52 protein-coding genes and 1 riboswitch (1 of these 53 running past the window's edge) are annotated in these 57671 nt (G+C 53.9%); of the genes, 25 read left to right on the top strand and 27 right to left on the bottom strand.

Annotated features, from left to right (window positions below; genetic code table 11):
• The 3 genes from D7S44_RS21920 to D7S44_RS23590 form a co-directional block, all read left to right on the top strand.
• A protein-coding gene (locus D7S44_RS21920; RefSeq protein ID WP_120458337.1) for an ABC transporter substrate-binding protein crosses the window boundary here: on the top strand, positions 1–623 show its 3' portion. Its footprint begins 286 nt before the window's first position; 623 of the gene's 909 nt are visible here — the last part of the coding sequence; the start codon falls outside the window, past its left edge; its stop codon occupies positions 621–623.
• Between the two features lie 12 nt (positions 624–635).
• Positions 636–1955 (top strand): NtaA/DmoA family FMN-dependent monooxygenase, encoded by a 1320-nt coding sequence (locus D7S44_RS21915; protein ID WP_120458336.1) that lies wholly within the window; start codon positions 636–638, stop codon positions 1953–1955.
• Between the two features lie 79 nt (positions 1956–2034).
• Complete coding sequence (locus D7S44_RS23590; protein WP_158591298.1) at positions 2035–2193, top strand: hypothetical protein; 159 nt, start codon at positions 2035–2037, stop codon at positions 2191–2193.
• Here D7S44_RS23590 and D7S44_RS21910 read toward each other — a convergent pair.
• The 9 genes from D7S44_RS21910 to D7S44_RS21870 form a co-directional block, all read right to left on the bottom strand.
• Positions 2190–2708 carry an O-acetyl-ADP-ribose deacetylase gene (locus tag D7S44_RS21910; RefSeq protein ID WP_120458335.1) on the bottom strand — a complete coding sequence of 173 codons (519 nt, stop codon included), beginning with the start codon at positions 2706–2708 and terminating at the stop codon, positions 2190–2192. The two genes, D7S44_RS23590 and D7S44_RS21910, sit on opposite strands and share 4 nt — an antisense overlap.
• 70 nt (positions 2709–2778) lie before the next feature.
• Positions 2779–3708 carry an ABC transporter substrate-binding protein gene (locus D7S44_RS21905; protein ID WP_218834658.1) on the bottom strand — a complete coding sequence of 310 codons (930 nt, stop codon included), beginning with the start codon at positions 3706–3708 and terminating at the stop codon, positions 2779–2781.
• 21 nt (positions 3709–3729) lie between these two features.
• A complete protein-coding gene (locus tag D7S44_RS21900) occupies positions 3730–4467 on the bottom strand; it encodes an ABC transporter permease (protein ID WP_120458333.1) in 738 nt (245 codons plus the stop codon).
• Positions 4460–5188, bottom strand: coding sequence for an ABC transporter ATP-binding protein (locus D7S44_RS21895; protein ID WP_306457944.1), 729 nt, complete (start codon positions 5186–5188; stop codon positions 4460–4462). The genes D7S44_RS21900 and D7S44_RS21895 overlap by 8 nt, the downstream gene beginning before the upstream one ends.
• Before the next feature lie 2 nt (positions 5189–5190).
• A complete protein-coding gene (locus D7S44_RS21890) occupies positions 5191–6159 on the bottom strand; it encodes a HesA/MoeB/ThiF family protein (protein ID WP_120458332.1) in 969 nt (322 codons plus the stop codon).
• 12 nt (positions 6160–6171) lie between these two features.
• Complete coding sequence (locus D7S44_RS21885) at positions 6172–6930, bottom strand: thiazole synthase (RefSeq protein ID WP_120458331.1); 759 nt, start codon at positions 6928–6930, stop codon at positions 6172–6174.
• A 3-nt stretch (positions 6931–6933) separates the two neighbouring features.
• Entirely contained in the window at positions 6934–7131 is a 198-nt protein-coding gene (gene thiS, locus D7S44_RS21880) for a sulfur carrier protein ThiS (protein WP_120458330.1), read from the bottom strand.
• Positions 7121–8056, bottom strand: a complete 936-nt coding sequence (locus tag D7S44_RS21875) for an FAD-dependent oxidoreductase (RefSeq protein ID WP_120458329.1) — start codon at positions 8054–8056, stop codon at positions 7121–7123. The genes thiS and D7S44_RS21875 overlap by 11 nt, the downstream gene beginning before the upstream one ends.
• A 142-nt stretch (positions 8057–8198) precedes the next feature.
• A riboswitch (TPP riboswitch) is annotated at positions 8199–8318 on the bottom strand.
• Between the two features lie 41 nt (positions 8319–8359).
• Positions 8360–9310 carry a DMT family transporter gene (locus D7S44_RS21870; RefSeq protein ID WP_120458328.1) on the bottom strand — a complete coding sequence of 317 codons (951 nt, stop codon included), beginning with the start codon at positions 9308–9310 and terminating at the stop codon, positions 8360–8362.
• Positions 9311–9910: 600 nt separating this feature from the next.
• Between D7S44_RS21870 and D7S44_RS21865 the strand changes: the two genes are divergently transcribed.
• The 4 genes from D7S44_RS21865 to D7S44_RS21850 all read left to right on the top strand — a co-directional run bounded on the left by D7S44_RS21865 (position 9911) and on the right by D7S44_RS21850 (position 13743).
• On the top strand, positions 9911–10804 hold the full coding sequence (locus D7S44_RS21865; RefSeq protein ID WP_120458327.1) for an SDR family oxidoreductase: 894 nt from the start codon (positions 9911–9913) through the stop codon (positions 10802–10804).
• Positions 10805–10888: 84 nt separating this feature from the next.
• Positions 10889–12730, top strand: coding sequence for a glycoside hydrolase family 15 protein (locus D7S44_RS21860; RefSeq protein ID WP_120458326.1), 1842 nt, complete (start codon positions 10889–10891; stop codon positions 12728–12730).
• Positions 12727–13254 (top strand): VOC family protein, encoded by a 528-nt coding sequence (locus tag D7S44_RS21855; RefSeq protein ID WP_240629519.1) that lies wholly within the window; start codon positions 12727–12729, stop codon positions 13252–13254. Before D7S44_RS21860 ends, D7S44_RS21855 begins: the two co-directional genes overlap by 4 nt.
• 321 nt (positions 13255–13575) lie before the next feature.
• Complete coding sequence (locus D7S44_RS21850; protein WP_103796973.1) at positions 13576–13743, top strand: con-10 family general stress protein; 168 nt, start codon at positions 13576–13578, stop codon at positions 13741–13743.
• A gap of 310 nt (positions 13744–14053) precedes the next feature.
• Here D7S44_RS21850 and D7S44_RS21845 read toward each other — a convergent pair whose 3' ends face one another.
• The 3 genes from D7S44_RS21845 to D7S44_RS21835 all read right to left on the bottom strand — a co-directional run bounded on the left by D7S44_RS21845 (position 14054) and on the right by D7S44_RS21835 (position 18183).
• Positions 14054–16033 (bottom strand): autotransporter outer membrane beta-barrel domain-containing protein, encoded by a 1980-nt coding sequence (locus D7S44_RS21845; protein ID WP_120458324.1) that lies wholly within the window; start codon positions 16031–16033, stop codon positions 14054–14056.
• Between the two features lie 257 nt (positions 16034–16290).
• Positions 16291–16617, bottom strand: coding sequence for a gamma-glutamylcyclotransferase family protein (locus D7S44_RS21840; RefSeq protein ID WP_120458323.1), 327 nt, complete (start codon positions 16615–16617; stop codon positions 16291–16293).
• Positions 16618–17133: 516 nt separating this feature from the next.
• Positions 17134–18183, bottom strand: a complete 1050-nt coding sequence (locus D7S44_RS21835; RefSeq protein ID WP_120458322.1) for an NAD(P)-dependent alcohol dehydrogenase — start codon at positions 18181–18183, stop codon at positions 17134–17136.
• Positions 18184–18292: 109 nt separating this feature from the next.
• Here D7S44_RS21835 and D7S44_RS21830 point away from each other — a divergent pair, with 109 nt between their 5' ends.
• Positions 18293–18685: a winged helix-turn-helix transcriptional regulator gene (locus D7S44_RS21830; RefSeq protein ID WP_120458321.1), complete on the top strand. Its 393-nt coding sequence runs from the start codon at positions 18293–18295 to the stop codon at positions 18683–18685.
• A gap of 43 nt (positions 18686–18728) precedes the next feature.
• Here the strand turns inward: D7S44_RS21830 and D7S44_RS21825 are convergent, their stop codons facing one another.
• Positions 18729–19550 carry a Cof-type HAD-IIB family hydrolase gene (locus D7S44_RS21825; protein WP_120458320.1) on the bottom strand — a complete coding sequence of 274 codons (822 nt, stop codon included), beginning with the start codon at positions 19548–19550 and terminating at the stop codon, positions 18729–18731.
• Between the two features lie 244 nt (positions 19551–19794).
• Between D7S44_RS21825 and D7S44_RS21820 the strand changes: the two genes are divergently transcribed.
• Positions 19795–21057, top strand: coding sequence for a DUF1479 domain-containing protein (locus D7S44_RS21820; RefSeq protein ID WP_120458319.1), 1263 nt, complete (start codon positions 19795–19797; stop codon positions 21055–21057).
• A gap of 75 nt (positions 21058–21132) precedes the next feature.
• A complete protein-coding gene (locus tag D7S44_RS21815; protein ID WP_120458318.1) occupies positions 21133–21882 on the top strand; it encodes a DeoR/GlpR family DNA-binding transcription regulator in 750 nt (249 codons plus the stop codon).
• Between the two features lie 3 nt (positions 21883–21885).
• Here D7S44_RS21815 and D7S44_RS21810 read toward each other — a convergent pair whose 3' ends face one another.
• A complete protein-coding gene (locus tag D7S44_RS21810) occupies positions 21886–22770 on the bottom strand; it encodes a LysR family transcriptional regulator (protein ID WP_120458317.1) in 885 nt (294 codons plus the stop codon).
• A 99-nt stretch (positions 22771–22869) separates the two neighbouring features.
• Here D7S44_RS21810 and D7S44_RS21805 point away from each other — a divergent pair, with 99 nt between their 5' ends.
• Positions 22870–23595, top strand: a complete 726-nt coding sequence (locus D7S44_RS21805) for an SDR family oxidoreductase (protein ID WP_120458316.1) — start codon at positions 22870–22872, stop codon at positions 23593–23595.
• Between the two features lie 83 nt (positions 23596–23678).
• Here D7S44_RS21805 and D7S44_RS21800 read toward each other — a convergent pair whose 3' ends face one another.
• The 3 genes from D7S44_RS21800 to D7S44_RS21790 form a co-directional block, all read right to left on the bottom strand.
• Positions 23679–23900 (bottom strand): YdgH/BhsA/McbA-like domain containing protein, encoded by a 222-nt coding sequence (locus D7S44_RS21800; RefSeq protein WP_120458315.1) that lies wholly within the window; start codon positions 23898–23900, stop codon positions 23679–23681.
• Between the two features lie 101 nt (positions 23901–24001).
• Positions 24002–24706 carry an aspartate/glutamate racemase family protein gene (locus D7S44_RS21795; RefSeq protein WP_120458314.1) on the bottom strand — a complete coding sequence of 235 codons (705 nt, stop codon included), beginning with the start codon at positions 24704–24706 and terminating at the stop codon, positions 24002–24004.
• A gap of 139 nt (positions 24707–24845) precedes the next feature.
• Complete coding sequence (locus D7S44_RS21790; RefSeq protein WP_120458341.1) at positions 24846–26894, bottom strand: FUSC family protein; 2049 nt, start codon at positions 26892–26894, stop codon at positions 24846–24848.
• 281 nt (positions 26895–27175) lie between these two features.
• Between D7S44_RS21790 and D7S44_RS21785 the strand changes: the two genes are divergently transcribed.
• A complete protein-coding gene (locus tag D7S44_RS21785; protein ID WP_120458313.1) occupies positions 27176–28120 on the top strand; it encodes a sulfonate ABC transporter substrate-binding protein in 945 nt (314 codons plus the stop codon).
• Positions 28121–28469: 349 nt separating this feature from the next.
• Here D7S44_RS21785 and D7S44_RS21780 read toward each other — a convergent pair whose 3' ends face one another.
• The 3 genes from D7S44_RS21780 to D7S44_RS21770 all read right to left on the bottom strand — a co-directional run bounded on the left by D7S44_RS21780 (position 28470) and on the right by D7S44_RS21770 (position 33009).
• A complete protein-coding gene (locus D7S44_RS21780; RefSeq protein WP_120458312.1) occupies positions 28470–29444 on the bottom strand; it encodes a ParB family protein in 975 nt (324 codons plus the stop codon).
• A 7-nt stretch (positions 29445–29451) separates the two neighbouring features.
• Positions 29452–30651, bottom strand: a complete 1200-nt coding sequence (locus tag D7S44_RS21775; RefSeq protein ID WP_120458311.1) for an AAA family ATPase — start codon at positions 30649–30651, stop codon at positions 29452–29454.
• A gap of 1425 nt (positions 30652–32076) precedes the next feature.
• A complete protein-coding gene (locus tag D7S44_RS21770) occupies positions 32077–33009 on the bottom strand; it encodes a RepB family plasmid replication initiator protein (RefSeq protein WP_120458310.1) in 933 nt (310 codons plus the stop codon).
• A 415-nt stretch (positions 33010–33424) separates the two neighbouring features.
• On the opposite strand from D7S44_RS21770, the gene D7S44_RS21765 reads away from it, so the two are divergent.
• Positions 33425–34795, top strand: coding sequence for an aldehyde dehydrogenase family protein (locus D7S44_RS21765; RefSeq protein ID WP_120458309.1), 1371 nt, complete (start codon positions 33425–33427; stop codon positions 34793–34795).
• Between the two features lie 3 nt (positions 34796–34798).
• Here the strand turns inward: D7S44_RS21765 and D7S44_RS21760 are convergent, their stop codons facing one another.
• The 4 genes from D7S44_RS21760 to D7S44_RS21740 all read right to left on the bottom strand — a co-directional run bounded on the left by D7S44_RS21760 (position 34799) and on the right by D7S44_RS21740 (position 39863).
• Positions 34799–35980, bottom strand: coding sequence for an NAD(P)/FAD-dependent oxidoreductase (locus D7S44_RS21760; RefSeq protein WP_120458308.1), 1182 nt, complete (start codon positions 35978–35980; stop codon positions 34799–34801).
• A 132-nt stretch (positions 35981–36112) separates the two neighbouring features.
• Complete coding sequence (gene zigA / locus D7S44_RS21755) at positions 36113–37348, bottom strand: zinc metallochaperone GTPase ZigA (protein ID WP_120458307.1); 1236 nt, start codon at positions 37346–37348, stop codon at positions 36113–36115.
• Positions 37349–37936: 588 nt separating this feature from the next.
• On the bottom strand, positions 37937–38518 hold the full coding sequence (locus D7S44_RS21745) for a DUF4142 domain-containing protein (RefSeq protein ID WP_120458305.1): 582 nt from the start codon (positions 38516–38518) through the stop codon (positions 37937–37939).
• A gap of 514 nt (positions 38519–39032) precedes the next feature.
• On the bottom strand, positions 39033–39863 hold the full coding sequence (locus D7S44_RS21740) for an SDR family oxidoreductase (protein ID WP_120458304.1): 831 nt from the start codon (positions 39861–39863) through the stop codon (positions 39033–39035).
• A gap of 100 nt (positions 39864–39963) precedes the next feature.
• On the opposite strand from D7S44_RS21740, the gene D7S44_RS21735 reads away from it, so the two are divergent.
• The 9 genes from D7S44_RS21735 to D7S44_RS21695 all read left to right on the top strand — a co-directional run bounded on the left by D7S44_RS21735 (position 39964) and on the right by D7S44_RS21695 (position 52129).
• Positions 39964–40860 (top strand): LysR family transcriptional regulator, encoded by an 897-nt coding sequence (locus tag D7S44_RS21735; RefSeq protein WP_120458303.1) that lies wholly within the window; start codon positions 39964–39966, stop codon positions 40858–40860.
• Between the two features lie 284 nt (positions 40861–41144).
• Complete coding sequence (locus D7S44_RS21730) at positions 41145–42137, top strand: LacI family DNA-binding transcriptional regulator (protein ID WP_120458302.1); 993 nt, start codon at positions 41145–41147, stop codon at positions 42135–42137.
• Positions 42138–42552: 415 nt separating this feature from the next.
• Entirely contained in the window at positions 42553–43635 is a 1083-nt protein-coding gene (locus D7S44_RS21725; protein WP_371315557.1) for an alcohol dehydrogenase catalytic domain-containing protein, read from the top strand.
• A 4-nt stretch (positions 43636–43639) separates the two neighbouring features.
• Positions 43640–44782 (top strand): beta-galactosidase BglB, encoded by a 1143-nt coding sequence (gene bglB / locus D7S44_RS21720; protein ID WP_120458300.1) that lies wholly within the window; start codon positions 43640–43642, stop codon positions 44780–44782.
• Between the two features lie 691 nt (positions 44783–45473).
• Positions 45474–47075: an MFS transporter gene (locus D7S44_RS21715; RefSeq protein ID WP_120458299.1), complete on the top strand. Its 1602-nt coding sequence runs from the start codon at positions 45474–45476 to the stop codon at positions 47073–47075.
• A gap of 549 nt (positions 47076–47624) precedes the next feature.
• A complete protein-coding gene (gcvA, locus tag D7S44_RS21710) occupies positions 47625–48530 on the top strand; it encodes a transcriptional regulator GcvA (RefSeq protein ID WP_120458298.1) in 906 nt (301 codons plus the stop codon).
• Between the two features lie 217 nt (positions 48531–48747).
• The gene (locus D7S44_RS21705) at positions 48748–49638 is read left to right on the top strand and encodes an oxidoreductase (RefSeq protein WP_120458297.1); all 891 of its coding nucleotides are present in this window, start codon (positions 48748–48750) and stop codon (positions 49636–49638) included.
• A 971-nt stretch (positions 49639–50609) separates the two neighbouring features.
• Complete coding sequence (locus D7S44_RS21700) at positions 50610–51674, top strand: mechanosensitive ion channel family protein (RefSeq protein WP_120458296.1); 1065 nt, start codon at positions 50610–50612, stop codon at positions 51672–51674.
• A 104-nt stretch (positions 51675–51778) separates the two neighbouring features.
• Complete coding sequence (locus tag D7S44_RS21695; protein ID WP_334316752.1) at positions 51779–52129, top strand: SDR family NAD(P)-dependent oxidoreductase; 351 nt, start codon at positions 51779–51781, stop codon at positions 52127–52129.
• 218 nt (positions 52130–52347) lie between these two features.
• Here the strand turns inward: D7S44_RS21695 and D7S44_RS21690 are convergent, their stop codons facing one another.
• A complete protein-coding gene (locus D7S44_RS21690; RefSeq protein WP_120458340.1) occupies positions 52348–53607 on the bottom strand; it encodes a sensor domain-containing diguanylate cyclase in 1260 nt (419 codons plus the stop codon).
• Between the two features lie 475 nt (positions 53608–54082).
• Between D7S44_RS21690 and D7S44_RS21685 the strand changes: the two genes are divergently transcribed.
• Positions 54083–54550, top strand: coding sequence for a helix-turn-helix domain-containing protein (locus tag D7S44_RS21685; protein ID WP_120458295.1), 468 nt, complete (start codon positions 54083–54085; stop codon positions 54548–54550).
• A 181-nt stretch (positions 54551–54731) separates the two neighbouring features.
• Here D7S44_RS21685 and D7S44_RS21680 read toward each other — a convergent pair whose 3' ends face one another.
• Positions 54732–55469 (bottom strand): dienelactone hydrolase family protein, encoded by a 738-nt coding sequence (locus tag D7S44_RS21680; protein WP_120458294.1) that lies wholly within the window; start codon positions 55467–55469, stop codon positions 54732–54734.
• Positions 55470–55577: 108 nt separating this feature from the next.
• Here D7S44_RS21680 and D7S44_RS21675 point away from each other — a divergent pair, with 108 nt between their 5' ends.
• Together D7S44_RS21675 and D7S44_RS21670 are read left to right on the top strand one after the other, a co-directional pair.
• Positions 55578–56009: a MarR family winged helix-turn-helix transcriptional regulator gene (locus D7S44_RS21675; RefSeq protein ID WP_120458293.1), complete on the top strand. Its 432-nt coding sequence runs from the start codon at positions 55578–55580 to the stop codon at positions 56007–56009.
• A gap of 208 nt (positions 56010–56217) precedes the next feature.
• A complete protein-coding gene (locus tag D7S44_RS21670; RefSeq protein ID WP_120458292.1) occupies positions 56218–56739 on the top strand; it encodes a GNAT family N-acetyltransferase in 522 nt (173 codons plus the stop codon).
• A 239-nt stretch (positions 56740–56978) separates the two neighbouring features.
• Here the strand turns inward: D7S44_RS21670 and D7S44_RS21665 are convergent, their stop codons facing one another.
• On the bottom strand, positions 56979–57452 hold the full coding sequence (locus D7S44_RS21665; protein WP_120458291.1) for an NUDIX hydrolase: 474 nt from the start codon (positions 57450–57452) through the stop codon (positions 56979–56981).
• Between the last annotated feature and the right edge of the window lie 219 nt (positions 57453–57671).

The following is a 57671-nucleotide window of genomic DNA, read 5'->3' as shown; positions in this document are numbered from 1 at the left end:
ATCTGGGCAATGCCATCATCGTAAAAAAAGGCAGCAGCATTAAAAGCGCCGCCGATCTGAAAGGTAAAAAGATTGCCACGGTGAAAGGCTCCTCCGGACAAAACCTGGTTTTTAATGCCCTGAACAACGCGCACTTGCCTGCCGACAGCGTGCAGTTTGTCTTTACCACGCCTGCCGAAGCGACGCTGGCGCTGGATAGCGGCGCGGTAGACGCGGTCGCTACATGGGAGCCTTATGTCTCTTTTGCTGTCGCCCAGTCCGGGGCGGTCATTGCGGTAGATGGCGATGCCTTCCCGGTATCCAGTTACCTGGTAGCGACCGATCGCGCCATTGCGGATAAACGTACAGCGCTACAGGATTTTCGGCAGCGGCTGATTCGCGCGCGCGAATGGGGCATAGCCCATCCGCAGGCGTATGCAGAGGGCATCGCGAAGCTGCTGCGCCTGCCAGATGCGGTGGCGCTGAACAAGGTGAAGCGCGAGAACAACGCGCCGCTAAGCGATGTGGCGACGGTGCAGCAGCGCCAGCAGGCCGCTATCGACACCTTTGCCCAAAGTGGCCTGATCAAACCCGGGCTAAGAGCCGACGCGATGATCGACGCCAGCTTTTTTCGCCAGCCTTAAGGAGAGAAAATAATGATGAATATCGCGCTCTATCTTGATGCAGGCATCCACCAGGGCGGCTGGCGTCACCCTGAGGCCGTCTCCAGCGGCGGCACGAACTGGCCGCTGTTTCGCCGCATCGCCCAACAGGCTGAAGCCGCAAAGCTTGATATGATTTTTGTCGCAGACAAGCTGGCGATTGACGATATCTACGGCGGCGACCTCAGCGCCACGGTGCGCAGCCGCCCGCAGGGCTGGTCGGAACCGCTGACGCTGCTTGCCGCGCTCGCGGCGGTGACTGACCGCATCGGCCTGGGCGGCACCGTTTCTTCTTCCTATTCGCTGCCCTACACTACCGCGCGGCAGCTGGCGAATATCGACCACCTCAGCGGCGGACGCGCGGCGTGGAACCTGGTCACCTCGGTCAGCGACGCCGAAGCGCGCAATTTTGGCCGTGACAGTCACTATTCCCACGCCGAGCGCTACGCGCGCGCCGCTGAGTTTATTACGCTGATGAAAAAGCTGTGGGACAGCTTTGACGATGACGCCATCGTGATCGACAAAGCCAACGCGCTATTCGCCCGGCCCGATGGCTTTCGCTATCTCAACCACCATGAAACCTTCTTTGATGTGCGCGGGCCGCTCAATATCCCGCGTCCGCCTCAGGGCTATCCGGTCGTGATCCAGGCGGGCGTATCCGAAGCGTTTATCGATCTGGCGGCGCAGCACGCCGAGGTCCTGTTCGTGGTGCAGCCGGATCAGCAGCGCGCGCGGCGTTTTTACCAGACGCTGAAAAGCAAAGCGCAGCAGTACGGCCGTACGCCGGATCGGCTGCGCGTTCTGCCTGGCATCGTGCCGGTGCTGGCGGAAACGCGCGCCGCGGCACAGGAGAAAGATCGCTATCTTAAGTCGCTGATCACCGTTGAATCGGCGCTGAGCTTTATGTCCGCCAGCATGAATCATGACCTGGCGCAGTATCCCCTGGATAAGCCAGCGCCGGATCTGCGCGATATTATCACCGGCAGCAAAGGGCGCTTCCAGTATGTGATTGCGCAGGCGCTTGAAGAGAAGCTGACGCTGGGCGAGATGGCGGTTCGCTATGCAGAAAGCCTCTCCTTTCCTTCACCGGTCGGCACGCCGGATGATGTGGCGGCAATGATGATCGCGTGGTATCACAGCGGCGCGTGCGACGGCTTCGTCGTACTGCCGACCTATCTGGAAGCGAGCGGCAATCTGTTTCTTGAGGAAGTGGTGCCGCGTTTACAGCGCGCCGGGGTCTTCCGCACGACCTATCCAGAAGGCACGCTGCGCGATACCCTGGGGCTGGCGCGTCCGGAGAATGGGCTGAGGTGAGTTTTTAACAGAAGTGTAAATCGGCTATCGCCGCTGATGCTGGCATGTTAAATAAGGCTTTTTTTATCGGGAGTCAGGCATGACAGCATACTTACTGGTTTCACTGATGGCGCTTTGCGTCGCGCTGGGTTTCTTAATCGTGGGCGTTAAGCGCCAGCAGAAAAATCTGCTGACGCGCGCGGGCGTCTATGCCGTTGTGGCAGTGGCGGTGCTTATTTATGGCGTGGCGATGGGCTAGTTAAGCAGACCGGCATAAATCTCGAAATTCTCTTCATCGAAGCAGACAATTTTAACCTCCTCCAGCGCCGGATTATCCGCCAGCGCGTCGCGAATCGCCTCCAGGGCGATTTCGGCCGCTCTTTTCTTCGGAAAACGGTAGATACCGGTACTGATGCTGGGAAAGGCAATCGTCTTGATATCGTGCTGCTGCGCCAGCCTGAAACAGCTCTGGTAGGCGCGCTTCAGCAGTTCAGCCTCGTTCTGACTGCCTCCGTTCCATACCGGACCGACAGTGTGAATGACGTAGCGCGCAGGCAGTTTTCCTGCGGTGGTGATCACCGCGTCGCCGGTATGGCAGCCGCCCTGGCGGTTACGGATGATTTTACACTCCTCCACTATTTCCGGCCCGCCGGCGCGATGAATCGCGCCGTCCACACCGCCGCCGCCGAGCAGCGAACTGTTCGCTGCGTTAACGATGGCGTCCGCGTTGATTTTGGTGATATCGCCAGCCACCAGCGTGATCTTCTCTTGCATCTTTCGCTCCTTGTCCTTTTCCTTAAGTCTAGTCGCGTCAGATAAAAGAAGATGTGAACAAACGCCAGCGTTACTGTGTCGGCAACGAGTAGCGCGACAGGGGCGCGATTTGACCGATAAGTTTGTTGTCCAGCATATAGTGGGCAAAAGCCTGATAGCGTGCCTCATCCAACCTGCCGGCGTCGCTGGCGAAAAGCGGCAGCGTCGCCTGCCAGGCCTGGTGATTAAGCGGCGTATTCAGCTCCGGATAAGCCTTAATAAAAGCCTGCCAGACCGCTTCAGGATGCGCGCGCAAATAAGCTACGCCCTCGTTCAGCCCATGCAGAAACTTGCCGATACGCGGGTCGGTCGCCGCCGTACCAGCGTTCGCCAGTACGATCAGTTCGTCATAGGCGGGAACGCCATGCTCCTCCGGTTTAAACGTCAGGGTCTCTGCGCCCTGCTGCCTGAGTTCCAGCAGCTCATAATTGCGATAGATGGTCATCGCGCCGTCGATTTTATGGCTGAGCAGCGCCGAGGCGGCATCCATATTCAGATTGATCAGCTTAACCTTGCCGACATCTACGCCTGCCGATTTGAGCATGGTCTGAATAGCAACATCTTCAAATCCCGGAATGGCGTAACCAAGCGTTTTCCCCTCGAAATCCCTGAGCGTATGGATATGGCTGCTTTTAAGCGTGGTAAGCGTATTAAGCGGCTGGCCGATTAGCGTACCGACGCGGATCACCGGTACCCCTTTATCCACCAGCGTATAGAGCTGCGGCTGGTAGCTTACGGCGAGATCGGCCTTGCCTGCCGCCAGCAGCAGCGGCACTGAGGCGGAATCCGCTGGCGCGATCATCTCCACATCCAGTCCCTGACGCGCAAAGGCACCGCTCTCTTTGGCGGCGAAGAGCGCCGCATGATTAGGGTTAACGAACCAGTCGAGCAGCAGGCGTACCTTCTGCGCCGCCTGAGCGGGCGCGGCCGCAGCCATCAGCAGCGCAACCAGCATCAGCATTACTTTTTTCACAATGATTCCTTATGCAGAGTAGAGAAAACGACGGCGCAGCAGTGCGACGCCGCCCGATAACAGCAGCGCCAGCAGCATTAACAGCGCCAGTGCGGCAAAACTGAGCGGCGTCTCCAGCCGCGCGCTGGCATGCATCATCAGGTAGCCGAGCCCTTCGCTCGCGCCGACCCATTCGCCAATCACCACGCCAACCGGCGCGAGAATGGCTGCCATTTGCAGACCGGAAAAAAAGTGCGGCAGCGCCGCGGGCCAGCGCACATGCAGGAACTGTCGCAGCCGCGAGCGGTTCATCGTCTGCGCCAGCTCCAGCCAGCCGGGCGGCGTGCGGCAAAGTCCGTCAAACAGCGACAGGCAGAGCGGGAAAAAGATAATCAGCGCGGCGACTACCACTTTCGACGCGACGCCGAAACCGAGCCACAGCACCAGCAGCGGCGCCAGCGCAAAGACGGGAATGGTCTGGCTGGCGGCGACCAGCGGAAACAGCAGACGGCGCAGCAGCGGACTGGCGGACATCACAATCGCCAGCGTCACGCCAGCGCCGCCGCCCAGCAGCAGCGCCAGCGCGATCTCTCCGAGCGTATAGAGCGCGTGATGCGCCAGCAGCGCATGCTGCTGAAGCAGCGCCTGCCCCACCGACTGAGGCGAAGGCAGCAGAAAAGCGGGTACGCCGCTGTGGCGTGCCAGTTGCCATACGCCGCCGATCACCGCCAGCAGGTAGGCCAGGCTTAAAATACGATGTTTAATCATGACTGAGCTGTTGAAAAAGCTGGCTCTGCGCCTGCAATACCGCGCCATCCTGCGCAGCGCGCGGCACATCGCCGTCGGGTGCGGAAAAGGCGCGACAGCGCAGCGGCGCGTCATCCAGCAGGTAGATATCATGCGCAAGGCGACACGCCTCAAGCGGATCGTGTGTGACTAACAGCAGCGTTTTGTCGCGTAACACACGGGCGGTCAGGCTTTGCAGCCGCAGCTTGGTCATGACGTCGAGCGTGGCGAACGGCTCGTCCATCAGCACCACCGGACGATCCTGATAGAGCGTGCGCGCCAGCGCGACGCGCTGCCGCATCCCGCCGGAGAGCGAGTCGGGGCGCGCGTCGCCCAGCCCGGCCAGCTCGACCTGCGCCAGCAACGCTTCGGCGCGCTTGCGGTCGGGACGCTGACCATTGAGCCGCGCGGAGAGCGTGACATTGTCGCGTACCGACAGCCAGGGATAGAGCTCGTCGCGCTGCCCCATCCAGGCGATGTGCTGCGACAGATCGCCCGCCAGCGAGCTGCTTATCCGTCCCTGCTGGGGCGTTAAAAGCCCCGCCGCCAGCCGCAGCAGCGTGCTTTTACCTGCGCCGCTGCGCCCCAGCAGCGCGCTGGTTTTTCCGCCGCGCAGCGCCAGGCTAAAACGATCGCAGATCGGCTTGCTGTTCCAGCCAAACGTTACCTCTTCAAAAGCGATGTCGGGGCCGTGCGGCATCATGCTCATCCCTGGTTCGCCGCGATGATCGCCAGCGGCATGACGCCGCGCTGCGCCAGCACCGACGCCGCTTTCGCCGCGCGAATGCCGCTGGCGCACACCAGCACTACGCGCCGACCGGCGGGGGGTTGCCACGCGTCTATCGCCTCCGGCAGGATGCGCTCAACCTGCGCCGCCACGCTGTGCGGCGCTTCCTCGCGGCTGCGCAGCTCGACGATACAATCGTCCGCCTGCAGCAGGTCGCGGTCGATAAAAGGAATGAGGGGCTGCGTCGGCTCCTGCGCGTCGTCAAAGCGAAAGGCGCGGAAATGCCACTGGGTAAAGTCGCAGTTCACCAGGCTGCCGAGCGGCGACGGCGTTAATCCCAGCAGCACGCTGAGCGCCATCTGCGCCTGCATCGCGCCCAGCGTCGCCACCGCCGGTCCCATTACGCCAGCGGTGTTGCAGTTAGCGGCAGAGGTGGGGAGCTGCGGAAACAGAGCACGATAGCCAGGCGCGCTGCCGCAAAAACCGCCGACATAGCCCTGCCGACCCAGCACCGAGGCGCTGATCAGCGGAATATGGCGCGGCTGACAGGCGTCGGACAAGGTGTAGGTCACGGCGAAGCTGTCCGCCGCGTCGATCGCCAGGTCGATCCCCTCGAGCGCTCTCGCGACCGTACTGGCACGCAGCGCCTGCTGTCGCGCCTCGGTTACGCAATCGCGGTTGCGCTCGTTCAGCGCGCGCGCGGCGCACAGCGCTTTTGGCTGGCCGACATCGGCGGTGGTAAAAAGCGTCTGACGATGTAAATTGTGCAGCTCTACTGCGTCATCGTCCCAGATGCGCAGATAGCCGACGCCCGCACCCGCCAGCAGCGGCAGCAGCGTCGATCCCAGCCCGCCTGCGCCCACCACCAGCACGCGCGCGGCGCGGAGCCGCTGCTGCCCCGCTTCGCCGATCTCTGGCAGCATCTGCTGCCGCTGATAACGATTCATTCTCTTGTCCCGTTAGCTAAACTGCGCCAGGCCAAACACCGGCGTCGAGGCAGCGGCCATCTCGCGCCGCTCCATCAGTCCCGCCTGGTGCGCCGCCTGTCCCGCGCGGATTGCGCCCGCAAAAGCGCCCGCCATCGCCACCGGATCCTGTGCTTTCGCGACGGCGGTGTTGAGCAGGATGGCGTCGAATCCGAGTTCCATCGCCTGCGCCGCCTGGCTCGGTGCGCCGATACCCGCGTCGATCACCAGCGGCACGTCTTTAAACCAGGCGCGGAAGCTGCGTAACCCTTCGATATTGCGCAAGCCCTGACCGGATCCAATAGGCGCACCCCAGGGCATCAGCACCTCACATCCCGCTTCCAGCAGCTTTTCACCGACGATCAGATCCTCAGTGGTATAGGGAAAGACCTGAAAGCCGTCCGCACAGAGAATGCGCGCCGCCTCGACCAGCGCAAAGGGATCGGGTTGCAGCGTGTCGGCGTTGCCGATCACCTCCAGCTTTATCCACGGCGTGTCGAAGAGTTCACGCGCCATATAAGCGGTGGTCACCGCCTCTTTGACGCTGTGGCAGCCAGCGGTGTTGGGCAGTACGCGGCGGTTGAGCTGGCTGAGCAGATCGCGAAACGCGCCGCCCTGACTCCCTTCCCGCCGCAGGCTGACGGTAATGATTTCGGCATCAGCGGCGCAGATCGCCTGCTGCAGAATATCGGGCGACGGATAGCCGGCGGTGCCGAGCAGAAAGCGCGAGCGGGGAACAAAGCCGTAGAACATGCTTTAGCCTCCCTGCATCGGCGACAGCACTTCCAGCCGACATCCCGCTTCCAGCCGCTGGCTCTCATACTGCGAGCGCGGCAAAAACTGGCCGTTAAAGGCGCTGGCGACGCAGGCGGCGTCGATTTTTCGCTCCTGCAGCAGCGCCGCGACATTCGCCGCTTCGGTTTCCACTGGCTGACCGTTGAGTTCAATTTGCATGGTTCGACTCCTGACTAAGCAGTTGCATTAGCTGCTGCGCCATGGCGGGCGCAAGTAAAAAACCGTGGCGGTACATGCCGTTAAGCGAGAAGACGCCGTCGCGGTAGCGCACTTCCGGCACGTTATGACGGTAGGCGGGACGCCGACCCGTACCGCTCTCGACAATGCGCGCCTCCGCCAGCGCCGGGTGAATCGCCCAGGCGGCGCCGAGCAGCTCCATCATGGCGCGGGCGCTGATCGGGCTGGCGTCGTCGCTCTCAACCATGGTCGCGCCGAGCATAAAATGCCCGTCGGCACGCGGCACCAGATAGCAGGGAAAGCGCGGATGCAGCAGCCGGATCGGCCGGGAAAAATGGAGTTCTTTACACTGCAGGATCAGCATCTCGCCGCGTACCGCGCGCAGTTCCGGCTGGCGATCGACGGCGTGAATGCCGCGACAGTCGATAAGGGTTCCGGCGGGTTTGCCGGCGTGAAAGGCGACGCCGCGCGCCTCAAGGCTGGCACGCAGTTGCCGCAGCGCGTCGCGCGGATTGAGATGCGCTTCATCGGGGAAAAACAGGCCGCGCGCAAAGCGTCCCGCCAGCTCAGGCTCGAGCTGCGCGGGATCGGCCCACTGGTGCTGACGCGTCATGCGGGCGAAGCGCGTCAGCTCCGCCGCGTCGCGCGGCGACGCCACCACCAGCGTGCCCTGATGCGCGACGTCGTCAACCCGTTGCGACCACCACTCCGCGGCGCGCTGTCCCAGTTCGACGACCTGTTCAGGCGCGCTTTCCCCTTCGCAGAAAGGCGCCAGCATCCCGCCCGCCCAGTGCGACGCGGGCGTCTGGTCGCTGACGATCACCTCAACCGTTTCGCCCTGTTCAGCCAGCAGCGTGGCGACGCATAATCCGGCGACGCCGCTGCCGATCACAGACCAGCGGCTCATGGCGCGCACCTGACAAAGTAAGCTTTTTGAAAAAGATAACGATTCACGCAGGCCTCGATGTTGACGACCCGTGATACGTGAAGGGAAAAAGCGTGAGCAAAGGAGGTAAGCTCGCGCGGCAGGCATCTCAAAGGGGAAAGCATCAGTGAGATACGAGTCTTCCTACGCCAGTATCAACTGGGTCAGGTTCAAAGGGTCGCTAAACCGCGCGCTGCGCTATTAGCCTCTCAGTCTCTCTGGCGAGACTCCCCCGACGGCCATTAGTTGTAGGGCAACTGACTGTCCGGCGTCAAGTGCGACGTGTCAGTCAGCTGTTAAATCGGCGGTTTCGCTGCGGGTGGTTAACACCACCGAAGCAGCCCGACGCCGCTGACGTCGCTCACTCAGAACAGAGTAGATACCGGCGAGCGCCACCAGGCTCGCGCCGATCAGCGTGGTGTTTTCGGGCAAGACATTAAGAAAAATCACGCCGATAATTACCGACCAGAGCAGCGAACTGTAATCGAAAGGCGCCAGCAGCGAGGCGTCGGCGTAGCGCATGCTCAGCGTCAGCAAAATTTGCGTCAGCCCGCCGAAAAAGCCGCAGCCCAGCAGCAGAAGGAGCTGCTCGCCCTGTGGTAAACGCCAGCCGAACGGCAGCGTCAGCAGTGAGGTCGCGCCCGTCATCGCGGTAAACCAGAAGGCGATCGCGCCCGGCTTCTCTTTGCCGCTCAGGTAGCGGATCTGAATCAGCGCGCCAGCCGTGCAGATAGCGGAGAGCAGCGCCAGCAATACGCCGACGGATGAGGCCAGGCTGGCTACAGTGAGACGTGACGGGCCGCTTAGCGAGAGGTGACCAGAAAGCATGATCACAATGCCGACAAACCCGGCCAGCACCGACAGCCAGCGATTAAGACGCACTTTTTCGCGCAGCACCACGGCAGCGAGCAGTACGGTAAACAGCGGCGCGGCATAGTTAATGGCAGTGGCGTCGGTCAGCGTAATATACATCAGCGACAGATAGCTGAAGTACATGCTGCAGGTACCCGCCAGGCCCCGGCCAAGATGCCCCTTAACGTTGCGGGTTTTAATGCCCGCTACAATACCGCCCTGATATTGCAGCCAGACCAGCAACGGCATTATGCCCACCAGCGAACGGAAAAAAATCACCTCGCCGACCGGCAACGCGCCCTCCAGACCTTTTACGCAGGCAAGCATCAGCGTGGAGCTGAGCGTCGCTATGATTTTAAGTGAAATACCCGTCGACGCGCTCACGCCGCGCTCCTTATTCCGCCGTATCAGAAAGTGAGCGCTCAGGTTAACGCAGACGCGCTGCGCAGGCCGCGGGAAACCACAGCAAATACAGCGTATTCTGCCTTTATGGGCCAGGCGTACAGCATAATTACGCAACCACGCTCTCCCTGCCTCGAGTGAGAATGAGCTGAAAGTTTATTTACTTTTTTTCTTAACGCCGAAAAGTTTATTCTCCACGCCTTATGCTCTACCTGACGCGCCAGATCTTATGCGGGTTCAGCGCTAAAAACAGGTCAACCCTTACCTTTATTAAGACGCAACAGAAAACGCCGATAAATATTTAACTCTTTGTTTAAATAGAAATTTAATCGCGATAACTTTCTGGGTTTGACGGCACTCTCAAGTAACAAAAGGTTATATAAACCTTTCACCAAACCGCCTGTTAAATAGGCGCAGCGAAAAAAATTCTCCGCTCGAAGTTAAACCTCAAAAGCCGCCTTATTATTAATAACGATCCCGCAAATGGTGGGTTTAATAACCGTCTGGTTAATTTGAATGTGACAAACTTCACATATGTGCCAGGCTTATTATCATCCGAAAACGATGTGCAAGGAGCTAAGCATGACTACCCAAAACGACAAAACACTCGTCCCGGTTGAATTTCCGAAACCGTCATTTCCGGAACAGAAACAACCTGTGCCCGGTCTCGCCAGCAAAATGGATCCGGTTCCGGATCACGGGGAAACCACCTATCGCGGCACTGGCCGTCTGACTGGACGCAAAGCGCTGATCACCGGCGGCGATTCCGGTATCGGCCGCGCTGTCGCTATCGCCTATGCCCGTGAAGGCGCCGACGTAGCGATCAACTATCTGCCAGAAGAAGAGTCGGACGCGGCTGAAGTTATCGAGCTGATTAAAGCTGAAGGCCGTAAAGCCGTGGCTATTCCTGGCGATATCCGTGATGAAGCCTTTTGCCAGTCGCTGGTGAAACAGGCTGTCGATCAGCTGGGCGGACTCGATATTCTGGTGAACAACGCCGGACGTCAGCAGTTCAACGAATCGATTCGTACCCTCTCTACCGAAGACTTTGACGCGACCTTTAAAACCAACGTTTATGCCATGTTCTGGATCACCAAAGCCGCAGTTGACCACCTGCCGCGCGGCGCATCCATTATCAATACCTCATCGGTACAGGCCTATAAACCAAGCGATATCTTGCTGGACTACGCGCAGACTAAAGCGGCCATCGTCGCCTTTACCAAAGCGCTGGCGCAGCAGCTGGGCGAGGAAGGCATCCGCGTAAACGCGGTCGCGCCGGGTCCATACTGGACTCCGCTGCAGGTATGCGGCGGCCAGCCGCAGGAAAAAGTTAAAGAGTTCGGTGCCAGCGCGCCGCTGGGCCGTCCGGGCCAGCCGGTTGAAATCGCGCCGCTTTACGTCACGCTCGCCTCGGCCGAAAGCAGCTACACCTCTGGTCAGGTCTGGTGCTCCGACGGCGGTACTGGCACGCTGTAATACCCGCTGTTCCTCCCAACTGGTCGCCCTGTGCGGCCAGTTTTTTCGTCTGTAGATAACGCGTTTCAGACAAGGATGCTTCTGATGAAAAACGGTGATTACGCCTCGCCCGTACGCGAGGATGGATTTGCGGGCCTCGGTGACTACGCAGCGATTGGCGAAGGACGTTCTGTCGCGCTGATTGCCCCCGACGGCGCTATCGACTGGTGGTGCGCGCCGAATCTCGATTCGCCGCCGCTGTTCGATCGCCTGCTCGATCCCGGCATTGGCGGTTTTTTTGCGCTTACGCCTGTTCAGCCCTATCGCATGCAGCGACGCTACCGCGATGAAAGTAATGTGCTGGAAACCTGTTTTACCACCGATGAAGGCGAAGTTCGCCTGACGGAATCCCTGAACAGCACCCTGGCGGGCCGTTTGCCCTGGAGCGAACTTGCGCGCCGCGTAGAAGGCGTGCGCGGCAGCATGACGCTCAGGCTACACCTGCGCTTTGGCACTGTTGCGGAGACGCGTTCGCCGTGGATGGGCAACACCACTCAGGGGAATGTATTTCATATCGGCGATATCATGGCGATGCTGCGCACCAGCGACGACGTAAAGATCACCCATATGGATGACGAGCAGGTGATCGCCGAGCTTACCACGCAGCAGGATTCACGTTCGCTGGTGGCGCTGCTGATTACCCAGCGCGAGCCGCTGGCCGTGCCGGACCTCGAGGCTATTGATACCCGTATCGAAACCAGTCATACCGCCTGGCAGGACTGGTGTAAAAGCCTGAGCTATGAGGGCGAATACAAAGTCCATGTCAAACGCTCGGCCCTGTCGCTGAAATTTCTCTGGTACTCCCCTACCGGGGCGCTGGCCGCGGCGGCCACCACTTCGCTGCCGGAAGGCATCGGCGGCGAGAAAAATTACGACTACCGTTACGCCTGGGTGCGGGACGCCTGCCTGATTATTAAATCTTTTGTCTATCTCGGCGCGCTGGAAGATTGTAAAGCGGCCTTCTCCTGGCTGTCGCAGACCATTATGCGTCACGGCATCGAGCTACGTACCTGCTATACGCTTGAAGGCGATATCGTGCCACCGGAGCGCTATCCGGCGCTGCGCGGCTATAAAGATTCGCTGCCGGTGCGCGTCGGTAATAACGCGCGCGACCAGCGTCAGCTGAGCATGTATGGCGATATGCTCGCCACGGCGCAGCTGTTTATCGAAGCGGGCCACGTACTGGACTTAGGCACGTCGCGGCTGCTGGGCCAGCTGGCAAACCACTGCGCCGATCGCTGGCGGCTAAAAGATTCCGGTATCTGGGAACTGCCGGAAGAGCAGCACTATACCCATTCGAAAATGGCGTGCTGGCTGGCGCTGGATCGCGCGGTCGCCATGGCGAAAGCGCGCCATATCGAACCGACCTGGATGGAGCGCTGGGAGCGCGAGCGCGACCGCATCCGCGACTGGGTGGAAGAGCACTGCTGGTCGGAGAGCAAACAGGCTTATCTGTTCTACGTCGGCAGCGAAGAGCGGCTGGATGCCTCGCTGGCGCTGGTACATCACTACGGCAATGCGGTGAACCCGGCGCGTATGCGTTCGACCTATGCGGCGATTCAGCGCGAGCTGGGCCAGGGTCGCGCCATGCTCTATCGCTACAGCGGCGTGGAGAAGGAGGAGAGCACCTTTATCGCCTGCTCGTTCTGGCTGGCGGAAGCCTGGGCCTCCCTGGGCGAGATTGCAAAGGCGCGCGCCTGCATGGATGAGATCCTGGAAACGCTGTGCGACAGCGGTAATGTAGAGATCTTCAATGAAATGTTTGACGTTCGCAGCAACGAATGGCGCGGGAATCTGCCGCAGGGTCTCAGTCACCTTGCTTTGATTTGCGCCGCGCAGGCATTGACCTGTCATCAACATAATCAAAAAACTCAAGGAGAACTATGATGGCGACAAGAGGCATTGAGCATATCGGCATCACCGTCAGCAATATTGAGCAGGCGGAAAACTTTTTTATCAAGGCGCTCGATGCGTCGATACTCTACCGCATCGTTCCCTGGCAGAAGAGCGAACAGCGCATCGGCGGCGATCAAATGCGTCCGGTTAACGGCTTTCCGCCCCAGCTGAGCGTGGTGGGGCTGTCAATGCTGCGCCTGGGGAATGGCTGTAACGTAGAGCTGTTCCAGCTGGAGCCTGGCATTGCCGACGATCTGGCAAATATCGGCCAGCCCGGCGTTAACCACTTCTCCATCTATGTTGATGATATCAACGAGACGGCGGAAAAGCTGAAGGCGCATGGCGCACGCTTTTATGACGGCCCGAATGACTGTTTCGCCCAGGAAGAAGGCTCAGGGAATCAGACATGGTTTTGTCTGACGCCGTTTGGCGTGCTGATTGAGCTTATCACCCTGCCCTCGCCGCTGCAGTATGATGGCGAAGCGACCCAGCCGCGCTGGTTGCCTGCTGAATAAACGTTCTGTCAGACCGCGCTTCGGCGCGGCTGTTTTTATTGCCAGGAATAGTCTGAATCCCCCGCCGCGGCAATAAACCCTCTTTTTATTTCCCTGCTACAACCTGTACAAGGTTATTATTGCGATACAATTTTTGCAATATTCCCTTTTATTTCCAGCCGCTTCTGCTCGCCTGAATTATTGCTGCCTTGTTAAATTTCGCAGCCTGCCCTTTTACCGCACCGCTTGCAGAATATAACAAGGGTTCTAATCTTTAAGGTGTAAGACGCACGCAGCCTACAGACCGGCTGTGTTATTTTCAACTCATGAAGAGGACCCATTATGGCTCAACATCGAGGCGGATCAGGTAACTTTGCTGAAGATCGTGAAAGAGCGTCAGAAGCTGGCCGCAAAGGCGGACAGCACAGCGGTGGTAACTTCAAAAACGACCGTGAGAAAGCATCCGAAGCGGGTAAAAAAGGCGGGCAGAACAGCCGCCGAGGCTCATAACTCTCTTACCTGAACACAGGTTTCTCAGGAGAGATGAGCACTGCATAGCGTTAATAAAACCGCTATCGACTGCGCCGGGTTATACAGCCTGGCGCATATTTTTTGCCTCTACATTATCGGTTATATCTGCGCACGCAATAAAGGTTACGCGCTTCAGTCAACTACCTTTCCGCTATAAAAAACTTTTCTGGCCACATCACAATTTAAATAATTAACCCCCTCTGACAGTCTCCGCCAGTTAAATCAGCAAATGGTATTGCTGTTGCCCGTTTATATCAGGGCCAGCACGCTATGGCTGGCCCTGCGCGAATTAAAAGGTCGCGTTCACGCCGATATTCCAGCTGATCTGATGCGCGTCGCGGTTGCCGCCAATGGCTGACACGCCAGCGAAAGCATTTACCGTTTCGCCCAGCGGCACGTTGGCACCAACGGTGGCGTCCAGCCAGTTACTGTCGCGCGCGCCAGTGGTGCGGCTGAACGCGGTGCGGGTCGATTTCAGACCTGCGGTGACCGTCGAGTCGGTGTCGCCAAACTGATGGTTGTAACTCACCTGCGCCCAGGGATTGACCGGCCACTGTTGCGTATCAATACGCCAGCCGATAGCGCCGATTTGCGAGTGGCTGGTCTGGTCGCTGTAACGCATCGAGGTACTGGTGTTGCCCTGTTCGCGGTAGCCGCCGATGCGGCCATAATCGAGCGCATAGCTGGCAACCGGGCCGGTAGTGATATGCGCGCTGAGCGGCAGATCCCATCCGGTTTGTACGCGCATGCCGAGCAGCTTACCGCCGGTGTTGCCCTGCTCGGTGCGGGTTGCCGGGCCAATCTTCACGTCGCGCTGAATGTCGTCAAAATCGAGATCGGCATAGTGAAGATCCGCATTGATCCACGCCTGATCGCCCAGCTCAAGCTGGCTGTAGAGCGCCACCAGATTGCCGCGCAGCCGGTAATCGTAGCGTGAGGAAGGCTCCTGCCGCTGGTTGGTATTGGAGAAAAGCACGCCGGTCTGCCAGTTGTCCGTTAGCTGATAACCCAGACCCAGCGTAAAGCTGGCAGTAGTGGCATCGCCGTTGTAGAAAGCGTCGCCTTTATAATCCACATGCTGACCGGCATAGCCGCCGAATACCGAGAGCTGGCCTACGCTGCTGTCCTGGTGCCGCTGCTGTTGCAGATGGCCGTCCAGCGTGTTTTGCATATCGCGCGCCATCATTTGCGGCGCCTGCGACAGGGCGGCAACCTGCAGGGGCGCATCCAGAATCGACTGGATGTAGTCCGCTATCATGGCGTGTACAGCGGGGCTGGGATGGAGTCGATCGGCAAACAAATACGCCTGCTCGCTGGAGAAGCCAGCTGCAGTAGAAACGCAGTCATCCGCTGCTGTGCCAACCGGACAGGCCATGCCGATAGTGTTGGTCAGCCCGTAACGGGTCGGATCGGCAATCACCTCATTGAATAAACCGGCGATATCGACGCGCACGATATTGCCGCTGAGCGCCGCCAGTCCCTGCTCTTCCTGCTGATTGTAGCCAGCCGTCAGCGAAGAAACCTCCGTGCTCAACGCCTGCCAGGCGCGATAGAGCTGTTCCGCCAACGCATCGCGTACGGCGGGTACAGATGAAACCTGCGCCGCTGCCTGAGTGAAAGCGTTTCGCACCGCCTGCTGGCGTGACGCGGCATCGGGCGTCGCGGCGCTGTCCAGCGACTGAAAGGCGGCAGCCGTTGCCGCACTTGAGGCCGACCCGAGCACTCTCAGCACCGTTAAAATCATATAGGGTGTTTCGCCCAGCTGCGGCGTGGTTGGCACGATTACCGCGCCTGCGCCCGCATCCAGCAGCGTTTTGACCTGCGCCGTCGACGCCGCTGCGCTGGTAGCCAGCGTATCGGCTGCGGTGAACGGGTTGGTGACGGCGACGGCGACATCGTTTGCGCCCACCCAGTGAATATAAAGCCCATTGCTGTCGGCGCGTCCGCCGGTCGAATTCAGATAGCCCGTGAGCTGATCTTCAGTGTTAAGGGTAGGATCGAGACGGTGCCGTGATGTCGCGCCGCCCTGTGCATAATTGCTGCCGCCCAGCGTCGAACGCTGTAAATCCAGGCCCAGTTGCGAAGCAAGAATCTCGTCATAAAGCTGATGCTGCCCGCCATCCCAGGTAAAACGGCCAATATTGCCACTGTCGCTAAGGCTGTCGCCAAACACGGTAAGACTGTCCCACGCCAGCGCCGGCAGCGGCGCCAGTAAAGCGCCAAGGGCAGTGATGGCAGCGAGAGAACGCGCGTCTTTAGGGATTTTCATCATCGACTCCGGAAATCGCCAGGCGTTGCTCGCCTGGCCGCAGTATTTAACGACAGATGCGCTCACTAAGAGGCGCGCAGGTAAAAAGCGCCGCACCAGTGATGCGAACGTAAATAAAGTGTTAACAGGACGATTAAAAAATTAGTCAGAGAAAGAAGCTCTTGCCACTATTTCGTAAATATTTTGTCAGGCGGGGCTTTAGACGAAGCGGCAGATAAGCTGCTGTTGTGCCAGCAATCCTCACTGGCACCTTTTTCTCAGGCGGGCTGGATCTGGTAAATCCAGGCAGTGACCCGCTCGCCATTGTCAGTGTTCACTGTAACAGGCACACGGTCGTAACCTGCTTCAAATTCATCCAGCATGGGCCAGTGCTGCGACAGATCAGCAGACTGAAAAAGATAACTACGTACGGGCGATCCCTGCCTGTCCAGCTGAATCGCCGGAAAGCCCTGGGCTGCGCCCCAGCCCGATTCATGCAGGATGCCCTTTACCGTTCCCGCCAGCCACTCGCCGCCAATACTTTCGAGCATATGGGCGTTCGAACGCCCCGGACATAAGGTGCCATAGACAAACAGCTTTTCCATTTACTCCTCCCTTTTAAAAACGACAGTCTGACTTTACCGATGCCGTTATGCGATGTCATTCTCTGCCGCTGTCCATGCGCGCCTGCGTTACCTGATGGAGGCTCTGCGACGTCTCCAGACTTTACGGGGCAAAGCGGAGATAAAACCTGAGGCGCGTTCTGGCTGCTCTACTCACTACAGTGAACGGCCCTGTGTACAGTGGGCACTGCTGATTACAGTGAATGTTTGCAGGTTTATTCTTTTCCGACGGCGTACAGCCTTGCTGATTACAATCAATCTCCACTCTCGCCTTTGTTACATGCGCCCTGGAAGCCTGATTGTTTATGCGGCGAGCATTCTCCGCATGAAATATGATCAAATCAGCCAGGGGTGAAACATTCACTGTAATCAGCCAGAACGTATCAGTGCAGGGACAGAGAGAAGTGGTGAGAAGAAGATTAGCGCCAGGCTTAACTGGCGATTTCAGGCTGAAATGCTTGAAAATCAAGGGGCTTATCATTAAGCCCCTTTTTGCTGTTACCAGTGCGTTTTTTCCATGTCGATGACAAAGCGATACTTCACATCGCCTTTTAACATCCGGGCGAAAGCCGTTTCAATCTCGTCGCCCGCAATCATTTCGACATCGGCAGTGATATTGTGCTGACCACAGAAATCGAGCATTTCCTGCGTTTCCCGGATGCTGCCGATTGAGGTACCGCTAATGCTCAGGCGGCGAAATACCATCGGCGTGACGTTTGGCGCGGGATGCGGCTGGTCGGGAATGCCCACCAGCACCAGCTGACCATTAGTTTTCAGCGTCGCCAGATAAGGATCAAGGTCGTGCGGCGCGGCGACACAGTCGAGGATAATATCCAGCGAGGTCTGACAGGCCGCCATCTGTTGCGCATCGCGAGAGACCACAACCCGACTGGCGCCCAGACGGCGCGCATCTTCGCCTTTTTCCGGTGAAGTGGTAAACAGCGTCACCTCCGCTCCCAGCGCGCTGGCCAGCTTAACCGCCATATGTCCCAGCCCGCCCAGACCAATAACGCCCACTTTATCGCCCGGCTTTACGTTGTAGTGACGCAGCGGCGACCAGACGGTTACGCCCGCGCACAGCAACGGCGCAACGGCTTTCAGATCGAGGTTCTGCGGGACAGAAACCACAAAATGCTGATCGGTAATCACATGCTGAACATAGCCGCCGAAGGTCGTGCCGCCGGTATATTTATCCGTTCCGTTATAGGTCGGCGTGAAGCCCGCTTCACAGTACTGCTCTTCCTGCTGCTGGCAAAAATAGCAGTGACCGCAGGAGTCCACCATTACGCCGACGCCGACAATATCGCCCGTCTTGAACGTCGTTACCTTCGCGCCGGTGGCTTCAACGCGCCCGACAATCTCATGGCCCGGCACCAGTGGATAGCGACTGACGCCCCACTCATTGCGCGCCATATGCAGATCGGAATGGCAGACGCCGCAGTAAATGATGGCGATCTTAACGTCGTCCGGTTGCAGCTCGCGCAGTTCAACCTGGCCCGCCGCCAGCGGTTGCGTCGCCTGTTGTGCGACCAGTGCGTTAATTTTCATATGTTCCTCCTGATGGCTGCCTGAAGCGGCAAAGAAAGCGGCCCACTATAGACAGCAGGGAACCTTATTGGTAGTAGTTACCTTTTGGTTACCATCGGGATAATTCGTTATGCCAGCCTGGGTTGACGGAAAGCTGATGTTCTTTGCGGATTCGCCGCCGCGTCGGCTACTGGATCTGTTTGCCGTAAAGTGGAGCACGATGGTGCTTCACGCCCTCTATCACTGGCCAGCGCATCGCGCACGCACGGGAGAACTGCAGCGCAGCCTGCAGGGCATTTCCAAAAAAATGCTGGTGCAGACGCTGCGAGAGCTGGAACAGCGCGGGCTGGTGTCGCGCCAGGTATTTGAAGTCGTGCCGCCTAAGGTTGAATATACGCTGACACCGCTGGGTAAAATCTTTGCCGAGCCGATCGAGCAGATGTATCAGTGGGGGCTGGAGAATCAGGTCGCGCTGGATGAGATGGAACAGTGTCTTCAGCGGGCGAAACAGCAGGAGAGTTAACAGCAGGTTACCCCGGATGGTTGCATCCGGGGCAAGCAGCGGTTTAGCCGAACGGGAATTCTCGCGCCAGTACGCGGGCGATAACGTTTAACGCGCCGTCGTCGTTGTTACTCTCCGTTTTATAGCGCGCTACGGCGCGTACCGGCTCTACGGCATTCGCCATGGCAAAGCTGAAGCAGGCCTGGCGCAGCATTTCAAGGTCATTGGCGCTGTCGCCAATAGCGACGACTTCGCAATCGCTGATGCCCCATTTTTCCTGAAGCAACGCGATGCCGTGCGCTTTATGACAGCCAGGGATAATCAGATCGATAAAGCCATAGCCGCTCGAGACCGGATGCATGATGTTCTCGATTTCACCCAGCTGATTATGCAGTCGTTCCAGCAGCGCATCGACGCCTTCATGCGCCAGGTTCAGGGAGAACTTAAAGATGGTGTCGTCGATAGTGTAGAGATCGTCGCGTTTTTCCAGCCGGGCATAGTGGTTAGAGAGCAGGCTGACAACCTCCTCGGGGGCGGAAGAGTGGATATACGCGCCATTACGTCCGCAAACGACTGTGCTGATATCGGGTTCTTTAGCAAGAATATCCAGCACCTGATGCACGCGCGACTGCGCCAGTTCACCGCAGAAAATCTCTTCATTGCTGTCCGAAACCCAGGCGCCGTTTTCCGCTACAAAAGCGATTTCATCCTTGATTTCAGGAAAATAACGCTGCAGCTGGTAATACTGATTGCCGCTGGCGACCACGAAACGAATGCCTCTCTCTTTTAACAGCGTGTACTGCCGCAAAAATCGCTGAGCATTGTACTCCTTGTTATCGTCGAGAAAGGTGCCATCCATATCCACCGCGATCATCTTTACCGCCATAGTCATCTCCTTGCTGAGGCTGTTGTTTCAGTGATGCCCACTTAATAGCTAAAGCTTACCCGCAGTGTGGATTAATGAAAATTCGAATAATAAGAATGTTCAGGGCTTTCGGAGCTTTCCTGACAGAGTGTGTTCGCGATCACGTACCGGGGAGTTGCTTACAGGCAACAGCTGCGCCTAAACTTACGAACGAAGCACATTATATTTACAAATGAAAAACACTTACCCGCCCGCGGAGGCCAGAATGACCCTACATACACAGGCTACGCCGCTGCCCGAGGATATCAGCGCAGCCATTCGCACCTTTAAACAACAGATCCGTCAGCAAATTGGCGATGTCGAGGGGCTTTTCGCCCGGATTAGCCAACGTATCACCAGCGCGATTGCGGAAGCAAAAGCAGAGGAAAAGCATTACGGCACCGCCTGGCCCGTTGTCACGCAGGACGCAATCGCAAAAGGGCAGGTTTCAAGTGAAACCCTGGCGCGGATAAAGCGACGCGGCTGCGTAGTGGTTAAGCAGCAGTTTCCGCGCGAGCAGGCGCTGGCGTGGGACAGATCGCTGCTGGATTATCTCGATCTGAATGATTTCGACGCGCAGTATCGCGGTCCGGGCGATAATTTCTTTGGCAGCCTGGAGGCGTCACGCCCGGAGATTTACCCGATCTACTGGTCACAGGCGCAAATGCAGGCGCGCCAAAGCGACGCCACCGCGCAGGTTCAGTCTTTTCTCAACCGTCTGTGGCGTTTCTCCTCACACGGCAAGCAATGGTTCGATCCTGACGTCAGCATTATCTATCCCGACCGTATCCGCCGTCGTCCGCCGGGCACGACCTCTAAGGGACTGGGCGCGCATACTGATTCCGGCGCGCTGGAGCGCTGGCTGCTGCCCGCTTATCAACAGGTATTTGCCGCCATTTTTCACGGCGATATAGATGCTTACGATCCCTGGGATGCGGCGTGGCGCACTGAAGTGAACGAGTATGACGTGCCGGATACCACCAAATGTTCTGCGTTTCGCACGTTTCAGGGATGGACAGCGCTGTCAGATATGCTTGCCGGACAGGGTCTGCTGCATGTGGTGCCGGTACCGGAAGCGAGGGCCTATATTCTGCTGCGTCCGTTGCTCGACGACGTGCCGGACGATGAACTGTGCGGCGTTGCGCCAGGTAAAGTCCTGCCCGTCAGCGAGAAGTGGCATCCCCACCTTATCGACGGTCTCTGCTCCATCCCGCCGCTGGAGGCAGGCGACTCGGTGTGGTGGCACTGCGATGTGATCCACTCCGTCGCGCCGGTGGACAATCAGCAGGGCTGGGGAAATGTCATGTACATTCCCGCCGCGCCAGTGTGCGCGAAAAATCGCGCCTGCGCGCAGCAGGTGGCTGAGGCGCTGTCGCTGGGTCGGTCGCCTGCCGATTTTCCGCCGGAGGATTACGAAACAGGCTGGCGCGATCGCTTTACCCTTGCCGATCTGAACGATAACGGCCGCCGCGCACTCGGTTTAGCCTGAACATTGCCGCGCAGCGTCCCCTGCGCGGCGCCTCTCTGCTACACTGGCGCCACACTTTTCCGATAAACGGCACGCATGAACGCTCGTCATCAACAGATTATTCAGCTCGTTAATACGCGCGGCAGCGTGACGGTCAGCGAACTGGCCCAGCTGACCGGCGTCTCTGAGGTCACCATTCGTCAGGATCTAAACCTGCTGGAGCGCGACTATTTTCTGCGTCGCGTCCACGGTTCCGCAATGGCGCTGGACAGCGATAACGTAGGCATGCGTATGCATACGCATTATGAGCTCAAACAGGCGCTCGCCAGCCATGCCGCAGGTCTGATTGAAAGCGGCGAGGCGGTTTTTATCGAGGGCGGCAGCAGTAACGCGCTGCTGGCGCGCCTGCTGGCCGATCGCGCCGACCTTACGGTAATTACCGTCAGCCATTTTATCGCTCACCTGCTGAAAGACGCAGCGTGTGAGGTCATTGTGCCGGGCGGGCTATTGCAGAAAAGCAGTCAGTCGATGGTTGGTCCGCTGACGCGCTACTGCATTCAGCAAATCCATTTCCATAAGGCCTTTATCGGCGTTGACGGCTGGCAGGCGGAAACCGGCTTTACCGGCCGCAACATGCTGCGCTGCGATGTGTTGGACGCGGTGATGGCGAAGCGTGTGCCCACCTGGGCACTGACCGACTCGTCGAAATTCGGCCAGATCCATCCCTACCCTCTGTCGTCGGGGTATCAGGTGACGCGGGTCATTACCGATAGCGGGCTGAGCGCGGAAGCGCTGACGCAGTTAGAGGAACAGGGCGTGGCGGTGACGCGCGTCGCCCTGCCCTGAGACTCAAACCTTCATATGATCGATCAGCGCCCGTAGCTTGGGCGCCAGATGTTTCCGGCTGGGGAAATAGAGGTAGAATCCGGCAAACTCCGGCAGATAGGCCGTCAGTAGCGGTATCAGTTCGCCGCGCGCGATATAGGGCCGGTATGTTTCTTCCAGACCAAAAGCGATGCCGCCGCCTGCGCAGGCAGTACGGATCATAATGCCCATATCGTTAGTATTCAGCCGCGCATTGACCGCGACATCAAATTCTCTGCCCTCTTCCGCAAACTCCCAGCGATAAGGCGCGACGCCCGGCTCGCGCCGCCAGCCGATACAGCAGTGCTGCAACAGTTCGTGAGGATGGCGCGGCGTACCGTAACGCGCCAGATAAGCGGGCGAGGCTACGGCGATTTGCCGCTGACGCAGCGAGACCGGTACCGCAATCATATCCTGGGCGATAATTTCTCCCAGCCGAACGCCAGCATCAAAGCCCTGCGCCACAATGTCGAACTCTTCATCAGTAACCGAAATATCCACCTCAATATGCGGATAACGGATGAGAAACGTCGCCAGCAGCTCGCCGTTAATAAAGCGTTCGGCAATAGAAGAGACCGCCAGACGCAGCAGCCCGCGGGGTTCGCCCGCCAGCGCGCTGATATCAACCACCGCCTGATTAAGCTGAGATATGGCTGGCGCCGCCTCGGCATAGAGCCTTTCGCCCGCTTCGGTGAGGCTGAGGCTGCGCGTGGTGCGGCGAATCAGCGACATCTGCAGCCGATCCTCCAGGCGTCTCAACGACTGGCTAATTGCCGGTCGGGTCACGCCCAGCTTTTCTGCCGCCACGCGGAAGTTACGCGTTTGCGCCAGCGTGACGAAAACCTCCAGCGCGTTTTTATCCAGAATCATTGGTTAGCCTCTGTTACCAGCCAGGTAAGGAATGGGTGGATTCTCTTTATAAAGCAGCAGGCATAAGATCGCCAGAGACTTAACGACAGGAGCGAAACCATGAGCAAGAAAGTGATTTTAATCACCGGCGCATCCAGCGGCATTGGCGCGGGTATCGCACGGGAGCTGGCGGCGAGCGGCGCGGTTCTGCTGCTGGGCGCGCGCCGCGTCGATCGTTTGCTGGCGCTGGCGGCTGAACTTGAGCAGCAAGGCGCTGAAGTCGCGGTTGCCGCGCTTGATGTGACTTCGCGCATCTCCGTGCAGCAGTTTGCCGGGGTCGCGCTGCAAAAATGGGGGCGGATCGATGTGATGATCAATAACGCAGGCGTAATGCCGCTATCGCCGCTGGCGTCACTAAAGGTGGATGAATGGGATCAGATGATTGACGTCAACATTAAAGGCGTTTTGTATGGCATCGCCGCCGTGCTGCCGCCGATGCTGGCGCGTGAAGCGGGCCACATCATTAATATCGCCTCTATTGGCGCGCTGAGCGTCTCCCCTACCGCAGCGGTTTACTGCGCCACTAAGTTTGCCGTACGGGCGATCTCAGACGGTTTGCGGCAGGAGAATACCCAACTGCGCGTGACCTGCATCCATCCAGGCGTGGTGGAAAGCGAGCTGGCCGCAACGATTACCGATCCTGCCGCCGCAGCGCTGATGAACGATTACCGCGCTATCGCTTTACAGCCGGCCGCTATCGGCCGCGCAGTGCGCTTCGCCATTGAGCAGCCTGATGATGTCGATGTCAACGAGATTGTGGTGCGCCCTACCCGCTCTCCCTATTGACCCTGACGCCAGCCCTAAATGGAGATAACAAAAAAGGCTGCCTTGCGGCAGCCTTTTCTGGCACGTCCCTGTACGACCATCCATTATTTATAGAGTTCTGCGGTCATATAAACGCCGTCTTCGGCGCGCGCACTGGTAATTTTATAGCCTGATGCGCCTTCAGCCTGCGCTTTCGCCGCGATATGAGCTTCTGCGCTATCCAGCGTGCTGCCGTGTGCAGAGATGCTTTCTGCGGCGAAGCTGCCGAATGAAATCATAGAGAGTGCAGCGACAGTAGCAAGAGCAATAGTTTTTACGTTTTTCATGGTCAAAATCCTTCTTTTGTTAATGCGAGGCAACATGCCTTCGATGAAAGTTATAATAACGTTAGTTACTATTATCATCCTAACAAAAAGTGCGATTTTGATCACATTTCATTTTCCCTGAGCGCCTGTTGCACAGCACTTTGCGCATGGATTTGCGTGGTGTCAAACAGCGGCACGCTGGCATCGTCTGCTGTGACCAGCATGGTTATTTCTGTGCAGCCAAGGATGATACCTTCAGCGCCCTGCGCAGTGAGGCCAGCCATTATTTCGCGAAAACGCGCCCGGGAGTCAGGATTGATGATACCCAGGCAGAGCTCCTGATAAATCACCTGATGGATAAAGGCGCGATCGTCGCTGTCGGGCGTTATGACCTCCAGACCGTATTCATCTGTCAGGCGGCCATGATAAAACGTCTCCTCCATCGTAAAGCGAGTAGCAATCAGACCGACCTTTTGTAAGCCATGCTCTCGGATGCGCTCCGCCGTCGCGTCGGCAATATGCAGTAAAGGAATAGCGACTGCCTGCTGAATTTGCGGCGCGACTTTATGCATGGTGTTGGTTGCCAGCACCAGCAACTCTGCGCCTGCGCGCGCCAGAGCCTGCGCAGCCTGTGCCAGTTGGAGACCCGCTTCATCCCAGCGCCCCGTGCTTTGCAGCTTTTCTATTTCATCGAAATCCACGCTATAAAGTACGACGCGCGCCGAATGCAGACCGCCAAGTGCGCTTTTCACTTCTTCATTCAAAATCCGGTAGTAGAGAGCGGTCGATTCCCAGGACATACCCCCTATTAAGCCTATCGTCTTCATGATTGCTTCCTTTATCGCTGTTCATAGAATGCCTGTTATCAGAGCAGCTCAGACCTTTTTATGCCAGTCCAAAGGCTTTATACGCAAAAAAAACAGCCACCGGAGTGACTGTTTTAAATGAGCTAAGGTGCTTATTACGTTACGCCTGCTGCGGCCAGCGGGCCTGTGGAAACAGCGAGAGCCGCACGTTGAACAGATACAGCAGGGGCGCGAAAAAGCTACTGTCGCGCTGCGCCAGCGCTTCCAGCGACACCAGCAGGCTGTTTAACTCTTCAAGCAGCGCATTATGCGGCTGGGCCTGCAACAGTCTGATGCGGTTTTTAAGGAACAGGCGCAGCTCACCAAAAAACCTGTCGCTGCTGATGCCCTGTTCTGTCAGTAGCTGCTGATGCCGTACATAGAAGTCATAGCAATTAGCGCCCAGCCAGGCTTCGGTAATCAGATTGCCGCCTGCCGCAAGCTCGGCATCATTATCGATACGCTTACGCGGGAGGATAATATTGACCTTATCCAGCGTCCGCGCCACAAACTGCTGGCGCATCAGCAGCGAGGCGCTGTTTAGCTCGACGGCAGTGATGAACTGCAGCAACTCCTTTAACCCTTTGCGTAGCGCGCGTTTGGCCGTCCAGGCGGGACGCTTGTTGCGGATCACCGCGGTCACAATAACGGCCGCAGTGATCCCGGCGAGCGTTGAGAGTGAAGCATTCACTATAAGCAGCAGATTAGGCTTGAAATGGTGGCTCATCCCGATCAGGCCAGGGATCTGCGTCGCCACAATCAGACCAATCAAATTGGTAGAAGGGTTAGCAATCACCAGCCCAAGTGCCATTAGTCCTGGCGCAAGACAGAGAACCAGCGCTTCGAAAGATGTCGCTTCCGGTATCAGTAACGTGGTGTAAAGCATACTGATACCGATCGCGACGACGACGCCTTTAAGGAAAATCTTCATCGGCGCAATCGGACTGTCCATCGCGGCAAAGAAGGAACAGAGAACGGCTGCCATCATAGGAGCCGTTGCCCCATCTACCCAGCCACTGCCGATCCAGAAAAGGCAGGTCAGAAAGGTGGCAAGAAAGGCCGTCAGGCAGGAGAGCAGCAGCATGACTTTATCGACGTGTTTATGGCTGCGCGCCATTTTGCCCGGTTTAGCGCTTGGGGTCAGATCGCTAACGCGTTCACCTACTGTCTGATAGGCCTCCGAGATGCGGACAAAATTCAGCAGCCGCTCCAGCAGCCCGGTGAGCAGAATGCTCTCCTCAACAGGTAGCTCGCCCCTTTCCCAGTCCGCTTTCAGCTGCTGCTGCGCGGCAATTAATGACGCGTTAATCGCCAGCGTTTCGCCGCTGTGCTCTGTGCTGTTCAGCCAGTGCAAGAAATGCTGGAACGCTTGCGCGACATATTCAGGAAAGCGGATGTTCTGTTCCGCCAGCAAGCTGAGCCTGGCTTCGATAGCCGTAAGCGTAGGGATAAGATAGGAGAGATGCTGATACTGAACGCTGACAAGCCGGATCAGGCGCCGCGCCGCTTCACCTTCATAGACGCAGTGGGTAATCATCGTTTCAACGTTCAGCGGATAATTCGCCATCTGGATCAGGATATCTTCACGCTCCAGCGATTTTTCTCGGGGCATCACTGTAATCAGCTCGGCGCAAAGTTTCCTGGCGTTCTGATACCAGATACTCACGCTTTGCTCCAGCATACTGCTCATCGAGACCGGCATAATCAGCCGATGCACCAGGCTGCTACAGAGAATAGCAACGCTAATCTCTTCAATACGCGATATGACCGTATAGGTGATATCAGCAGGTGCCGTCACGTCAGGGAACCCCATAATCGCCGCGCTGTATCCCGCCAGCATGAATATGTAGCTTTTGGGCGTCCGATCGTGCAGTGACAGATAAAGGCAAAGCGCAACCCACAGCGAGATGCAGAGGCTAAAGAGCATCGGATCCTGTACCGTGGCCGGATAGATGAGCAAGACAAAAAGTCCGCCCAGCAGCGTCCCCAGGAAACGAAAGATGGATTTGGAGATAGTCGCAGCGGAGTAGAGCTGCGATGCGACATAGACCGTGGTCAGCGACCAGGCTGGCTTATCAAGATTGAGTTCTAATGCGATATAGAGCGCTAAAAACGCGGCCAGACAAGTTTTGCCAGAAAACAAGAGCGCGCTTTTTGAAAACCACTTCATATAGTGAATGGACCTCAGACAGGCATTTTTGGCCGTATCCTGACAGAAGGCCATGAGGAATGCTCTTTGATTATTACTACAAATTATTAACGTGCTAACTAATATTAAGCCCGCTCTTCTCGCTTTACGGGGCCGCATTATCCCCTTACTTCTTCTCTCTTATTCCTGCCTTTTCTGCCTGATCTACCGCTATGCCCCTTAAGAATAAGCAAATGTAATTCGTTATTTATTGGTTATATAGGCTTTTTGCTAAGGTTGGCTAAAAATCGGGAGACAAAGAAATGAAAATAAGCAAATTAACGTCAGGCATACTTTTGTTCGCGCTTGGTTCGCTGGCCGCCGTCAGCCATGCAGCACCTGAACAGGTAACTATCGGTTATCAGAAAGCAAACATCTTTGCGCTGCTCAAATATCGCGGCACGCTGGAAGCAGCTTTCAAAAAAGAGGGTATTAGCCTTCGCTGGGTTGAGTTCCCTGCCGGGCCGCAGATGCTGGAAGGACTCAATGTTGGCAGTATCGATTTGGCCGCAACAGGCGATGCGCCGCCAGCCTTTGCTCAGGCGGCAAAAGCCGATCTGGTTTATCTGGGGCATTCACCCGCTAACCCGAAAACCGAAGCCATTGTAGTGCCTTCCGCTTCCGGTATTCATAACATTGAGGATTTGAAGGGCAAACGCGTAGCTTTGAACAAAGGTTCAGACGTTAACTATCTGCTGATTGCCGCACTCAAAGAAGCGGGGCTGACTTATAAAGATATAACGCCTGTTTACTTACCTCCCGCTGATGCACGCGCCGCTTTTCAAAAAGGCGCGGTAGATGCCTGGGTTATCTGGGATCCCTATCTGGCTGAGGTAGAAGCCAGCACCGGCGCTCGTCAGGTACGTAACGCAGAAGGCCTCTTGCCGCATTACACCTTTTATCTTGCCAGCCGCAAGTTTGCCGATAGTGAACCTGAAACAGCAAAAAAAGTGCTGGATGAACTTAGTACGCTGAGCGACTGGGCGAACCAGCATCAGGATGAAGCAGCGGCGATACTGGCGCAGTCTACTGGCCTGGACAAGGCCATCTGGCGAACCACGCTGACGCGTCTGCCATATGGAGCGGAGCGCATGACAGACAGCGTTTTTTCAGAGCAGCAAAAACTTGCGGATGCTTTTACGCAAGCGAAGCTCTTGCCAGTTAAAGTTGAAGTACGCTCCGCGACATGGTCCGCCGACAAAAAGTAACTTCTTGCCCTGTAATAAGGGCAATCCTTCCTTTTAAAGCAGCACCCCTGGCGATTTCACCCTGAAATTTTCATATATTTACTTTTAAATTCAATGGATTACATATGAAATCGCACTGGAGAGCCATACAGGACGACTCCATAACTGGCCAATGCGGGATAAAACATCAGGTCAGGTTCTTTTAAATAAAGCATCTTTTCAAAAGGGAAATAGCTGGCGATTTCAGCCTGAAATTCTTGCAGAAAAATCTGTAAAACAGGGAGTTAGCGTTGAAAAGCGGATGGCGAAGAAGCGAGGAGGGAAAGGGGAGGATAAAAAATCCGGGTAGAGTAATACCCGGATTACCGGCTTACTGGTCGCCAAGATATTTACGCAAGGTATCAGCGATCACCCTGTCGAGCTCTTCCTGCAGCTCTTTAGACTGACGGTTAAATTCGTAGCTGAACATACGGCCCCGGATTTTTTTACGGGCAAAACGGTCTTTATCCGCAAAGGTCCAGAGATTCTCTGAAACAGGTTTCTCTTTTGCAGGCGACGCGATGAGCGTCTGACTGCCGTTGCGCACTAGCCGAAGGATATGGTTTTTAACCTCATCTGCCGCCAGCCCGTCACGCGCACAGATGCTATCAACATCCATGGAAACGGTTTCGATTAAACGCTCAATCTGCTGACCTGTCTCAGTGAGTTTATCAGCGGCCATCAGCAGCGCCTTATAATCGGGATAGGTCAGTTCAGAATGGTTAGGGAAAAGTGAAATCAGCTCTGCCGGCACGCTGGCCGCCTGCAAAGCTCGCGTCACTTTCGCCTGTGACAGGCCCTGACTTTCTGCGATCTCTTTTTGTGACAGGCCGCCATTTTTCAGCGACAGCAGACGAAGACCGACTTCACGCAGGTTGTGTTCGCGTGCAGTTTGAATATCTTGCGCCAGCTTGCGTGCTTCTTCAGTCGTAATTGCCGTTTCAGAAACCAGAATATCCAGTCCGGTCTTACAGTAGAGCGCGGCAGCGCGACGTCGTGAACCGTCCAGGATTTCGATACGTTCGCCACGCTTTATGCCGATAGCAGGAAAAAACTGCTGGAGTTTGATGGTGCGAATAATGTCGCGTAACGAATCCGGCGTCAGGCCAGCCTGGTCGCGTCCGTTGGTTTCCAGCACCACAAAGGTTTTATCTTCGATGTCGCGGGCTTCTATACGCTCCAGGCGAAATACGGCACGCTTGCCGGTAGAGAGAACAAAGGTTTGCGTTGGCGCGTCTGATGACACGTCAGTCTGGACAGGCGTCTGGCTAAAGGTTCTGCCGATAGTAATTCTTTTTGCACTCATAGCGACCTCAGTTCAGGCGAATAAATTCAATACGGTCAAAGACCGCTTTCGCAAAATCTTCTGCAGCGGAACGCGCATTCTTTAACGCTTCGCTGCTGCCGACGTAGGTGGAAGGATTTGCCGAGATAACGGTGTCAAAGGATTCGCCGCAGCGTTCAAAACCATCAAGACGCGGCAGAGCGGCGTCCAGCATATCGCCGCCGAATATCTCTTTCGCCAGGCTGTGACAGAGCTTGTGGTCTGCTTTATTAGACAGCTTGGACATAAAGCCGATATTGCCCTGCAGACGACAGGGAGCGCCGGATTGCTCGATAATGTCGATCAGCTCAGGAAGACGCGTCAGATATTTAAGGGTGGAATGGAAGTCAACCTGTGCCGGCGGAACGGGCGTCATGAGCAGATCGGATGCCGCAATAGCGTTTTTCAGAAAAGCATCCAGATGCGGGCCGCTGTCGATAAAGATGAAGTCATAATCTTTTTTCAGTTTGGCAATGACATTCTCGTACAGCACCGCATGCACATTCTGGCCAGCCAGATGTTCGGCACAAAGCTCATCCCAGCGAGAAGCGATAAACGCATCGTCAATTGAAGCCGGCAACACATCGACGCCAGGAATAATCGACGGCACGATAAACTCTTTTAACAACTCTTCGCGGCTCACGTTTTGCAGCATCGCCTGCGCGGCTGTGGCTTCGACAATCCCCACTGAACGCTCATGATTAAGGAACATGGTTGCCGAAGACTGGGGATCCAGGTCAATAACCAGAATACGCAGATCTTCAAAAAGCAGATGAGGGTGTGCCCGCAACGCGTGGGCGAGAGAGACGGTTGAAACCGTTTTAGAAACGCCGCCTTTCAGGTTGCCGACAAAAATCGTATAGGCTTCCGGATGGCGGTCACGGTATTTAGGAACACCGCGATGGTGATAGATATCGATGATATTTTCTATCGACATCGCGTATTTGGTTGAACTGCCTGCGGCGCGTTTGTCGAACTGATAGCCGCTTTCTTCCATCTCATTAACAGCATAATCAACGCTGGCGCGCGTCAGTTTTGGCAGCTTCGCCAGCGCAGCCTTGGCATAAACCTGGTAAAACGTATTCTCATGCAGCTCTTCTTTTTGCGCCTGAATCTGTTCTGTCAGGCTCAGCAGCATTCTTTCAGACCGTTGTGCGACCTTCAGCACCTGCTTTTCGTCGTTAGCCATACTTGCTCCACACATGTAGGATTTGTGACTTTATACATAAATCCTGCATGTCGGGCAAGAAAATATCTTATATAACGAAATCAATGATCAGCCAAAAATGGACTGCATGATAAAGAGATGCTGCAAATATTCACTGTAATCAGTAATGGCAAACGGAAGCATCAGGAGAGGGCAGGGGGAACAGATTCACTGTAATCAGCAATTCGTTCACTGTAATCAGTAATGAAGACGTTCTCAACCATGTGCCGATGGGTCTCGACATAACATCTTTCTCTGGATCCTGGCTAAACATTCACTGTAATCGGCAGGCGTCTTTCAAAGCATTCACTGTAATCAGTAGAGAAAGGCCGTCGGCAAGCTGTGACCTATAACATTCACTGTAATCAGTAGCAGAGTCGCCTGTCAGAGAGAAACGTTCACTGTATTTAGCAAAAGATTCACTGTAATCAGCACAACCAGCTTACGTTCACTGTAATCAGTGAACTGACTCAGTCTAAAACCGGTAGCAACGCTACGCAGGCGTTCGTACCCAGCAAACATTCACTGTAATCAGCAGAGGCAAAGGCTGCACGGACGAAGAGGTGCATAACATTCACTGTATTCTGTAATGCAGCATCACCTTCGATATGCGGGTAAGGAAGACGGCAGCGCCCTCACAAGGCGTTCGACGTGGAAGGTGCGAGGACAGGGAAGACAAGCCAAAGGTTCACTGTAGGCAGTAAAAGTAGGGTAAGGGACAAGCACATTAACGATGGCTCAAGCATTCACTGTAATCAGTAGGGGCAGATAACGATCATCAAAGAGCCATAAAACTTTAACAGAACGCCGTCAGTATTCACTGCAGTCAGTAAACCGGTCGAAGGAACAGCAAATTAAGGCTGAAAACCCTGTAATGTTCACTGTAATCAGTGACTGTAGCGAACCCTGTCACTTTTTAGCGCTTTGCCGATGCAACCATTCACTGTAATCAGTAAAATGATATTCTCCCTCAACCAAATCCTGAATAATCCCTTTTAATTCAAAAAATTAATTCATGCCTTTATCTGTCACCAGCGTCAGGGCCGTAAAAGGTCAGTCTCAACAGGTTCACTGTAATCAGCAAAAATGCAGCGTAGAGCTGCGGCGCATCATATTCACTGTAATCAGTGTAGAACGTATGAACGAGATAGCAAGAAAGAGGCCATAAAAGTAAGCAAGCGCTAACTATCTTTTAAGTATTTGTATTTAATGAAAATTAATTAGGAAAGATAAGATGAAGGGAGGCATACCGAACTGACGCTTCACTGATTACAGTGAATGTTGCTCATTACAGTGAACGGGAGCTGCAGCTGATTACAGTGAACAACACCAGGAAAAGGTCACTGTCACGTTTTGGCTAAAAAGTGACAGTGCCACATACCGCCCACTGATTACAGTGAACGTTGCTCATGACTCATCAAAATCGATCTCGTCGAGAGAGTCGATACTCTCTAGCGTGCTGATTCCATCCAGTTTTGGCGTGCGGCTGTGGATGATAAAAAAGACTGAGCGACCGCGTTTTACCTCGGAATAGTCGAGATAGCCGATCTCTTTCAGTTGTTCCATTGCGCGGCGCACTACGTGGTTCTGCGTCGTGGTTTTCGAACCAAGATTCAGGCGCATACGCAGGCGCGCCAGCGAAATAGGGGCCGGATTAGTTGGCAGGCTTTCAAGAAAGGTATAGAGCGCCTGCGCAGATTCTTTGCGCTTGAGCCGCGATATGGCCCTGAGCTGCAGCAGAACTTTATGGTCGAAATTATAGAGCTCAAACAGCTTGGGATCGGCCTGAATGCGGACCACATCTTTTTCCCGGTCATAGTAGGCCGACTGCACAAGGTGCGTATGGTAAGCCTTGCCATTTCCTTCGAAGGATAGCGTGTTGGTAGCAATGCGACGCAGGGAAGCATCCAGCCTTTTACGCAACGCCGCTGACGAGTTGGCAGAAGGAATGCCGCACATCTTGACGAAATCGATAAAGGGCAGGGTTACGGTATCGCCTTTCGTGGGATAACGTGAGAAGGACTGAATAATGCCTGCCCAGGTCTTGAAATCGTTATCCATATCCAGCCTGGCGCCAGTGATGGTAATCTTTTCGTAGCCTTCGGCTTTCACTAATGACAGGTTCTTCAGCTCTTTTGTCGCATCAGTAGAGGCCATTGCGCCTGATTTACCGCGCGCCGTTGATTTCAGTGTCGGGACAAACAGTCCCAGACGCATCAAAGCGACGGGCTGAACAGTATTATTCTTATTGGGATGAAGCTGAATAACTTCACCGCTGTTTTTGGTCACCGACAGAAAAGGTTCAAGTAACGCTTTGTTTTCACTCTCTTTATCTGCCATAGCATGAGATCTTCATTCTGTGGATGAAAGGGATCGTTTTCTGATTACAGTGAACACTATCACTGTTTACAGTGAACATTCTACAGTGTGTAGTGAATAAAGTACTGATTACAGTGAACTCTTTACTGATTATAGTGAACGGGATCACCTTCTCAGCCCTTGTGGGGTACGGCCTGCGACGATCGGGGATCTCTTAGGATCTCTTTTAGATCTCTTTATGATCGTTTATTAGGATCTTCTCTCTGTATATGTGGATAACTGATCGATGCCAGGGTATTCGATCGGCAGCCGCGATAATAGCCTCACTGCTTCTGTTCAGAATATGAAAACAACTTGCTCACTATTATTCATTTTTCATCACTATCCCAGAAGCGTAGGGTAAGTCCCATAGTCAAAACGCATCCTGAGAGGCACCATGACCGATTACGCTGTTTCAAAAAACCCTGCCAACGGTGAAATCCTGGCACGTTATCCTATGCAGTCTCTGGCTGAACTGGACAGCACGCTTGCTGCCAGTACCGCTGCCTTTAAGCAGTGGCGCAATACAGATATGGCGTCCCGCGTTAAGGTACTGCGTCAGCTGGCAGAGCAGCTGCGTCAGCGCGAGCCTGAACTGTCGCGCATGATTACTCTTGAAATGGGCAAGCCTGTCGCTCAGGCGCGTGCTGAGATCCTCAAATGCGCGAACCTCAGTGACTGGTATGCAGAACATGGCCCCGCGATGCTGGAAGATCAGCCAACGCAGGTGCCAGATGCCTGGCAACGCTTTAAGCCTGTCGGCACCATCCTGGCCGTCATGCCGTGGAATTTCCCGTTCTGGCAAGTGCTACGCGGCGCTGTGGGCATGCTGCTCGCCGGGAACACCTATGTGCTGAAGCACGCCCCGAACGTGATGGGCTGCGCAACGTTGATGGCGGAGCTGTTCAGCGCAACGGATCTGCCGAAAGGCGCCTTCGCATCCATCAATATCGACAATGACGGCGTCTCGGCTGCTATTAAAGATCCTCGCATTGCCGCTGTCGCCGTTACCGGCAGCGTACGCGCTGGCTCCGCTATTGCTGCACAGGCTGGCGCAGCCCTGAAAAAAACCGTTCTGGAACTGGGCGGCGCGGATCCTTTTATCGTACTTGCCGATGCCGATCTTGATGAAGCGGTAAAATCAGCCGTCACGGGCCGCTTCCAGAACACCGGACAGGTCTGTATGGCCGCAAAACGCTTTATTGTTGAAGCCGCCATTGCAGAAGAATTCGAAGCACGCTTCAGCGCTGCAGTACAGGCGTTAACCATGGGCGATCCGCTGGATGAGAAAAATTATCTCGGTCCTATGGCGCGCTTCGATCTGCGCGATGAGCTGCATAACCAGGTCGAACGGTCCCTGCGTGAAGGGGCGCGTCTGGTACTGGGCGGCGAGAAGATCGCAGGAGAGGGCAACTACTACGCGCCGACTATCCTGTCAGATGTCACGACAGAAATGACAGCGTTTCGTGAAGAGCTGTTTGGTCCGGTAGCGGCGATCGCTATCGCCCGTGACGCCGAGCATGCGCTGGCTATCGCCAACGACAGTGAATTTGGTCTGAGCGCGACGGTCTGGACAGGAAACAGCGCCACAGCAGATCGACTGGCCGATCAGATCGAGACCGGCGCCGTGTTTATCAACGGCAACGGTGCATCGGATCCTCGCGTCACCATTGGCGGGGTCAAAAAGAGCGGCTACGGTCGTGAATTGTCCCACTTCGGCGTACATGAGTTCTGCAACATTCAGACCGTCTGGAAAAACCGCCGCTAAGGCTCACTGTGCGGCGGGAAGGTAAGCGGGGGCCAGACCCTCGCTTTTACCGATAAAAGGCCTCATAAGGCGCTGAGGCGCGAAATCGGCCAGCATTTCAGAGCGCTCGCCCGTTATTATCTCGTTCGCTACCAGCTCGCCTAACAGCGGCGCCAGCGTCATGCCGCTGTGGGAAGCCATCAGATAAACCCGCTGGTGGTGAGTCGCATAGCCGACAGCAGGCAGTCCATCCGCAGGACGCGAACGTTGTCCTACCTCGATCTTCGCAATACGCGCGTCTTCGGTCTGGATAAACATCCGGCGCAGACGACGCAAAAACTCCTGTCCAATCAACCCGTCGGTACTCGCCGGACGGGCCGGATCCGCATAGTCATCCAGATCCAGCGCCTGCAGGATCAGTCTGCCTCCACCGTCTGGCCTGACGTTAAGCTCAGGTGAAATGATATTGCTGTTGATCTGGATCGGTAAAGGATCGGTATAGGCGAGGAAACTGCAGGCCACTCTGTCTGGCCGATTAGCATCTGTCATCGCCAGATCCAGGCCCAGCTGTCTTAACAGCTCCGCTGACCAGCGACCAGCGGCTAAAATCACGCGATCGCCCGTCCACTGCTCGCCATTCGACAGTTCAAGCGCTGCGCCGTCAGGGTGCTCTGAAAGCGTCACCACTTCTGTCTGACTGATAAGGGCGCCGCCGAGACGGCGCACCTGGGCAAGCAGCCAGCCGATAAGCAGACTGGGATAGAGCAGGCATTCTGAGGGAAAAAACCAGCCTTGCTGAATACGAGAGTCAAGCCGCAGCTCAGGAAAATGCGCCAGCAGCGCTTCACGCGTCACCGTTCGCCAGGGATAACCCAGCACCGTGAGTTTAGTCAGTCTCTTTTCCAGCTCTGCCTGTATGGCGGGCTCCGCCGCCCACTCCCAGGTGCCGGTTTCCAGCAGCCAGGGCGCGGGCGCGCGGGATATCTGTTGCAGGCGTTTATGCGCCTCAATACCGGCCGCATTGAGACGGTGATAACTCTCCGGGCTTTTGCCGTTGGCGTTAACCCATGCAAAGCTGATCTGGCTGGTGCCTGCGCCAGGCGCGCCTTTGTCGAACAGGGTGACCTGCGCGCCCTGCAGAGCCAGCATTCGCGCCACAGACAAGCCCAGTACACCTGCGCCGATAACGGCAATACGCTGCGTCATTAAGGTAGCCTCCAGTGAGTTGATACCGCGTTATAGCAAACAGAGCAGGAGGCCGACCAATTACTTTTCGTTCTGACCTTGTGCGTCTGGCGGAGCAAAAAAAAGCGCTGCTTCACGCAGCGCTTCAGGTCGTTACCCTGCGACTTCATCAAACCATGCGGGGAGCGGATCGGGTAAGGTGAGCCACCAGTCGGGTCCGCGCGCCATCTCCTGCGCCGTCAGCAGCGCATCATCCAGCGCCGAGCGCACCTGCTGTTCATCCATATCGATACCGATAAACACCAGCTCCTGCCGCGCGTCGCCGATACCTTCCTCCCACTGGCTAGCGATAAACTCAAGAGAGTCGGCATCTTCCGGCCAGTGCTCGCGAGGAACGCTTGCCCACCAGCGGCCTGCATAGCCGTGGCGCGCCACAGCGCCAGCCTGTGACCACATCGCTGCGTAATCCGGGCGCGTTGCCAGCCAGAAGTAACCTTTCGAGCGCACCACGCCCGTCAGCTGGTGGTTGACGACTTCCCAGAAACGTTGCGGATGAAAAGGGCGGCGGGCGCGATAAACGAAACTGCGAATGCCATACTCTTCCGTCTCTGGACTGTGTTCGCCGCGTAGCTCTTTCAGCCAGCCCGGCGACTGCGCGGCCTGGTCGAAATCGAACAGGCCGGTATTCAGCACCTGATCCAGCGGTACCTGGCCGAAACAGGCGGTTACGATGCGCGCGCGTGGATTAAGTGAACGCAGCATGGCAAAGAGCGTTTGACGATCTTCTTCACTGATCAGATCAATTTTATTCACCACCAGTACGTCGCAAAACTCAATTTGATCAACCAGCAAATCCACTACCGAGCGGGCATCCTGCTCGCCCAGCGATTCGCCACGCTCGTTCAGCGAGTCGACTGAGTGGTAATCACGCAGAAAGTTAAATCCATCAACCACGGTCACCATGGTATCGAGACGCGCGAGGCTCGAAAGCGATGCGCCATCTTCATCTTCAAAGGTAAAGGTTTCCGCGACGGGCAGCGGTTCAGCGATGCCCGTCGATTCAATCACCAGATGATCGAAGCGGCCCGCCTCCGCCAGTTTTTTCACTTCCAGCAGCAGATCTTCGCGCAGCGTACAGCAGATGCAGCCGTTGCTCATTTCAACCAGTTTTTCATCGGTACGCGACAGCGATGCGCCGCCATTGCGAACCAGCGCGGCGTCGATATTCACTTCTGACATATCATTCACGATAACCGCAATGCGACGCCCTTCGCGATTATTCAGGATATGGTTAAGCAGCGTCGTTTTTCCGGCACCCAGAAAACCTGAGAGTACACAAACCGGCAGACGCCGATCGGCCTGCGAAGAGAGGGGGAAGGGAGTAGACATTGTAACCTCTGATAAAGCATTATTGGTATGTTATAACATAACAATAAAGGGTCTTTGCTCGCAATGCCTCTTTTCTGTTGGATAACAGACACCACTGATTTTAGGCTGAGGTTACGGGTAGGCGGCTCTGTAGTAATAACAGCGGGTGCGACTGGATGTTGGATGCACATTGCACGCGCACGCGAGCAGTCGTCACTAAATTGCCTACGTTATGGGCTTTACGTTCCGGTGCCCTAAATTGTGTTTACTGAAGTCAGAGGGATCTGCTGCGCTTCTTCAGGGCAAAGAGTGGATTTAGCGAGGTGAGAGCCAGGAGAGGCATGGCTTCGGAGAGTAAGCGCATCAGTGAGATCTGCTTGTGCTGGCGCTGGCGCCAAAAGCGGTCCTTCGCCATATTTGCGCCATGCAGCCTGTCGAACGGCTGCACGGAGTCAATTTCAGTCATCAACAGGTAAAGTGCGTATTAGCTTGCAACTGCAGATGAGCGCGTATCGATCGGCACACGTAAAGCAAAGATCCCCCGTGCTACAACGTTTTGCACAAAGGGGAACCTGAGTCAGAAAACCGTGTGCCTACCGAATTACCTGTTTATTTACCTGCTGCCATCGGCATCTGCTGCGCGGACTTAAGATGCTGCTCAACGACCGGCATATGCGCGTCAGCCACGGCCTTCACGTCCGGATCCTTGATCTTTTTAGCGTCACTTTGCAGCTTCGACAGCACCATTTTGTGGTCCATGGTGCCGGCGTTTTTCATATACATCTTGTCAAATGCGGCGCCGCTCTGCTTTTCCAGTTTGGCGGCCATAGTCTTGTGTTTGGCGTCCGGCTCTGTCGGCAGGGTTACGCCCTTTTGCTGGGCGACCGTCTGTACTTTGGTCAAAGCACCGCCGTGGTCGTCGACCATCTGCTGAGCGTATGCTTTGACTTCGCTGCTCTGGGCCTTGCTCAGCGCGATTTTGGCGGCGGCGACTTCATTGATATCGGCCTGCGCCATATCCTTTAACGCTTTTTCGTCGCCGGAGCTGAGGCTGGTGCTCGATTTGGTCTGGCCTGCGGCGCTGGTCTGCGTGGCGCTCGCTGGCGTCTGGGCTTGCACGCCGACAGTGCTGAACATCGCTGCGACTGCTGTTACGGCTAGCAGTCCTTTCAAGGTTTTACTCTTTTGCATTTTGTTCTCCTGCGGGTCATGGGTAAGGCTGTTATCAGGCAATTAACCGTGCTCAACCTTGTATGTAAATTACAACTGCAATGGTCAGTATAGTGGCAACGATTTGATCCAGCAGGTTAAGTAACCATTCTCAACGGAGGAGGGCAGGAGATGACCGAAGCAAAAAGCGGAAACTGCACAGCGTAGCGTGCAAGAAGACGGTGGGACTGGAGGCATTCTGCTTTTGTGGAAGAGATGCTGTACAACCGCGGTGCGGCTGTATTGATCGGGCTGCTGTTGCTGATTCTGAAAAAACGCAGCGAACAATAAGCTGACCGGTCTTCATCAGTTCGCCTCTTAAATCTGGCAGAACAGGATCGATCCGGTAGTGATAAGGATGCATAAGGTCCGCTTTTCCTCATAGCGGACAGGGAGCTGACTTCAGTCCGCTTTGAGCCAAAAGCGGACTGAAGTCATTAAAAGTAAGGCAACGCAGCAAGCCTGTTTTGTCGCTTTCCTCAGGGAATGATTCAGCCTACATTTCCGGGCGATCCGCACTATATGCCACGATTTTCATTGCCCGCAGGGCATCCAGTCGCATTTTTAACGCCGTTTCAATATTGTTATACGCGGTACTTCCCAGCGGTAAGCGCAACGCCGGGCTGTCAGCATCAGCAGCAGCGATCATTGCCGCCACGCATTTTTTCGCATCGCCTTTAATCGCAAATTCACCACTCATCAGCGTCGACCGCATTTTCCCTGCCGCCGTATCGCTGTAAACCGGTAACGCATCAGCGATATCCAGCCCCGCACCAAACTGCGTCGCCGTCGGACCCGGCTCTACTAACAAAAAGTCGATGCCAAACTCTGCAACTTCCTGCCGAACCGCTTCGACAAAGCCTTCTATGCCCCATTTAGTGGCGTGATACAAACTGAAATCGGGATAAGCAATCTGACCGCCTTCCGAGGAAACCTGCACAATACGACCGCCGCCCTGCTGCCGCATAAACGGAATCACTGAGCGAATCAGCTGAATTGAGCCTGTGAGATTTGTAGCGATCTGCCGTTCAATTTGCGTATCGCTCAGCTCTTCCACGGCGCCAAATAGCCCATAAGCCGCGTTACTCACTACAATATCAATGCGTCCCGCCTGAGCGAATGCAGCCTCAACTACTGGCTTTATCGTTGCTGTCTTGCTGAGATCAAGCACCATCACCTGCAACTTGTCGCCATATTGCGTGCGCATATCATCTAATGCAGCTTCACGTCGGACGCTTGCCAGCACGCGATCGCCACGGGCCAGCAGACTTTCACACATCAGACGGCCCAGGCCGCTGGATGCGCCGGTAATTAACCAGGTTTTCATTACTCTCATCTCCGTTTAGTAAACCGGGCTCCATCTTAAAATGAATAATTGATGGCATAATCTCCACAAACTGGCATGAGATGGTGGGAAATATTCAACAATGAAACGTCCTTCCTGGAACGAATTACTGGCGGTGAAAACGGTCGCTGAACAACGCAGTTTCCGTCGCGCTGCAGATGTGCTCGGGCTTAAACGCTCCTCACTCAGCCACACTATTAAAGGGCTGGAGACTGCGCTTGGCGTGCGGCTTTTCCATCGAACAACGCGAAGCGTGGCGTTGACCGAAACAGGCGAAATGTTGATTGAGCGTCTGACGCCGCTGCTCAACCAGATGGATGAGCTGCTGAACGAAGTGACCGCCAGCGACCATCAACCCTATGGCACGCTGCGCATCAGCGCCAGCGATGCCGCTATCAGCCTTCTGCTGGGAACGATACTGCCGACCTTCATTCAGCAATATCCGGGGATTGAAATGGATTTAGTCGCGCAAGGTCAGCTGGTGGATATTATTGAGCAGGGGTTCGATGCCGGCATCCGGCTGTTTGAAGATGTGCCTAAAGACATGGTGGCCATTTCCCTGAGCGGGCCGTTGCGCTTTGTTACTGTGGCATCGCCTGGCTACTTAGCATTGCGACCCCAAATTCAGCATCCACAGGATGTTATGCAGCACAACTGTTTACGACAGCGCCTGCCGAGCGGTAAGCGCTACCACTGGGAATATCAGCAGCATGAGCAGCGATTCGCCCTGGATGTACCGGGTAGTCTGACCCTCGACAGCGGCGCCTTAATAGCAGAAGCCGCCGCTGCTGGATTAGGCGTGGCCTATGTGCCGGAGTGCTATGCTCAGCACTGGCTGGACAGAGAGCGTCTGGTCACCCTGCTGGAGGACTGGACAATAGCCTCGCAAGGCATTGCGCTTTACTTTTCTCAGAATCGTCATATGCCCGTCGCGTTACGGCTGTTCGTTGACACAATCAAAGCAGCATCGCGCGCCTGAAATCGACTTAACCAGTTGAGCTTCTGATGCTGTGAAATGAAGCACTGGCATAAGGCAGCGAACACTGACTATGGCTGGTTATGCGTTTAAAGGACCGGGTGTATCTCGATGGAAGTACACCGCCGGCGTAGCAGCACAGCAAAAGCGTTTACAGCTGCGATGTCAGTGCTGCTGTACTCAACATTTACCAGTAAGGTCTGGCATCAACTCCCATTTACTGTTAATTATCATGTGTTAGAAATTGGCAGGTGCAAAGAGACCGCTGACTTAAGGTTGAAGCAATAATGAACACACACGGAAGCAAGCCACCTACCATAAATGATGTGGCTGAGGTAGCTGGAGTTAGCAGTATTACTGTATCACGCGTTTTCACCTCACCTGAAAAGGTCAAGGCCAAGACGCGTGAAAGAATCATGAAAGTTGCAGATGAGATGGGTTATATACCTAATGTATTTGCGCAAAATATTAAAACCGTTCAGAGTCCTATTATTGGTATTATTGCTGATGATACCTTTAATCAGAGTTACTCGTATGTTATTCAGGAACTCTGCAAATTATCTGAAACCCGTGGCTATTCAGTGATGATATTCACCACTCAAGGCGAACGCACATCAGAAGCAAAAGCTATTAATACGCTGGTCGGTTATAAAGCAGCGGGTATCGTGTTGTCGGTGATCAGTGACAGTGCTGATTATGATACCCGTCATCTGAAAGTGTTAAACGGTTCCCACACTCGTCTCATTCAGTTTGACCGTCAGTTTGATGAGCAACTGCCTGCAGTGTATGTCAATGACCGACGTGCGGGCGAGCTTATCGCCTCCGTTGTGAATGATAAGGCCTATAAAAAAGTACTGGTAATTGGCGGGCCTAAAGATTCACGTATTACCCAGAAACGTTTGACGAGCATCTGCGAAAACCTCTCTGATAATATTGAGGTTACCCGTCTTTATGCCGATTACCGTTACGATCATGCTAAAGAAATTATTACGTCGCACTTTTCTTCTAACGAAATCGATTATGATGCCATTATTGGCATTAACGGCGCTATCTCGCTTGCAGCTAAAAATGTGGCCACGCGATGGATGTTACGAGGCGTCGAGTTTCTTTCAATTGATGAAATTCCCAATGCAGAAGATTACGGTTTTTACTTTTGCTGCGTGGTTCATGATTATAAGCAATGGGCTACCATCGTTGCAGAGAATCTGATTGCCGCAATTGAAGACCGGCCCTGGCAGGAGCGGACTATGATTAATGGATTTCTTAAAAATAATCAGTAATTCCAGTTAAAGAACACACGCATTGTACTCTTAATCCACGGGTTCAGGTTTACTACGTTTTACGCAGCCGGTATCTGTTTCGATAAAAAATCAAGATCCTGGCTACATCAAGGGCTCTGAATGCCAACGCTTAAGGTGTTGCTCTCGCCCACGTTTGCCACTCCCCCTGATCTTTTTGGCCGCTTTACGCCGGATGGATTCCCGCCCCTATGAATGTTAATGATAACATTTTACGCCGGATAAATGATGGATGTATCAGTTTGAGTTTTTGTTGTTTTTATATAATAGATTGAATTTAAAGAAAGTTCTATAATTGGTGTTAACTCCATCACAAAGGTGAGTGACCTTGTGGAAATGTTTACGAAAACATTTTATGGTTTCCTCATCTATTTGTCGCTTAGGGGTTATGCCAATAATGCACATCAAAAAGCTGGTTAATTACGGTCCTGAAGACTACCGCCTGGAAAGGGGGGACATGCCTACACCAGGTCATAACGAGTTGCTGGTTAAAATCGGAGCCTGCGGTATCTGTGCGTCAGATTTTCACTGTTTTCATGGCGCACCGATGTTCTGGGGTAATGAAACCTTCCCGCGCTATGTCAAAACACCGGTGGTGGCCGGTCACGAATTTTTCGGCACGGTATATGCTGCTGGCCCCGGCGCACTGGATCATTTCGGCGTTGAGTTAAATGACCGTGTAATAGCCGAGCAAATTGTTCCTTGTAATAAGTGCCGCTTCTGCCGTAACGGCCAGTACTGGATGTGCGAAAAGCATGACATTTATGGATTTCAGGCTGAGGATGCAGATGGAGGCATGACGGATTATATGCTCTTCAAACCCACCAGCCGTGTGCACAAAATCCCTGATTCATTGACGCTGGAAGAGTGCGCGCTGATAGAACCGTTTTCATGTGCGGTACATGCGGTGAATCGCGGCGATATTCAGTTTAATGACGTGGTGGTACTGGCTGGTGCTGGCACTCTTGGCCTGGGCATGATCCAGGCGATTAAGCTCAAGACACCCAAAAAGTTAATTGTTATAGATGTAATGCCGTTCCGTCTGGCGCTGGCGCAAACTCTTGGGGCGGACGTCGTCATCAATCCGCTGGAGGAGGACGCAGTGGCTGTGGTGAAGTCCCTGACGGATGGCTATGGCTGCGATGTGTATATTGAGGCCACTGGCAATCCGGTAGGCGTTACTCAGGGGTTGCAAATGATCCGTAAATTAGGCCGGTTTGTTGAGTTCAGTGTCTTTAGCCGGGAAACGTCTGTGGACTGGTCGATTATTGGCGATCGAAAAGAGCTGGACATCCGCGGCGCCCATCTCAGCCCCGGTACCTATGAAACCGTTATCGATTTATTTCACCGAAAACTGATGACCGCTGAGGGTATTGTGACTCACCGCTTCCCTCTTGAAGAATGGCAGCATGCTTTTGCAGCCTTCGGCTCGAAAGAAGCCATCAAGATTCTTCTGATTCCTGAACAACAGGCTGGGTAAGTTTATGACTATTTTCGCAGTAAAACATAGCGCGCTGCTGCGTCAGGCAGAACATGTTATTGCGCGTGATGACGTGCACTCGCTCATACACAAGTTAACCGATAAGTTAATTCATATTGAAGACACTACGGGCGAGTTCGCCCTTCACCTGGACGATGGTCGCATCATTGACGCCAAAGGGTGGGCTGCGGGATGGGAGTGGACGCACGGAATCGGTCTGTATGCTATTTATCACTATTACAGGCAGACGGGTGATAAAGAGATGCTGTCGATTATTGATCGTTGGTTCAGCGAGCAGCTCCAGCGGGGCTTGCCAACCAAGAACGTTAATACTGTCTGTCCATTACTGACGCTGGCGTATCGTTACGAAGAGGCTAAAAATCCTGCCTGGAGATCTCTCCTGGAGCGCTGGGGCGAATGGGTTATGTATGAGATGCCGCGAACCGAGCAGGGTGGGTTACAGCATGTAGTGATCCATAAGGAAAATCATCAGCAACTCTGGGATGACACTTTGATGATGACGGTCATGCCGCTGGCAAAAATAGGTTTACTGCTGGGGCGGCCAGAGTTCGTTGAAGAAGCCAAGTATCAGTTCTTGCTTCATATCCAGTACCTGATGGACAGGGATACCGGGTTATGGTTTCACGGCTGGACCTTTGAGGGTAATCACAATTTCTCCCGGGCACGCTGGGCTCGCGGGAACAGCTGGATTACCGTCGCGATCCCTGATTTTATTGAGCTTCTTCAGCTCCCTGAAGGGGATGCGACGCGGCGTTACCTGCTGCAGGTATTAGAACATCAGGTTCGTACATTATCCAGGCTGCAGGATTCAAGTGGGCTCTGGCATACCTTGCTGGACGATGATCAATCCTATTTAGAGAGTTCTGCCACAGCCGGATTTGCGTACGGCATTCTTAAGGCGGTGCGTAAGCGTTATATTGCGAGGGATTATGCTGTGGTTGGACAAAAAGCTATCCGTGGCGTAGCGGCAAACATCAGTGAAGACGGCGAGCTAAAACAAGCCTCATTCGGTACCGAAATGGGCAGCGATCTGGAGTACTACCGTCAGATCCCGCTAACACCGATGCCTTATGGGCAGGCGATGGCTATTCTGTGCCTGAGTGAATATCTGCATGATTATCTCTAGCGTTTCATCTATACGATGAACCGACATCACCCTTATGGCTACTGCCACATCATAAACAATGTGGCACATTTTCTTATTCCCGCATGCTTTCATTTACTCCGATTTGCTCATTCAGTCGAGTGTGAAGAATATTACCCCTATAAATTGCGGCGGAGCCTCATTAAGCACGTTCCCCTTCTTTATTTTTTCTAAGTCATAACCTTATTATCTATGTGGGATTATCCCCTCTGGGCATAATTTTTATATGTTATCGTGAACATTTATTGGGTTTAACAACAAAATATGAGCTGTGTCACACGATGAATAAGCCCGGTCCTACCAATTGAGATATTTATAAGCAGTTGTTATTTATAGGTATTTAAAGAATATTTCTTAATGGATCACAGAATAATATTTATTTTCTTAAATGTTTACGAAATCATTTTATTGTTTTGATATGCCGGATAAATGCTCCATGCGGATTTCAGAATGATCGCAGCCAGATTGTTTTCTGATGCACAGAAACGGGGCAACGGAGCAGAGTACCGCTTGCAGCAGGCGCATCGGCTTTAACGGTACACCAGGGAGCTTTTAAAAAAGAAAATCAGCGCTGGCACAAGCCAGTTCATGAGCGGGCAGGGGCAAAGCCCGGAGAAACTCATCTGATGCTGTTTCATTCTCATAACGAAAATGGTTCTGTTCAGAGGTTAATGTGAATTATAAAACGCCTGGGTTCAAACACTATCTGGCATACGGGTCTGGAGATTTTCTGGGCGCTGGCACGGCCGTGCTGACAGCAGCATGGCTGCTTTATTTCTACACCACTTTCTGCGGCCTTACTCCTGTGGAGGCCACACTGATATTTGCGACGGCCCGCGTGCTCGACGCTTTTATCAGCCCTTTAATGGGATATCTCAGCGATAATTTTGGCAACAACTGGTTTGGTAAGCGGTTTGGCCGTCGTAAGTTTTTTATCCTGCTTGGCATCCCTTGCATTTTTAGCTATGCCTTTATGTGGGTCAGCGGGATGGATTTCTGGTACTACCTGCTGACCTATTTACTATTCGATATCGTTTATTCAATGATTCTGGTGCCCTATGAAACTCTGGTACCAGAGATGACCGATGACTTTACGCATAAATCCAAATTCTCCGGCGCCAGAATTGCGATGGGTCAGCTGTCGGCCATCCTCGCTTCGTTTTTACCCAGCGTACTTTTAACCTGGTTGGGTAAAGACAATCCCGTTTCCTTCTTTTACGCGGGAATGATCTTATCTGTGATCTGCTGCCTCGTTTTGATACTAGTGTACTGCTTTACGTGGGAACGCCCTGCTGAACTCAAGTCTGAGAGTGAATTGCGTGCCGAGAGAGAAAAGCAGAATCTGACGCTCGTGCAAAGCATGCGTCGGTTAATGACGGAACTCGCTTCAACCTTACGCATAAAGATTTTTCGTCAACATCTGGGGCTATATCTAGGGAGCTACATTGCGCAGGACGTTTTTAATGCCGTGTTCACCTACTTTGTCGTGTTTGTGCTGATGCAGGGAGCCGGCAGAGCCTCTGATTTGATGGGGGTGATGGCTATCTTCCAGTTTATTGCCGTCGTATTAATGGTGCCGGTTTGCATCAAATTTGGCCCTGCGCCGTCATACCGGCTGGTGGTGACGTTGTTTGCACTGTCCTCACTATCCTTTGCGGGTGTTTACTATGTCGGCTTGTCTGATAACTATCTGTTATTGCTGTTTATTGCCGCTGTGGCAGGCATTGGCAGAGGCGGTATTAATTATATCCCCTGGAACACTTACACCTATATCGCTGATGTTGATGAGGCCATTACGGCGCAGAGGCGGGAAGGTATATTTGCTGGCGTGATGACCATGACCCGCAAGGCATCACAGGCCGGAGCCGTTATGTTCGTCGGGATCATTCTTCAGTTATCCGGTTTTGTTTCAGGTAAAGCTACACAGGATCCTCAGGTCGGACATACCATTTTGCTTATTCTCAGCGCAGGGACTATAAGCATTCTCTGCATCGGTTTTATCATCTCGCTAAACTTTCGTCTGAACCGCCAGACACATCAGATTCTTCAGCAGGAAATCATTCGAATGAGAGCAGCAGACCGCATTTTACCTGAGACAGTTTCATGCAACACCCGCGCGACAGTTGAGCAGTTGACTGGCCTGCGGTATGAAAATTTATGGGGTAATAATAATATTGGCTATAATAACCGGCACCGTTCTCCGCCTGCCAGACAGGACATTAATGAGATTAATTCTGAGGCAGGTAAACAGCAAAAATTAGCAGATAAATATTAGCGCTCAGACAGCACATTTATAGCCACCTTTTTTCAGTGATCGGTACCAGATTATGTGTAGGGTAGGGTCCGTTCTATATCGGAGGCGAACGCTGCTATCCTCATGCTATGTTTATCTCTATCGAACATTTCTACTGGTTTTCAAGACTTGAAATACAGAGAAGTCATTTTGCCTGGATTTACAACATCAGTTAACCGATAAGCAGAGAGACAATGAAGCCGCTAAGCGAGAACGTTGTTGAGTCTGACCAGGTTGTAGAGGTTTAACTGGCGATAAGATGCTACCTCTTTAATGGCTTAACCCTTGAAACTTGATAAAAAAGGGGCACTGGCTCAGCCCTGAACGGGTACTTTTGCTGTTGCGAAAAGAGTGCATCCATGGTCAGCTCAGGACCAGCAGCAAACATTACAACAACGCTGGTAAATGTATTCATTTATGCCACGTCATGCGAAGCAGCCTCGCCTCGCTTATTATTTCTGTCGCGTTATCTTTCGCAGGGGAGCAAGCTTGTGGTGATATGAGTATTCACTCATTCCCAGGGCGAGAATAATGCGTAACCTCCCACCGACCGCCATGCTGCGTGCGTTTGAAGTTGCTGCACGACACACTACCTTTACCGCCACCGCCGAAGAGCTGTTTATCACCCAAAGCGCCGTCAGCCATCAGTTAAAAAATCTCGAGGAGATGTGGGGGCTGCAACTTTTTCAGCGCGGTAAAACGCTGAGTCTGACGCCTGCCGGAGAGGCACTCGCACCGCTGGTGCGTGAATTTTTCAATAACCTTGATACCACGCTTTCCGATCTGCGTGAACAAAACGGCAGGGTACGGTTGCGCGTCAACACCACTTATTCCTTTGCGCTGAAATGGTTATTGCCACGCCTTCCGGCCTTAGCCCGTTTGCATCCGGAAATCCTGGTATCACTGGAAAGCTCTGACAAAGCCATCAGTTTTGCCGGGAAAGAGTCCGATGTGGCAATCCGTTTTGGTCACGGCAATTACCACGCTCTTTTTACGGAATTTATGTTTCGTGAACAGTTATTTCCGGTAGCAAGTCCGGCGCTTCTACAGCGTTCAGGCACACCTGCTGAGCCTGCCGAACTGATGCGCTACCCGCTACTGACGCGTGATGGTGCCGACTTAGTGCCAAAATGGGGAGACTGGTTTAAGCACGTCGGGGTCAAAAGTGATGTCCTGCATGAGAACGTCCGTTTCGCTGATACCAACATGACGATTGAAGCCGCGCTTCTCGGCCAGGGTGTTGCGCTCGCGCGCAGTGGACACGTTGAAAAAGAGCTCGCCGATGGCACGCTGGTGCGGCTCTTTGAAGTGCCTTTCCCGTCACCGGCGGCCTACTATTTTGTGTGCCCGCAGGGTCTTGAAACGCAGCCGCAAATTCTGAATTTCCGTCGCTGGTTGCTGCATGAGTCGCAGCAGGCGCAGAGCCATTATCAGTGAAATATGAGTAATTCCTCATGATGGAATGACGATACTTCATTGTTCATGCTGAGGTGTACTGTTTAGCATCGGCAGATATCCGGAAGCCGAAGTGCCCATTTACCCTGCCGGGTCGCAGGGGATTGCGGTGAAGCGTTGCCGTTTCAAAATGTACTGGCGTGTCCGGTGATTGTCACCGGCACATGATGACGGGATAAGCGAATCAGGAGTAATCACTATGTCTGACCATCCGACAATTGCGCTGATTGGGCCAGGCGCGATTGGTACAACTATCGCTGCGGTTCTGCATGAGGTTGGCCTTACGCCGCTGCTTTGCGGGCGTACCGCGCATCCACAGTTGCTTTTACGTCACGATGAGGGCGAGATTGCGGTGCCTGGCCCGGTATTAAGCGATCCGGGGACAATTGACCACGCCGTCGATCTTGTTTTTGTTGCGGTGAAAACTACTCAGAATGCCGACAGCGCCAGGTGGCTGAGCGCGTTATGCGATGAAAACACCGTGGTATGTGCGCTACAAAATGGCGTCGAACAGAAAGCGCAGCTTGAACCCTGGGTCAAGGGAGCAACCGTGCTGCCTTCGGTGGTCTGGTTTCCCGCTCAGCGCGAGCCGGATGCCTCGGTCTGGCTACGCGCTCAACCGCGTCTGACGCTGCCGGATGTTCCGCAGGCGAAACGGGTGGCCGATGCGCTGAGTGGCACACGCTGTGCGGTTGAGCTGTCGGCAGATTTTCTCTCTGTTGCATGGCGCAAACTGCTACAAAATGCCGTCGCGGGTCTGATGGTGCTTGCGAATCGCCGCGCCGGTATGTTCTCCCGCGAAGATATTAGCAAGCTGGCGCTGGCGTATCTGCGCGAATGCCTTGCCGTCGCCCGCGCCGAGGGTGCCGTGCTGAACGACAGCGTCGCGCAGGAGATCGTCGATAATTTCCAGCGGTTGCCCGCCGATTTAGGTACCTCTATTCTCGCGGATCGTCAGGCCAATCGCCCAATGGAGTGGGAAATTCGCAACGGCGTGATACAGCGCTATGGGCATGCTCACGGCATCTCCGTTCCCATCAGCGATGTGGTTGTGCCTCTGCTGGCGGCTGGCAGTGAAGGACCGGGTTAACGCTGTTTCGTCAGACTTTGGAGTTGGGGGGCCGTCTGGCGTTTCCCTGGTGAGGCGGGCCATTTCGTTCTCTGGCGGGGAATCACCCCCGCGTGGGTTAAGTGGCTTACTAACTTTTTGAACAGCGTGCATGATTGTTCCGGCAGGGCAGTGTCTCTGGTTTCGATGCATAGATAAAAAATAGCTCGCTGCCTGTCTGGTGTGTAAAACAGTGCGTACTGTTAATTGGCTCATTAAATGCCTCACCCACGTTGTCTGCCATTACAGACAGGGCTGGCACGGATTAACAGTCAATTTTTGGTCAATGCTTTTTTAGCTTAAGGATGATCTAACTTGATTGCGCTTTTCTGGGCAAAGGGTAGTGAGGGATGGATAATTTAACTTTTTTAGCGAAATAAAAGGAATTAAAAGATGCAGTAACTGTGTTCCTCCATTATCGCCGGATATGTCAGCTGATGAGGTATCCAGGTGATCATAGTAATTAAAGAACGGTTTATCGTATTTATCACGTTAACGGATACGGATTAAACCTCAAACACAAAGGACTGGCGACTGAACTGTTGACGCTGCTGCGTCTGCAAGTACCTTCATGCCGCTAACGCTGCATCGCGGGGAAAGTTAGTACCCGTTAACCTGTTAATAAAAATGCTTATGGCAAGAAAAAGAGTTAGCCCAGCTTTTCGATATGAGCAGCAAGTTAGCACTGCTTCGGTCTGCTTTGTGGCGGAATCGGACTCTGACGCAGTGAAAAACCGAAGCGGTGGACAGAAGAAATCCTGCGTTTATCGCTAGCTAAGCTTTTACTAAAAGTTACCAGATATTTTTTTATGCCCTGTAAGGCCATTTTATTAGATCTTTCATATACTAAAGAGCGTGAATCACGTAATCATCAGATAACCTGAAAAGAAAGGTTACTGACTTTTTGACTTGCCTGACAACTCATGGTTGTTGGCTGAATATAAGGGGAAATAATGCCTTCGTTATTTGGTGAGTTATCTGGCGCTCCATCATGGGTGCCTGCTGTATTGCTCGTCACGCTCTCACTTGCAGTGGGTTTTCTGACGCGATTTATTCTTCTCAGTTTCATTCGTTACTGGCAAAGTCATGACAGAAAGCTATTCAAATCACTTGAAAAGCATCTTCGTGGATCAATGTTTCTTTTTATCCCCTTACTGTTAATAAGTTTTGGGGTTAATTACGTTAATATCGATCCTGAATCACTTAGTTTTATTACGACGTCAGTTAATATATTTATTATATTGTCATTTTGCTCGGTCCTGATTCGATTGATTAATGTTGCTCAGGATATGCTTTTCATACGCTATGACATCAATATTTCGAATAACCTTCGCGCCCGAAAAATTCGCACTCAGATAATGTATGTGAAAAAGGTCGCTATTGTCGTACTCGTGACGCTCTGTCTTTCGCTGATTCTACTCAGCTTTCCTGGCGTGCGAAAATTCGGGACTACCATTCTGGCAGGTGCCGGGGTTGCCGGAATAATCATTGGCTTTGCTCTGCAGAAGTCGCTTGTCAACTTGTTTGCTGGCATTCAGATTGCCTTTACGCAACCGATAAAAATCGATGATGCTGTCGTGGTTGAAAAAGAGTGGGGCTGGATTGAGGAGATCAACCTGACGTATGTTGTGGTGCGTCTCTGGGACCTGCGCCGACTGGTCTTGCCTATTACCTACTTTACCGAAAATCCATTCCAGAACTGGACGCGTAATAATGCACAAATTTTAGGATCTGTTTTTCTTTACGTTGATTATTCCATGCCATTAGAGCCTCTCCGCAAGCATTTTGAAAAAGTACTCAGTGAAACAAGGCTCTGGGACAAAGAAACTCAGGTGCTTCAGGTTACCGATACGACTGAAAAAACCATGACTATAAGGTTATTGATGACAGCCCAGAATTCCCCCACCGCCTGGGATTTACGCTGTTACGTGCGGGAAAAAATGATTGAGTTTATTCAGCAAAATTACCCTCAGAGCCTCCCTCATGTGAGGGCGACACTGACCGATCCCGGTGCCTGATAGTGCGAGAATTCAGTAATTAAGTGCCCTCGTTTTTATAGGGCGGAATGCACAAAAGCGATATGCGGAGCAGGGGCTGCATGCGCAAGTAAGGGGCAGGCAGCATTATCAATATCAGCTCAGGCGCAACCCTGGCGACTTATCCGACGCCAGCCGCCTACGCCAGCGCCAGCGCCAGCGCCAGGGCGGGGCTGAATATGCTTTCTGCCGTCGCACGCCTTGAGCTGGCTTCGGCAGGCATTACCTTATCTACTTTCTATCCTTTTATGACGGCCACTGAATTCTATCAGGCAGTAAAAGCAGGGCAGGATCAGGCAATAAAACAGCAGCAAGAGAGCGCTGCATTTATGCATTCCCCGCAGCAGGTCGCCGGGATGATCCTCAGGCTCATCACCAGCGGCGAGGCGCAAAGCGATCGGGTAGCGGAAGCCTACGGCGGCAGCTACCGCGAATGACGTGCTTTAGTGTTGCTCCATAAAATTAACGTTCTTAAGGCTCGCCAGGGCAAAAGAGAGGTTCTTGTTGTGGGTTAAGCCATCAATAAAGGGAAGGTTCCCGGAGTGCTATAGCCTGTCGGTGATCTTTAATATGTCAGGCGCGGACGTAGCAGAGGCACCCTAAATATAGGGGGCGGACGGACACCATAATAAACCACCTACAACAGCAGAAACCCCTAATCACGTAACGGCAGCGTTGCGGTCTCAAAAAACTGATAGGACCCATCACGTCGTGCTTTCGCCTGGTACATTGCGATATCGGCATTTTCAAATAACATTTTGGCCGATGCCGTCCCGAACCGCGCAAGGCTGATGCCAATAGCCGCGCCGAGCCGTACTTCCATGTTGTTGATAGCAAATGGCTCTTTCAGACTGTCCATAATACGCTGGGCGATGGCGGACGCCGCTTCGCGATTGCTGCACTTTGCTGCTACTACAAATTCGTCTCCACCCAGGCGCGCCACCGAATCGCCCGGGCGCATACAGCGTTGCAGGCGTTCGCTTACGTGCTGCAGCAAGAGATCTCCTGTTGCGTGCCCCATCGAATCATTGACGGCCTTGAACCCATTGAGATCGATAAACAGCACCGCCGTATAGGCCAGATCTTCGCCCTGCGCGAGCATGTAGCCCACCTGGTCGTTGATCCATGCCCGGTTAGGCAACCCGGTCAACATGTCGCGGGTTGCCAGTTTTTCGAGCCTCTGCATCCTCTCTTTATCGCGAGTAATATCGCGCGAAACCAGCACTGCGCCAATATTGTTGCCTGTGGAAGGATCGCTGACGCCACAGGCCTTGGTGCCCAGCGTAATGTAGTGGCCGTCGCGATGCTGCTTGCGCACCTCGACCACGTCTGGCAGCTCGCCGCCGTTGAAGATGTGCACCAGCGCCTCGGTGGCGGGTGCGCGGTCGTCGGGATGCAGGAAATCCACCACCAGCTGACCCACCATCTCATCGGCTGACCAGCCGATCATTTCGCTATAAGAAGGCGAGATCGACACGTATCTGCCGTCCGCGTCGCAATGAGCGATCAGGTCTGTGCTGTTCTCGATCAAAAGGCGGTACTCCGCTGCCGTACGCAGCGCATCTTCAAGCGCTTTGCGCTGACCGGTTATATCAAGAATAAAGCCGTTATACTGCAGGCGAGAAGCGCTGGGCTGGCAATCCGGCAGGCCTGAAACAATCACACGTCGCGTTGTCCCGTCCAGACAAAGGATCGGTACTTCAATATTAAAAGGTGTCACGCATTCAAGCGCGGTAGTAAGTTGCAGCGCGATCTTTGCATCGTCATCAGCCTGGGCGAACTTCAGCCATGCACTTAGCGTGACGCCTTTCAGTGCGGGCATCAGGCCCGTCGGGCTTTCCTGACTGGCGATGCAAATGCCCTGGGCGTCCGTGGACCAAACAGCGGAAAAGGTAGGTGTGATCACAGTGTGCATGGTGGTCGGCTCCGATGTTTGCTGACGATACTTAACATGCTCAATACTCGTCATTACAGACCTCCGTGCGCCGTAATTGCCGTTCCCGTAAACCTGCCTGATGCTTCGGTAAGGAATGCTCCGTTACGCGAAGGTCAGTTATGCGCGGAAAATTATCTATGAGCATTCAAGGCCAGGAGTATTAATGTAAGTTTATCGGCTGATTAGCGCGCGATCTTTAATCAAGGCTGCATTATAAAACGGCTGTGAAATCTGTAACTGTCTCTTTATTTCTGAGTTATGCGATACATCACATTGTCCCGTTGTCTGACAAAGATAATGAACTGAATTCTTATTTTGAGCCGCCGTATGGGAAAATTATGCCTGCCGCGCTGGTGTCATGCCGGTGTCAGGTTGCTGTCGGGTTCTGATCGTGGTGATGCGGGCTGGCACGGGTAGCATTGTTCACTGACAACTTACTATTCGGAGATGGGCAATGAGTGACATTAACAAATTCAGAGCGCTGCGCCTTCAGCGGGCCTGGTCGCAGGAACAGCTTGCCGAATTATCAGGCCTGAGTACACGTACTGTGCAGCGGATCGAGAACGGCGAACGGCCAGGTCTGGAAACGCTGAGCGCCTTAGCCGCGGTGTTTGAGGTAAACGTTGCGGAGCTTTCCAGTCCGGAAAATGTTGGGGACAAGGCGCTCGATGAGCGAATTGCCGAAACGAGAAACAGAGTCGCTGAGGAAGGCCGGTTCTACCGTTCAGTTATTACGGCACTCGTCGTCTGCCTGCTGTTGTTCATGCTTAATCACTTTACGTCTCCTGCCAGCAACTGGTCGTTATGGGTCGCTGCTATCTGGTTTGCGTTAATTACGGTGCGCGCCATGAGGACTTTTTTATTTAGGGGACTGATTAGCAAATGGCAGCAAAAGAGGCTGCAACGCCTGCTGCGCAGATAATACCTGCAGGTAAACAGACCTGATGCTGACCCGCAAACTTTACGAAACATTGCTCCAGGAGAGCTATTCCGAGGGGGGCATCAGGGCGTTGATGATTATGTCTGACGATTTTAACTATGAATAATATTTTCCGAAAAAATCTTTTATTTTTCATGGGAAAAAGGTTTCAGTTAAATTTGCTTTAGGCAGTCAGTGCGCCCTTAAAAAAATCTAACATACGTTGCCACCCACGATTTGCTTCGCTTTCGTTATATACCGGAAAGTCAGGCACCATCCAGCCATGCTCAGCGGAATAGATATCAGACTGATAACAAGCGCCCACCCTTCCCAGGGCCTGCTCAAACTGTCTGGCCATCGCAGGCGGATAAAAAGGATCATTTTTAGCAACGCCAAGATAGAGCTTTGCTTTTAACGAATTAAGGTAGTTGTGTGGGCTATCGACAGCATCGGTGGCTAAATTACCGCCATGAAAGCTGGCAACTGCCGCAAAGCGATCGGGTCGGGAGGCCCCTGCTGCGATTGCCATCCCTCCCCCCATACAGAAGCCCACACAGCCAACTTTGCTGCCTTGCACATCATTTCGGGTTTCTAACCAGGCGAGTAAGGCATTCGTATCACTTATTGCTTTTGCGTTCCCGGTCGTTGACATCAACGGACCGAGAATCGCGTGAACATCACCTTTGAATACCTCGCCGGGATCTAATGGTCCGTAAGAGCCGTAGCGATAATAAAGATCTGGTAGCAGGACTACGTAACCGGCATCGGCTAACCGCTGTGCCATAGCAAACATTGCGGGACGAATACCGCCAGCATCCATGTAAAACACAATCGCAGGACCACTGGCTTTGTTGGCAGGTGTAAATACGTGACTCACACATTCACCATCCGCTGTAGTGATGGTAACTGGCTCGCTGGACATAATCATCCCCTAAAGAGTTAATGAGGCACAAGGAACAGATATATTTGACTGGCAAGAATCTGTAAAATATATACGTACATATGTATCTGTCAAGGAGAGCTCGCCATCATGCATAACGATATACTTCATACCCCCGGACATTTGATTAGCCTTGCTGCGAGAGGCTTTGCGCGGCTGAGTGAGGCGCGCCTCAAACCCCTGGGTTTTGGTGTTGGCCAGGTGCCAGTGCTTGTGGCACTGTCAAACAATCTTGCAGCAACGCAGCGGGACTTGGCACGTTTTGTCAGGGTTGAACAACCACCGATGGCACAAATGCTGACTCGCATGGAACGTAATGGGTTGATTCATCGAACGCCCGATCCTAAAGACCGGCGTAGCAGTCGAATCAAACTGGCAGACGCGGCTAAAGATCGGTTACCTGTAGCCTGCTCTGTTATCCTGGAAGCAAACAAGGAAGCACTTAAAGGCTTTAGTAAATCAGAATGCGAACAGCTAAGCGCCTTGCTTACCCGGCTTATTTTGAACCTTGATGACATGTGATCCAGCCAGCTTCAGATGCTGCCCCTGCCGTTGCCGTCAAACCCCAGCCGCTAAGCGGACCCGGGAGCCGGAGGGGGCATCAGGATGTTGATAATTATGTCCGTTGTGTGCCAGAAGGGGATATCGTTACAGTCATATTGCTCCGGGGGATAAGAAGCGTGCATGATGATAAATTAGCCAAATAATAAATCCAGGACAGGAGGAAAGAATGGCTACACAGCAAGCGCCTCAACTTGAAACAGAACGTCTGATTTTGAAGCAATTTACGCTCGATGACTTTCCCGCACTCAAGGCATGCTGGGCTACGCCTGAAATGGCTAAAATTAATGGCGGAGAGAATCCAACGGCAGAAATGGTCTGGACCCGCTTATTACGTTATATCGGGCACTGGCATGCGTTAGGATATGGCTACTGGGCAGTATTTGAAAAAGCAACAAACCGTTATGCTGGTGCGTTTGGTTTTCAGGATGCTCATCGTAATACCACGCCTGAGTTAAAATACCCTGAAGCTGGATGGACATTGATTCCAGAAGCACGGGGCAAAGGATATGCGTCTGAAGCACTGGCTGCAGTTTTGCTATGGGCCGACCAGACTTTTTCTTCTCCAGTGTGCTGTATTATTGATGAAGATAACAAACGTTCAAATTATCTGGCTGAGCGTTTTGGTTTCCAGTTCCAGGAGTACGTTAACTATCGTGGCAAGCAGGTACGAATGCTTGTACGGCAGTAAGCTAACAAACCATCCCAGACTAAGTGCACCACGGTTCCTGTCGCTCTTACCCCCCTCGGGACCCCCCTTGAATCGCATAGCCTGTATCAGGTATCGCGTTTACACCACACTGTGGCGCTCTGCTCAGCTTGCTCTTATGTCCCTTATCAAGCCGCAGAGCCAGTTTCCGGTCTCACTGTGCCTGCATGCTTAAAGGAACTGCGAAGTCCGCTTTGTGCCAAAAGCGGACGTTCAGGATATCATGATGCAGTTAACCTCGAGGATCCGGCTGACTTGCTTTCAAGTATGTTAATGATTAAATCGCGTGGGAAAATTGTCTCATTGGTGTGTATGAGCTCTTCTATTGTCCACCAACGATGATCGCGAATGACTTCCTTTTCATTGCTACTCCACCCAGAGCGGTCGAGATCTACTGTATTTGCATTAATCATAAAAAAACGCTCTTCAGCAAGCACGGTCTCCCCACCTGGTAGCATCATTGTGAAGGTTCGGGACGCTATTTGTGGTCCTGCTAAAGTTCTTGTCAAACCCGTTTCTTCAAATAATTCGCGTATAGCGGCCTGCTCGAAAGATTCATTTTTTTCAAGCCCACCACCCGGCGTTGCCCAGTATGTTTTTCCTCTCAAAGCATCATCTTTATGACAGAACCTAAAGAGCAAGACGTGATTTTCAGGCGAAAGAATGATCAATCGAGATGATGGTCGAATGCGCATATATCCCCCTTATAAAAGCTTAAATACTCATCCTCGATATTTATATAAACATAAGTTGCAGCCTGAATCGTCCTATAGATCTGCATTTTCTTACACTTCTAATCTCACTCAACGTCCGCTTCACGCCCTGAGACATTCGACAAGCTTTTTATGGCTTCAGTAAGGGCGAGTGTCTCGCTTCGAGAGCCAGCAAATATTTCGCTTCGTCATAACAGGTTC

The sequence above is a fragment of the Pantoea piersonii genome, assembly GCF_003612015.1.
Classification (GTDB): Bacteria; Pseudomonadota; Gammaproteobacteria; order Enterobacterales; family Enterobacteriaceae; genus Pantoea; species Pantoea piersonii.
The sequence above is the reverse complement of the archived record's forward strand: the minus strand, read 5'-3'. Positions and strand labels throughout refer to the sequence as shown.

Excerpts from the sequence above, each read along its gene's own strand:
- D7S44_RS21915 (WP_120458336.1), top strand. The coding sequence starts at position 636 with ATGATGAATATCGCGCTCTATCTTGATGCAGGCATCCACCAGGGCGGC.
- D7S44_RS23590 (WP_158591298.1), top strand. The coding sequence starts at position 2,035 with ATGACAGCATACTTACTGGTTTCACTGATGGCGCTTTGCGTCGCGCTG.
- D7S44_RS21910 (WP_120458335.1), bottom strand. The coding sequence starts at position 2,708 with ATGCAAGAGAAGATCACGCTGGTGGCTGGCGATATCACCAAAATCAAC.
- D7S44_RS21905 (WP_218834658.1), bottom strand. The coding sequence starts at position 3,708 with ATGCTGATGCTGGTTGCGCTGCTGATGGCTGCGGCCGCGCCCGCTCAG.
- D7S44_RS21900 (WP_120458333.1), bottom strand. The coding sequence starts at position 4,467 with ATGATTAAACATCGTATTTTAAGCCTGGCCTACCTGCTGGCGGTGATC.
- D7S44_RS21895 (WP_306457944.1), bottom strand. The coding sequence starts at position 5,188 with ATGATGCCGCACGGCCCCGACATCGCTTTTGAAGAGGTAACGTTTGGC.
- D7S44_RS21890 (WP_120458332.1), bottom strand. The coding sequence starts at position 6,159 with ATGAATCGTTATCAGCGGCAGCAGATGCTGCCAGAGATCGGCGAAGCG.
- D7S44_RS21885 (WP_120458331.1), bottom strand. The coding sequence starts at position 6,930 with ATGTTCTACGGCTTTGTTCCCCGCTCGCGCTTTCTGCTCGGCACCGCC.
- thiS (WP_120458330.1), bottom strand. The coding sequence starts at position 7,131 with ATGCAAATTGAACTCAACGGTCAGCCAGTGGAAACCGAAGCGGCGAAT.
- D7S44_RS21875 (WP_120458329.1), bottom strand. The coding sequence starts at position 8,056 with ATGAGCCGCTGGTCTGTGATCGGCAGCGGCGTCGCCGGATTATGCGTC.
- D7S44_RS21865 (WP_120458327.1), top strand. The coding sequence starts at position 9,911 with ATGACTACCCAAAACGACAAAACACTCGTCCCGGTTGAATTTCCGAAA.
- D7S44_RS21860 (WP_120458326.1), top strand. The coding sequence starts at position 10,889 with ATGAAAAACGGTGATTACGCCTCGCCCGTACGCGAGGATGGATTTGCG.
- D7S44_RS21855 (WP_240629519.1), top strand. The coding sequence starts at position 12,727 with ATGATGGCGACAAGAGGCATTGAGCATATCGGCATCACCGTCAGCAAT.
- D7S44_RS21850 (WP_103796973.1), top strand. The coding sequence starts at position 13,576 with ATGGCTCAACATCGAGGCGGATCAGGTAACTTTGCTGAAGATCGTGAA.
- D7S44_RS21845 (WP_120458324.1), bottom strand. The coding sequence starts at position 16,033 with ATGAAAATCCCTAAAGACGCGCGTTCTCTCGCTGCCATCACTGCCCTT.
- D7S44_RS21840 (WP_120458323.1), bottom strand. The coding sequence starts at position 16,617 with ATGGAAAAGCTGTTTGTCTATGGCACCTTATGTCCGGGGCGTTCGAAC.
- D7S44_RS21835 (WP_120458322.1), bottom strand. The coding sequence starts at position 18,183 with ATGAAAATTAACGCACTGGTCGCACAACAGGCGACGCAACCGCTGGCG.
- D7S44_RS21830 (WP_120458321.1), top strand. The coding sequence starts at position 18,293 with ATGCCAGCCTGGGTTGACGGAAAGCTGATGTTCTTTGCGGATTCGCCG.
- D7S44_RS21825 (WP_120458320.1), bottom strand. The coding sequence starts at position 19,550 with ATGGCGGTAAAGATGATCGCGGTGGATATGGATGGCACCTTTCTCGAC.
- D7S44_RS21820 (WP_120458319.1), top strand. The coding sequence starts at position 19,795 with ATGACCCTACATACACAGGCTACGCCGCTGCCCGAGGATATCAGCGCA.
- D7S44_RS21815 (WP_120458318.1), top strand. The coding sequence starts at position 21,133 with ATGAACGCTCGTCATCAACAGATTATTCAGCTCGTTAATACGCGCGGC.
- D7S44_RS21810 (WP_120458317.1), bottom strand. The coding sequence starts at position 22,770 with ATGATTCTGGATAAAAACGCGCTGGAGGTTTTCGTCACGCTGGCGCAA.
- D7S44_RS21805 (WP_120458316.1), top strand. The coding sequence starts at position 22,870 with ATGAGCAAGAAAGTGATTTTAATCACCGGCGCATCCAGCGGCATTGGC.
- D7S44_RS21800 (WP_120458315.1), bottom strand. The coding sequence starts at position 23,900 with ATGAAAAACGTAAAAACTATTGCTCTTGCTACTGTCGCTGCACTCTCT.
- D7S44_RS21795 (WP_120458314.1), bottom strand. The coding sequence starts at position 24,706 with ATGAAGACGATAGGCTTAATAGGGGGTATGTCCTGGGAATCGACCGCT.
- D7S44_RS21790 (WP_120458341.1), bottom strand. The coding sequence starts at position 26,894 with ATGAAGTGGTTTTCAAAAAGCGCGCTCTTGTTTTCTGGCAAAACTTGT.
- D7S44_RS21785 (WP_120458313.1), top strand. The coding sequence starts at position 27,176 with ATGAAAATAAGCAAATTAACGTCAGGCATACTTTTGTTCGCGCTTGGT.
- D7S44_RS21780 (WP_120458312.1), bottom strand. The coding sequence starts at position 29,444 with ATGAGTGCAAAAAGAATTACTATCGGCAGAACCTTTAGCCAGACGCCT.
- D7S44_RS21775 (WP_120458311.1), bottom strand. The coding sequence starts at position 30,651 with ATGGCTAACGACGAAAAGCAGGTGCTGAAGGTCGCACAACGGTCTGAA.
- D7S44_RS21770 (WP_120458310.1), bottom strand. The coding sequence starts at position 33,009 with ATGGCAGATAAAGAGAGTGAAAACAAAGCGTTACTTGAACCTTTTCTG.
- D7S44_RS21765 (WP_120458309.1), top strand. The coding sequence starts at position 33,425 with ATGACCGATTACGCTGTTTCAAAAAACCCTGCCAACGGTGAAATCCTG.
- D7S44_RS21760 (WP_120458308.1), bottom strand. The coding sequence starts at position 35,980 with ATGACGCAGCGTATTGCCGTTATCGGCGCAGGTGTACTGGGCTTGTCT.
- zigA (WP_120458307.1), bottom strand. The coding sequence starts at position 37,348 with ATGTCTACTCCCTTCCCCCTCTCTTCGCAGGCCGATCGGCGTCTGCCG.
- D7S44_RS21745 (WP_120458305.1), bottom strand. The coding sequence starts at position 38,518 with ATGCAAAAGAGTAAAACCTTGAAAGGACTGCTAGCCGTAACAGCAGTC.
- D7S44_RS21740 (WP_120458304.1), bottom strand. The coding sequence starts at position 39,863 with ATGAAAACCTGGTTAATTACCGGCGCATCCAGCGGCCTGGGCCGTCTG.
- D7S44_RS21735 (WP_120458303.1), top strand. The coding sequence starts at position 39,964 with ATGAAACGTCCTTCCTGGAACGAATTACTGGCGGTGAAAACGGTCGCT.
- D7S44_RS21730 (WP_120458302.1), top strand. The coding sequence starts at position 41,145 with ATGAACACACACGGAAGCAAGCCACCTACCATAAATGATGTGGCTGAG.
- D7S44_RS21725 (WP_371315557.1), top strand. The coding sequence starts at position 42,553 with ATGCACATCAAAAAGCTGGTTAATTACGGTCCTGAAGACTACCGCCTG.
- bglB (WP_120458300.1), top strand. The coding sequence starts at position 43,640 with ATGACTATTTTCGCAGTAAAACATAGCGCGCTGCTGCGTCAGGCAGAA.
- gcvA (WP_120458298.1), top strand. The coding sequence starts at position 47,625 with ATGCGTAACCTCCCACCGACCGCCATGCTGCGTGCGTTTGAAGTTGCT.
- D7S44_RS21705 (WP_120458297.1), top strand. The coding sequence starts at position 48,748 with ATGTCTGACCATCCGACAATTGCGCTGATTGGGCCAGGCGCGATTGGT.
- D7S44_RS21700 (WP_120458296.1), top strand. The coding sequence starts at position 50,610 with ATGCCTTCGTTATTTGGTGAGTTATCTGGCGCTCCATCATGGGTGCCT.
- D7S44_RS21690 (WP_120458340.1), bottom strand. The coding sequence starts at position 53,607 with ATGCACACTGTGATCACACCTACCTTTTCCGCTGTTTGGTCCACGGAC.
- D7S44_RS21685 (WP_120458295.1), top strand. The coding sequence starts at position 54,083 with ATGAGTGACATTAACAAATTCAGAGCGCTGCGCCTTCAGCGGGCCTGG.
- D7S44_RS21680 (WP_120458294.1), bottom strand. The coding sequence starts at position 55,469 with ATGTCCAGCGAGCCAGTTACCATCACTACAGCGGATGGTGAATGTGTG.
- D7S44_RS21675 (WP_120458293.1), top strand. The coding sequence starts at position 55,578 with ATGCATAACGATATACTTCATACCCCCGGACATTTGATTAGCCTTGCT.
- D7S44_RS21670 (WP_120458292.1), top strand. The coding sequence starts at position 56,218 with ATGGCTACACAGCAAGCGCCTCAACTTGAAACAGAACGTCTGATTTTG.
- D7S44_RS21665 (WP_120458291.1), bottom strand. The coding sequence starts at position 57,452 with ATGCGCATTCGACCATCATCTCGATTGATCATTCTTTCGCCTGAAAAT.